At 65.2% G+C, this 54396-nt stretch carries 58 protein-coding genes (1 of these 58 only partly in view); 50 read left to right on the top strand and 8 right to left on the bottom strand.

What is annotated here, in order from left to right; all coding sequences use genetic code 11:
* Positions 1–690 carry the 3' portion of a CaiB/BaiF CoA transferase family protein gene (locus AC1RTA_RS06375; protein ID WP_492784275.1) on the top strand. It extends 477 nt beyond the left edge of the window, so only the last 690 of its 1167 coding nucleotides appear in the window; the start codon falls outside the window, past its left edge; the stop codon is at positions 688–690.
* A gap of 131 nt (positions 691–821) precedes the next feature.
* Positions 822–2429: a methyl-accepting chemotaxis protein gene (locus AC1RTA_RS06370; protein WP_492784274.1), complete on the top strand. Its 1608-nt coding sequence runs from the start codon at positions 822–824 to the stop codon at positions 2427–2429.
* Between the two features lie 78 nt (positions 2430–2507).
* Here the strand turns inward: AC1RTA_RS06370 and AC1RTA_RS06365 are convergent, their stop codons facing one another.
* On the bottom strand, positions 2508–2924 hold the full coding sequence (locus AC1RTA_RS06365; protein ID WP_014236220.1) for a bacteriohemerythrin: 417 nt from the start codon (positions 2922–2924) through the stop codon (positions 2508–2510).
* Between the two features lie 123 nt (positions 2925–3047).
* Between AC1RTA_RS06365 and AC1RTA_RS06360 the strand changes: the two genes are divergently transcribed.
* Genes AC1RTA_RS06360 through AC1RTA_RS06350 form a run of 3 tightly spaced genes read left to right on the top strand, consistent with a single transcriptional unit; the run spans position 3048 to position 5061 of the window.
* Positions 3048–3944: an AEC family transporter gene (locus AC1RTA_RS06360; RefSeq protein ID WP_205231273.1), complete on the top strand. Its 897-nt coding sequence runs from the start codon at positions 3048–3050 to the stop codon at positions 3942–3944.
* A 47-nt stretch (positions 3945–3991) separates the two neighbouring features.
* Positions 3992–4480: a glutathione peroxidase gene (locus AC1RTA_RS06355; protein ID WP_492784273.1), complete on the top strand. Its 489-nt coding sequence runs from the start codon at positions 3992–3994 to the stop codon at positions 4478–4480.
* Positions 4477–5061, top strand: coding sequence for an SCO family protein (locus tag AC1RTA_RS06350; RefSeq protein ID WP_492784272.1), 585 nt, complete (start codon positions 4477–4479; stop codon positions 5059–5061). Before AC1RTA_RS06355 ends, AC1RTA_RS06350 begins: the two co-directional genes overlap by 4 nt.
* A 133-nt stretch (positions 5062–5194) precedes the next feature.
* On the opposite strand, the gene rpoH is transcribed toward AC1RTA_RS06350, so the two are convergent.
* Together rpoH and ilvD are read right to left on the bottom strand one after the other, a co-directional pair.
* Positions 5195–6052 (bottom strand): RNA polymerase sigma factor RpoH, encoded by an 858-nt coding sequence (gene rpoH / locus AC1RTA_RS06345; protein ID WP_014236224.1) that lies wholly within the window; start codon positions 6050–6052, stop codon positions 5195–5197.
* 195 nt (positions 6053–6247) lie between these two features.
* Positions 6248–8107, bottom strand: a complete 1860-nt coding sequence (gene ilvD / locus AC1RTA_RS06340; RefSeq protein ID WP_014236225.1) for a dihydroxy-acid dehydratase — start codon at positions 8105–8107, stop codon at positions 6248–6250.
* Positions 8108–8257: 150 nt separating this feature from the next.
* On the opposite strand from ilvD, the gene AC1RTA_RS06335 reads away from it, so the two are divergent.
* From AC1RTA_RS06335 to AC1RTA_RS06320, 4 genes are all read left to right on the top strand, one after another.
* Positions 8258–9871 carry a methyl-accepting chemotaxis protein gene (locus tag AC1RTA_RS06335; RefSeq protein WP_492784271.1) on the top strand — a complete coding sequence of 538 codons (1614 nt, stop codon included), beginning with the start codon at positions 8258–8260 and terminating at the stop codon, positions 9869–9871.
* 49 nt (positions 9872–9920) lie between these two features.
* Positions 9921–10706, top strand: coding sequence for a prolipoprotein diacylglyceryl transferase (gene lgt / locus AC1RTA_RS06330; RefSeq protein WP_492784270.1), 786 nt, complete (start codon positions 9921–9923; stop codon positions 10704–10706).
* A gap of 61 nt (positions 10707–10767) precedes the next feature.
* The gene (locus tag AC1RTA_RS06325) at positions 10768–12093 is read left to right on the top strand and encodes a malonyl-CoA decarboxylase (RefSeq protein WP_492784269.1); all 1326 of its coding nucleotides are present in this window, start codon (positions 10768–10770) and stop codon (positions 12091–12093) included.
* A 270-nt stretch (positions 12094–12363) separates the two neighbouring features.
* Positions 12364–12750 carry an HNH endonuclease gene (locus AC1RTA_RS06320; protein WP_492784268.1) on the top strand — a complete coding sequence of 129 codons (387 nt, stop codon included), beginning with the start codon at positions 12364–12366 and terminating at the stop codon, positions 12748–12750.
* Here AC1RTA_RS06320 and AC1RTA_RS06315 read toward each other — a convergent pair.
* Positions 12747–14267: a helicase HerA-like domain-containing protein gene (locus AC1RTA_RS06315; protein ID WP_492784267.1), complete on the bottom strand. Its 1521-nt coding sequence runs from the start codon at positions 14265–14267 to the stop codon at positions 12747–12749. The genes AC1RTA_RS06320 and AC1RTA_RS06315 overlap by 4 nt on opposite strands.
* A 68-nt stretch (positions 14268–14335) precedes the next feature.
* On the opposite strand from AC1RTA_RS06315, the gene AC1RTA_RS06310 reads away from it, so the two are divergent.
* A complete protein-coding gene (locus tag AC1RTA_RS06310) occupies positions 14336–15061 on the top strand; it encodes a YebC/PmpR family DNA-binding transcriptional regulator (RefSeq protein WP_014235604.1) in 726 nt (241 codons plus the stop codon).
* A 72-nt stretch (positions 15062–15133) separates the two neighbouring features.
* Positions 15134–15991, top strand: a complete 858-nt coding sequence (locus tag AC1RTA_RS06305) for a DMT family transporter (protein WP_130459836.1) — start codon at positions 15134–15136, stop codon at positions 15989–15991.
* On the opposite strand, the gene AC1RTA_RS06300 is transcribed toward AC1RTA_RS06305, so the two are convergent.
* Entirely contained in the window at positions 15988–16458 is a 471-nt protein-coding gene (locus tag AC1RTA_RS06300; protein WP_492784266.1) for a hemerythrin domain-containing protein, read from the bottom strand. The two genes, AC1RTA_RS06305 and AC1RTA_RS06300, sit on opposite strands and share 4 nt — an antisense overlap.
* A 219-nt stretch (positions 16459–16677) precedes the next feature.
* Here AC1RTA_RS06300 and ruvC point away from each other — a divergent pair, with 219 nt between their 5' ends.
* The 12 genes from ruvC to AC1RTA_RS06240 all read left to right on the top strand — a co-directional run bounded on the left by ruvC (position 16678) and on the right by AC1RTA_RS06240 (position 25307).
* Positions 16678–17283, top strand: coding sequence for a crossover junction endodeoxyribonuclease RuvC (ruvC, locus tag AC1RTA_RS06295; RefSeq protein ID WP_492784265.1), 606 nt, complete (start codon positions 16678–16680; stop codon positions 17281–17283).
* The gene (ruvA, locus tag AC1RTA_RS06290) at positions 17280–17864 is read left to right on the top strand and encodes a Holliday junction branch migration protein RuvA (RefSeq protein ID WP_152089996.1); all 585 of its coding nucleotides are present in this window, start codon (positions 17280–17282) and stop codon (positions 17862–17864) included. The genes ruvC and ruvA overlap by 4 nt, the downstream gene beginning before the upstream one ends.
* A 74-nt stretch (positions 17865–17938) precedes the next feature.
* Positions 17939–19021 carry a Holliday junction branch migration DNA helicase RuvB gene (gene ruvB / locus AC1RTA_RS06285; protein ID WP_014235599.1) on the top strand — a complete coding sequence of 361 codons (1083 nt, stop codon included), beginning with the start codon at positions 17939–17941 and terminating at the stop codon, positions 19019–19021.
* 58 nt (positions 19022–19079) lie between these two features.
* The gene (ybgC, locus tag AC1RTA_RS06280; RefSeq protein ID WP_492784264.1) at positions 19080–19505 is read left to right on the top strand and encodes a tol-pal system-associated acyl-CoA thioesterase; all 426 of its coding nucleotides are present in this window, start codon (positions 19080–19082) and stop codon (positions 19503–19505) included.
* Complete coding sequence (gene tolQ / locus AC1RTA_RS06275; RefSeq protein ID WP_014235597.1) at positions 19502–20179, top strand: protein TolQ; 678 nt, start codon at positions 19502–19504, stop codon at positions 20177–20179. The genes ybgC and tolQ overlap by 4 nt, the downstream gene beginning before the upstream one ends.
* Positions 20180–20191: 12 nt before the next feature.
* Complete coding sequence (locus tag AC1RTA_RS06270; RefSeq protein WP_130459840.1) at positions 20192–20590, top strand: ExbD/TolR family protein; 399 nt, start codon at positions 20192–20194, stop codon at positions 20588–20590.
* A gap of 26 nt (positions 20591–20616) precedes the next feature.
* Positions 20617–21417, top strand: coding sequence for an energy transducer TonB (locus tag AC1RTA_RS06265; RefSeq protein ID WP_232058783.1), 801 nt, complete (start codon positions 20617–20619; stop codon positions 21415–21417).
* 94 nt (positions 21418–21511) lie between these two features.
* Positions 21512–22795, top strand: a complete 1284-nt coding sequence (tolB, locus tag AC1RTA_RS06260) for a Tol-Pal system beta propeller repeat protein TolB (RefSeq protein WP_492784263.1) — start codon at positions 21512–21514, stop codon at positions 22793–22795.
* Positions 22796–22834: 39 nt separating this feature from the next.
* Complete coding sequence (pal, locus tag AC1RTA_RS06255; protein WP_014235593.1) at positions 22835–23350, top strand: peptidoglycan-associated lipoprotein Pal; 516 nt, start codon at positions 22835–22837, stop codon at positions 23348–23350.
* A gap of 2 nt (positions 23351–23352) precedes the next feature.
* Positions 23353–24126, top strand: a complete 774-nt coding sequence (gene ybgF / locus AC1RTA_RS06250; protein ID WP_152089992.1) for a tol-pal system protein YbgF — start codon at positions 23353–23355, stop codon at positions 24124–24126.
* A 116-nt stretch (positions 24127–24242) separates the two neighbouring features.
* Entirely contained in the window at positions 24243–24890 is a 648-nt protein-coding gene (queE, locus tag AC1RTA_RS06245; RefSeq protein ID WP_492784262.1) for a 7-carboxy-7-deazaguanine synthase QueE, read from the top strand.
* A gap of 45 nt (positions 24891–24935) precedes the next feature.
* On the top strand, positions 24936–25307 hold the full coding sequence (locus AC1RTA_RS06240) for a PilZ domain-containing protein (RefSeq protein WP_130459843.1): 372 nt from the start codon (positions 24936–24938) through the stop codon (positions 25305–25307).
* 107 nt (positions 25308–25414) lie between these two features.
* On the opposite strand, the gene AC1RTA_RS06235 is transcribed toward AC1RTA_RS06240, so the two are convergent.
* Together AC1RTA_RS06235 and cobU are read right to left on the bottom strand one after the other, a co-directional pair.
* Positions 25415–25867, bottom strand: coding sequence for a universal stress protein (locus tag AC1RTA_RS06235; RefSeq protein WP_014235589.1), 453 nt, complete (start codon positions 25865–25867; stop codon positions 25415–25417).
* Positions 25868–25950: 83 nt separating this feature from the next.
* Entirely contained in the window at positions 25951–26529 is a 579-nt protein-coding gene (gene cobU / locus AC1RTA_RS06230) for a bifunctional adenosylcobinamide kinase/adenosylcobinamide-phosphate guanylyltransferase (protein ID WP_492784261.1), read from the bottom strand.
* 83 nt (positions 26530–26612) lie between these two features.
* On the opposite strand from cobU, the gene cobT reads away from it, so the two are divergent.
* The 18 genes from cobT (at position 26613) to AC1RTA_RS06140 (ending at position 45630) form a co-directional block, all read left to right on the top strand.
* Entirely contained in the window at positions 26613–27668 is a 1056-nt protein-coding gene (gene cobT / locus AC1RTA_RS06225) for a nicotinate-nucleotide--dimethylbenzimidazole phosphoribosyltransferase (protein WP_492784260.1), read from the top strand.
* 10 nt (positions 27669–27678) lie between these two features.
* Positions 27679–28455, top strand: a complete 777-nt coding sequence (locus tag AC1RTA_RS06220; protein ID WP_492784259.1) for an adenosylcobinamide-GDP ribazoletransferase — start codon at positions 27679–27681, stop codon at positions 28453–28455.
* Positions 28440–29009 (top strand): histidine phosphatase family protein, encoded by a 570-nt coding sequence (locus tag AC1RTA_RS06215; RefSeq protein WP_492784258.1) that lies wholly within the window; start codon positions 28440–28442, stop codon positions 29007–29009. The genes AC1RTA_RS06220 and AC1RTA_RS06215 overlap by 16 nt, the downstream gene beginning before the upstream one ends.
* Positions 29010–29040: 31 nt before the next feature.
* Entirely contained in the window at positions 29041–30144 is a 1104-nt protein-coding gene (rfaQ, locus tag AC1RTA_RS06210) for a putative lipopolysaccharide heptosyltransferase III (protein ID WP_492784257.1), read from the top strand.
* Entirely contained in the window at positions 30141–31280 is a 1140-nt protein-coding gene (locus AC1RTA_RS06205; RefSeq protein WP_492784256.1) for a glycosyltransferase family 4 protein, read from the top strand. The genes rfaQ and AC1RTA_RS06205 overlap by 4 nt, the downstream gene beginning before the upstream one ends.
* A 39-nt stretch (positions 31281–31319) precedes the next feature.
* A complete protein-coding gene (msbA, locus tag AC1RTA_RS06200; RefSeq protein ID WP_492784255.1) occupies positions 31320–33074 on the top strand; it encodes a lipid A export permease/ATP-binding protein MsbA in 1755 nt (584 codons plus the stop codon).
* A complete protein-coding gene (locus AC1RTA_RS06195) occupies positions 33074–34165 on the top strand; it encodes a glycosyltransferase family 4 protein (RefSeq protein WP_492784254.1) in 1092 nt (363 codons plus the stop codon). The genes msbA and AC1RTA_RS06195 overlap by 1 nt, the downstream gene beginning before the upstream one ends.
* 39 nt (positions 34166–34204) lie before the next feature.
* Complete coding sequence (locus AC1RTA_RS06190; RefSeq protein WP_492784253.1) at positions 34205–34933, top strand: class I SAM-dependent methyltransferase; 729 nt, start codon at positions 34205–34207, stop codon at positions 34931–34933.
* On the top strand, positions 34933–36003 hold the full coding sequence (locus tag AC1RTA_RS06185; RefSeq protein WP_492784252.1) for a glycosyltransferase family 9 protein: 1071 nt from the start codon (positions 34933–34935) through the stop codon (positions 36001–36003). The genes AC1RTA_RS06190 and AC1RTA_RS06185 overlap by 1 nt, the downstream gene beginning before the upstream one ends.
* On the top strand, positions 36000–37070 hold the full coding sequence (locus AC1RTA_RS06180) for a glycosyltransferase (protein ID WP_492784251.1): 1071 nt from the start codon (positions 36000–36002) through the stop codon (positions 37068–37070). Before AC1RTA_RS06185 ends, AC1RTA_RS06180 begins: the two co-directional genes overlap by 4 nt.
* Positions 37071–37073: 3 nt before the next feature.
* On the top strand, positions 37074–38930 hold the full coding sequence (gene asnB / locus AC1RTA_RS06175) for an asparagine synthase (glutamine-hydrolyzing) (RefSeq protein WP_492784250.1): 1857 nt from the start codon (positions 37074–37076) through the stop codon (positions 38928–38930).
* Positions 38918–39481: an acyltransferase gene (locus AC1RTA_RS06170; RefSeq protein WP_492784249.1), complete on the top strand. Its 564-nt coding sequence runs from the start codon at positions 38918–38920 to the stop codon at positions 39479–39481. The genes asnB and AC1RTA_RS06170 overlap by 13 nt, the downstream gene beginning before the upstream one ends.
* Positions 39482–39506: 25 nt before the next feature.
* Positions 39507–40226, top strand: a complete 720-nt coding sequence (locus AC1RTA_RS06165; RefSeq protein WP_492784248.1) for an FkbM family methyltransferase — start codon at positions 39507–39509, stop codon at positions 40224–40226.
* A gap of 21 nt (positions 40227–40247) precedes the next feature.
* Positions 40248–41216 (top strand): glycosyltransferase family protein, encoded by a 969-nt coding sequence (locus AC1RTA_RS06160; RefSeq protein ID WP_492784247.1) that lies wholly within the window; start codon positions 40248–40250, stop codon positions 41214–41216.
* Positions 41209–42180: a glycosyltransferase gene (locus AC1RTA_RS06155; RefSeq protein WP_492784246.1), complete on the top strand. Its 972-nt coding sequence runs from the start codon at positions 41209–41211 to the stop codon at positions 42178–42180. The genes AC1RTA_RS06160 and AC1RTA_RS06155 overlap by 8 nt, the downstream gene beginning before the upstream one ends.
* On the top strand, positions 42177–43517 hold the full coding sequence (locus tag AC1RTA_RS06150; RefSeq protein ID WP_492784245.1) for an O-antigen ligase family protein: 1341 nt from the start codon (positions 42177–42179) through the stop codon (positions 43515–43517). Before AC1RTA_RS06155 ends, AC1RTA_RS06150 begins: the two co-directional genes overlap by 4 nt.
* Before the next feature lie 104 nt (positions 43518–43621).
* The gene (locus AC1RTA_RS06145) at positions 43622–44659 is read left to right on the top strand and encodes a glycosyltransferase (RefSeq protein ID WP_492784244.1); all 1038 of its coding nucleotides are present in this window, start codon (positions 43622–43624) and stop codon (positions 44657–44659) included.
* Positions 44656–45630: a glycosyltransferase family 9 protein gene (locus tag AC1RTA_RS06140; RefSeq protein WP_492784243.1), complete on the top strand. Its 975-nt coding sequence runs from the start codon at positions 44656–44658 to the stop codon at positions 45628–45630. Before AC1RTA_RS06145 ends, AC1RTA_RS06140 begins: the two co-directional genes overlap by 4 nt.
* 9 nt (positions 45631–45639) lie before the next feature.
* On the opposite strand, the gene polA is transcribed toward AC1RTA_RS06140, so the two are convergent.
* Positions 45640–48372, bottom strand: a complete 2733-nt coding sequence (gene polA, locus AC1RTA_RS06135; RefSeq protein ID WP_492784242.1) for a DNA polymerase I — start codon at positions 48370–48372, stop codon at positions 45640–45642.
* Positions 48373–48399: 27 nt separating this feature from the next.
* Here polA and AC1RTA_RS06130 point away from each other — a divergent pair, with 27 nt between their 5' ends.
* The 9 genes from AC1RTA_RS06130 (at position 48400) to AC1RTA_RS06090 (ending at position 54319) form a co-directional block, all read left to right on the top strand.
* Complete coding sequence (locus AC1RTA_RS06130; RefSeq protein WP_014235573.1) at positions 48400–49128, top strand: LOG family protein; 729 nt, start codon at positions 48400–48402, stop codon at positions 49126–49128.
* Between the two features lie 44 nt (positions 49129–49172).
* The gene (locus AC1RTA_RS06125; protein ID WP_492784241.1) at positions 49173–49523 is read left to right on the top strand and encodes a DUF2782 domain-containing protein; all 351 of its coding nucleotides are present in this window, start codon (positions 49173–49175) and stop codon (positions 49521–49523) included.
* Between the two features lie 7 nt (positions 49524–49530).
* Positions 49531–50472 (top strand): homoserine kinase, encoded by a 942-nt coding sequence (locus tag AC1RTA_RS06120; protein ID WP_492784240.1) that lies wholly within the window; start codon positions 49531–49533, stop codon positions 50470–50472.
* A gap of 90 nt (positions 50473–50562) precedes the next feature.
* On the top strand, positions 50563–51321 hold the full coding sequence (locus tag AC1RTA_RS06115; RefSeq protein ID WP_205229749.1) for a BPSS1780 family membrane protein: 759 nt from the start codon (positions 50563–50565) through the stop codon (positions 51319–51321).
* A gap of 3 nt (positions 51322–51324) precedes the next feature.
* Positions 51325–52155 carry a BPSS1780 family membrane protein gene (locus AC1RTA_RS06110; RefSeq protein WP_014235569.1) on the top strand — a complete coding sequence of 277 codons (831 nt, stop codon included), beginning with the start codon at positions 51325–51327 and terminating at the stop codon, positions 52153–52155.
* Positions 52139–52813: a nicotinate-nucleotide adenylyltransferase gene (gene nadD / locus AC1RTA_RS06105; protein WP_492784239.1), complete on the top strand. Its 675-nt coding sequence runs from the start codon at positions 52139–52141 to the stop codon at positions 52811–52813. The genes AC1RTA_RS06110 and nadD overlap by 17 nt, the downstream gene beginning before the upstream one ends.
* A 7-nt stretch (positions 52814–52820) precedes the next feature.
* Entirely contained in the window at positions 52821–53192 is a 372-nt protein-coding gene (gene rsfS, locus AC1RTA_RS06100; RefSeq protein ID WP_014235567.1) for a ribosome silencing factor, read from the top strand.
* An 8-nt stretch (positions 53193–53200) separates the two neighbouring features.
* On the top strand, positions 53201–53683 hold the full coding sequence (gene rlmH, locus AC1RTA_RS06095) for a 23S rRNA (pseudouridine(1915)-N(3))-methyltransferase RlmH (protein ID WP_014235566.1): 483 nt from the start codon (positions 53201–53203) through the stop codon (positions 53681–53683).
* A gap of 15 nt (positions 53684–53698) precedes the next feature.
* Entirely contained in the window at positions 53699–54319 is a 621-nt protein-coding gene (locus AC1RTA_RS06090; protein ID WP_130459863.1) for a Maf family protein, read from the top strand.
* Positions 54320–54396 lie beyond the last annotated feature (77 nt).

The raw sequence follows: 54396 nt of genomic DNA, 5'->3' as shown, positions 1-54396 counted from the left end.
CCGGCCATTCCCAACCTGCAGATCGGCGATCTGCTGGGCGGCGCCATGAGTGCTGTGATGGGTATCCTGGCGGCCCTCTTCGATGCCCGGCGTAGCGGCCAGGGGCGTTTCGTGGACGTCTCCATGAGCGATGCGGCCCTGGCCCACAACCTCTTTCCCCTGTTTTCCCTGCTGGGCAGCGGGAGCGTGCCGGAGCGGGGCCGGGACATGCTCAGCGGCGGCGATGCGGGCTACGGCGTCTACGCCACGGCCGACGGCCGTTACATGGCGGTGGCACCCCTGGAGCGCAAGTTCTGGGACCTCTTCTGCGACACCCTCGGCCAGCCCCGGTGGAAGGCCCGCCATGGCGCCACCGGAGCCGAGGCCAGGGCCATGCGGGCGGAGTTGGAGACCCTTTTCGCCAGCCAGCCCCAGTCCTACTGGGTGGAAAAGTTCGCCCGGGTCGATTGCTGTGTCACGCCGGTGCTGACCGTGGCCGAGGCCCTGGCCCATCCCCACTTCCAGGCCCGGGGCATGGGCTTCCAGGCTGACGGCATCACCCAGTACGGGCCGCCGGTGCGCCTCTCCGACATGCCGGCCGAGCCGGTGCGGCCGGCACCGGCGCCCGGGGAGCATGGCCAGGCCATCCTGGCCGAGTTCGGGGTGACGGCGGAAGAATGGCAGCGCCTGCAGAACCTGGGGGTGGTTTGAGGAGATGGCGGCATGACAGGAAATGTCAGGGTGCGGTCAGGCAAAAAGCGGACATAATCCCTATCCTCATCGCAGGTAATATGCGATAAGTTATAGCCATATTGCATGGTTTGATTGGAAAAGGGATAAAAATGACGATCGCCAAACGCCTCGCCCTCCTCATCCTGCTGGCGGTGGCCGGCCTTATCGTGGTCGGCGGTTTCGGCCTGAAAGAGATGGGGGCCATCAATGCCAACCTGGAGTATGCCCACGAGAACTCCATCCCCAGCATCCGCAAGGTGGCCAGCATGGAATCCAATTTCCTGCGCCTGCGCACCCAGATGCTGGTGTTTCTTCTCAGCACGGAAGAGCAGCGGCCGGCGGTGGAACAGCGCATCGAAGGCGCCAAGAAGGATCTGCTCCAGTCCCTGCAGGATTACGAGAAGCTGATCAGCGACGACAAGGATCGCCAGTACCTGGAAACCAGCAAGGCCCTGGTGAAGGAGTACTACGCCCTGATCGACCCGGCCATCGCCGATACCAAGGCCGGACATGGGGAAAAGGCCAAGAACGGTATGGGCCAGGCCGGCGAGGTGTCCAAGCGCCTGGCAGAGAACGTCGAAGCCCACAGCAAGTACAACGAGCATCTGGCCGAAGAGGAAGTGCGCAAGGCCGGCGAGGCCTACAGCAGCGGCAAGGTGGTCTCCATCGTGGTGATCCTGCTGTGTACCGCCGGCGTCGCCGGGCTCGGTTTCATGGTCTACCGCCATGTGGACAGCTCCCTCGGCAACATGGTCTCCATGTTCTCCCGCATCGAGAAGGAGCTGGATTTCACCGGCCGCCTGGAGGTCCGCGGCACCGATGAAGTGGCCCAGGCCTCTTCCGCCTTCAACCGCCTGCTGGACCGCCTGCAGGCCAGCTTCCGGGAAATCAGCAACCATACCGATGCGGTGAACAATGCCGCCAACCGGGTGGCCACCGCTTCCCACCAGATGTCCATCGCCTCCGGCCACCAGAGCGAAGCCGCTTCCAGCATGGCCGCCACGGTGGAGGAGATGACCGTCAGCATCACCCATGTGGCCGACCGGGCCGGCGAGGCCAACCAGCTTTCCTCCGCTTCCGGCGCACTGGCGCACAAGGGCGAGGGCATCATCGGCGACACGGTGCAGGGCATCAACGGCATTGCCGAAACCGTGCGCAACGCCTCCGAGCAGATCGCCCGCCTGGAACAGCAGAGCGAGCGCATCAACAACGTGGTGGCAGTGATCAAGGAAGTGGCCGACCAGACCAACCTGCTGGCCCTCAACGCCGCCATCGAGGCCGCCCGTGCCGGCGAGCAGGGGCGCGGCTTCGCCGTGGTGGCCGACGAAGTGCGCAAGCTGGCCGAGCGTACCACCCAGTCCACCCAGGAAATCGCCAGCACCATCCTGGAGATGCAGGCGGGCGCCCAGGCTGCCGTCCATGGCATCCACGCCGTGGTGGAAAAGGTGGACGAGGGCGTCTCCCGGGCCGAGCAGGCCAACGAGGCGATCCAGGAAATCGGCGAGGGTTCGCGCAAGACGGTGGACATGGTGGGCGACATTTCCGATGCCATTCGGGAGCAGAGCATGGCCAGCACCGCCATCGCCCAGCAGGTGGAGAAGATCGCCCAGATGTCCGAGGAGAACAGCGCCGCGGCCCAATCCACCTCCGACACCGCCGGGGAGCTGGCCCACCTGGCCCAGGAGATGCAGCAGGTGGTGGCCCAGTACCGCCTCTAAGCCGGAACTACTGCGACAAAAAAGGCGCCCGCGGGCGCCTTTTTTCCTGGGTGGCCGCCACGGCGGCCAGGCTGGGGCCTAGCTGCGTTCTGCGACAAAGGCGCCAAAGCGCTGGTCGGCCACCTGGATATGGTTGATCAGCCACTTGGCCAGGAAGCGGGAAAGATCCAGGCTGGCCGAAGGCTCGCCCACTTCCACCCGCAGTTCCATTTCCCCCACCTGCAGCAGCAGTTCCCGGTGCAGTTCCCGGTGGGCCGGCAGGGCAGGGTAGGCGGCCGCCTCCATCAGGGCCTCCTCGCTGGCGAAGTGGGTGCGGGTGTATTCCAGCAGCTCGGCCACCGCCCGGCGGGCCTCGTTCTGGGCCGTGTCGCCGTCCTGCTCCAGGGCCTGCTGGATGCGGGCGACGATGGCGAACAGCTGCTGGTGCTCCTGGTCCACCTGGGGGATGCCCACGTGGTACTGGGGGCCAAACTGGACAATGGCGTTGTCGCGCATGATCGATTCCCTGAATGTTGTTTGGCGCCATTCTCCCACGGCGGCACCAGCCTTCGGCGTGACCGAATTCACTATGCGGCAAAGGCCAAGGGGTGCTTTCGCCGGCCTCGGTAGAATGTCGCCATGACCACCGCCCTCCTGCTCCTGCCCGATTTCTGCCTGATCCTCCTGGGATTGCTGCTGCGCCGCTACATGCATCTGGGGGATCATTTCTGGGCCGGCATCGAGAAGCTGGTCTATTTCATCCTCTTCCCCGCCCTGCTGGTCAATGCGGTGCTGAAGACCCGCCTGGATCTGGCGGCGGCGGCACCCCTGCTGGCCACCGCCCTGCTCTCCATGGGCGCGGGCATGGTGCTGAGCTGGGCCGGCCTCAAGTGTTTCCGCCTCAAGCCCCTGGTGCTGGCCTCCCTGTTCCAGTGCGGCTTCCGCTTCAATTCCTACATCGCCCTGGCGGCGGCGGGCCTGCTCTTCGGCACCCCGGGCATCGCCACCATGGGCCTTATCGTCGGTGCCGCCGTGCCCCTGGCCAACCTGTCGGCGGTGTGGATGCTGGCCCGCCATGGCGAGGCCGGCGCCCTGCGGGAGGTAGCCCGCAATCCCCTGATCTGGGCCACCGCCTCCGGCTTCCTGCTCAACCTGGCCGGCTTCGTGCCGCCGGCGCCCCTGCAGATGTTCCTCTCCCGCCTGGGAGACGCCTCCATCGCCCTGGGTCTGCTGGCCGTGGGGGCGGCCCTGCGCCTGCGGGGCCAGGCCGAGGTGCGTTCCGCCTCCTTCTACATCCTGGGGGTGAAGCTCCTGCTGCTGCCCCTGGTGGCCATCTTCGCCGGTCCCCTGCTGGGGCTGTCCGGCCTCTACTACCACGTGGCCATCCTCTTCGCCGCCCTGCCCACGGCCTCCTCGGCCTACATCCTGGCCATGCGCATGGGGGGCGACGGGCAGAGCGTGGCCTGGCTCATCTCCGCCTCCACCCTGGCCTCCATGCTGACCATGCCCCTCTGGATGAGCCGCTTCCTGGGCTGAGCGGCGGGCTGGGGTAAAGTGGCGGCTTCTCCACCGGGGTTTGCACCATGACGAGCGTCTTCGATTTTTCCGTCCGCCGTGCCGACGGCAGCCAGCAGTCCCTGGCCGATTACCGGGGGCAGGTGCTGCTCATCGTCAATACGGCCAGCCGTTGCGGCTTCACGCCCCAATATGCGGGTCTGGAGTCCCTTTACCGGCGCTACCGGGAGCAGGGCCTGACGGTGCTGGCCTTTCCCTGCAACCAGTTCGGCGCCCAGGAGCCGGGCAGCGCCGAGGAGATCGCCAGCTTCTGCTCCCTCAACTACGACGTCAGCTTTCCCGTCTTCGCCCGTCTCGAGGTCAACGGTCCCCAGGCCGATCCGCTCTTCCGCTGGCTCAAGCAGGCGCAGCCCGGCTGGCTCGGCACGGCCGCGATCAAGTGGAATTTCACCAAGTTCCTGGTGGACCGGCAGGGCCGGGCGGTGGGGCGCTATGGGCCCATGACCAAGCCGGAAGCCCTGGCCCGGGCCATCGAGGTCCGGCTGGCGCTGCCGTGAAGCACCTCCTCCTCTGGGTGGCGCTGTGCTGGGGCCTGACGGCCTGCTCGCCGCCCCAGCCCTTTCACCATACCGATCTCAGCGGTGCCACCTTCGCCGCCGAGTTCCCGCGCCCCCTGGCGGACCAGGGCGGCCAGCCCCGGCGTCTGGCGGACTTCCGCGGCCGGGTGGTGATCCTCTTCTTCGGCTACACCTCCTGCCCCGATATCTGCCCCACCGCCCTGGCCCGCTTTGCCGCGGTGCGGGAGGCCCTGGGGGAGGAGCGGCAGCGGCTGCAGGTGCTGTTCGTCACCCTGGACCCGGAGCGGGACAGCCCGGCCCGCCTGGGCGAGTACGTCACCTGGTTCGACCCGTCCTTCCTCGGCCTGTGGGGTGACCGGGAAACCCTGGCCCGGACCGTGGCCGAGTTCCGCATCACCGCGGTGCGCCAGGAGGTGGGCGGCGGCCTGGGCTACACCCTGGATCACACGGCCGGCGCCTACGTCTACGATCCCCGGGGACGGCTGCGGCTCCTCATTCCGGATAACGCCCAGGTGCCCGCCGTGGTGGCGGACCTGCGCCGGTTGCTGCGTGAGGACTGAGCCGGCGCCGGATCGGGCAAAGGATCGGGCAAGGATCGGGCAAGGATCGGGCAAGGATCGGGCAAGGATCGGGCAAAGAAAAAGGCCGGCCCCTGACGGGAGCCGGCCTGTTTGCCGCGGGATGCCGGGCGGTTCAGGCTGCCAGCAGGCCCTTCATCTTCTGCAGGGCCTTGACCTCGATCTGGCGGATGCGCTCGGCGGAAACGCCGAATTCGGCTGCCAGGTCGTGCAGGGTGGCCGGGTTTTCCTCGTCCAGCCAGCGGGCTTCGACAATGCGCCGGCTGCGCTCGTCCAGGCCGGCCAGGGCCTGTTGCAGGCCGTCGCTCTGCAGCCGGTCGTATTCCCGGGCTTCCAGCACCTGGGTCGGCTCGGCGGCGCTGTCGGCCAGGTAGGCGATGGGCGCCACCCGGTTGTCGTCCTCGTCATCCGGCGAGCCGTCCAGGGCCAGGTCGCGGCCACCCATGCGGGTTTCCATTTCCACCACTTCCTCGGCCTTGACCCCCAGCTTGTAGGCGATCTCGTCCACTTCGGCCGGGGTCAGGGTGTCGCTGCTGGCCTTGAGGCTGCGCAGGTTGAAGAACAGCTTGCGCTGGGCCTTGGTGGTGGCCACTTTGACCAGGCGCCAGTTCTTCAGGATGTATTCGTGGATTTCAGCCTTGATCCAGTGCATGGCGAAAGACACCAGACGCACGCCGCGGCTGGGGTCGAAGCGCTTCACCGCCTTCATCAGGCCGATGTTGCCTTCCTGGATCAGGTCCGCATGGGGCAGGCCGTAACCCAGGTAACCCCGGGCGATGGCGATGACCAGACGCAGATGGGAGAGCACCAATTGACGTGCAGCATCCACGTCGTCTTCCTCGCGGAGACGGCGGGCCAGGGCGAATTCCTCAGCCTCGCTCAGCATCGGGAAGCGCCGAGCCGCCTGGATGTAGGCATCCAGGTTGCCTACCGCAGAGGGCAGGCCATGAGACAGGGTCAAAGCTTGGGTCATAGGGTGGGTCCTCCTTGAACTTCTTGTGCACAGTTTAGCACTCACGTCAGTAGAGTGCTAACAGGGCGAAAAGTTCAGCCATCCATTATAAGAATCAACATGTTGGGCGTCTTGCCGGCCTGGGCCCGGCAAAGAAAAACCCGGCCCCGGGCATGTGCCTGGGGCCGGGTTCCGGTGGCCTCGCTGTGGGCGGGCTTACTTGGACTTGGTCAGCTGGCCCAGGTCGCGCACGGCGCCCTTGTCGGCGGAGGTGGCCATCAGGGCGTAGGCCTGCAGGGCCTTGGAAACGACGCGGCCCCGTTCTTCCGTGGGCTTCCAGGCCTTGTCACCCTTGGCGTTTTCCTCGGCGCGGCGCTTTTCCAGCTCGGCATCGGAGACCGCCAGATGGATGCGGCGGCCGGGGATGTCGATCTCGATGGTGTCGCCGGTGCGCACCAGGCCGATGGCGCCGCCCTCGGCCGCTTCCGGGGAAGCGTGGCCGATGGAGAGGCCGGAGGTGCCGCCGGAGAAGCGGCCGTCGGTGAGCAGGGCGCATTCCTTGCCCAGGCCGCGGGACTTGAGATAGCTGGTGGGGTAGAGCATTTCCTGCATGCCGGGGCCGCCCTTGGGGCCTTCGTAGCGGATCACCACCACGTCGCCGGCCACCACTTCGCCGCCCAGGATGGCGGTGACGGCGGAATCCTGGCTCTCATAGACTTTGGCCTTGCCGGTGAATTTCCAGATGGATTCATCGACACCGGCGGTCTTCACGATGCAGCCGTCGAGGGCAATGTTGCCGTGCAGGACGGCCAGGCCGCCTTCCTTGCTGTAGGCGTGGGCCACGTTGCGGATGCAGCCGTTGCTGCGGTCCTGGTCCAGCTCGGTGTAGCGGCGGTCCTGGCTGAAGGCGGTCTGGGTGGGGATGCCGCCGGGGGCGGCGCGGAAGAATTCCAGGGTGCGCTGGGAGCCGGCGCGCTGCACGTCGTAGGTGTCGATGGCTTCGCCCAGGGTGTGGCAGTGCACGGTGGGAGTGTCGCGATGGATCAGGCCGCCGCGGGACAGTTCGCCCAGGATGGCCATGATGCCGCCGGCCCGATGCACGTCCTCGATGTGGTAGTCCTGGGTGGCCGGGGCCACCTTGCACAAGCAGGGCACCTTGCGGGAGATGGCGTCGATGTCGGCCATGGTGAAGGTGACGCCGGCTTCCTGGGCGGTGGCCAGGAGGTGCAGCACGGTGTTGGTGGAACCGCCCATGGCCACGTCCAGGGCGAAGGCGTTCTCGAAGGCCTTCTGGTTGGCGATGGAGCGGGGCAGCACGGAGGCGTCGTTCTCTTCGTACCAGCGCTGGGCCAGACGCACGATGCGGCGGCCGGCTTCGAGGAAGAGGCCCTTGCGGTCGGCGTGGGTGGCCACCAGGGTGCCGTTACCGGGCAGGGACAGACCCAGGGCTTCGGTCAGGCAGTTCATGGAGTTGGCGGTGAACATGCCGGAACAGGAGCCGCAGGTGGGGCAGGCGGAGCGCTCGAACTCCTCGACTTCCGCGTCGGAACAGTTGCTGTCGCCGGCCTTGATCATGGCGTCGATTAGATCGACGGCGATGGTCTTGCCTTCCCACTTCACCTTGCCGGCTTCCATGGGGCCGCCGGAGACGAAGATGGTGGGGATGTTGACCCGCATGGCGGCCATCAGCATGCCCGGGGTGATCTTGTCGCAGTTGGAGATGCACACCATGGCGTCGGCACAGTGGGCGTTCACCATGTATTCCACGGAGTCGGCGATCAGGTCCCGGGAGGGCAGGCTGTAGAGCATGCCGTCGTGGCCCATGGCGATGCCGTCGTCGATGGCGATGGTGTTGAATTCCTTGGCGATGCCGCCGGCCGCCTCGATCTCCCGGGCCACCAGCTGGCCCAGGTCCTTCAGGTGCACGTGGCCGGGCACGAACTGGGTGAAGGAGTTCACCACGGCAATGATGGGCTTGCCGAAATCGCCGTCCTTCATGCCGGTGGCGCGCCACAGGGCGCGGGCGCCGGCCATGTTGCGGCCGTGGGTGGAGGTGCGGGAACGATAGGCGGGCATAGTCGGGTCTCCAGACAACGTAGGCTGCCCGGAACCGGTCCGGGCGGCTGAAAATCAGGGCCTAAATACTAGCATGTTATGATCGGATGCCCGCTTGACGAAAACGGCGGCGTTCCACGGTTTTTGCTGCAAAAGACGGAGTTAAAAGCCATGCGCATTTCCCGAAAACTGGTGTTCTCCCTTGTCGCCATGCAGGTCCTGATCACCCTGGTCGGGGTGGTCGGCCTGAATCGTTTTGACCGGCTGGAGCAGTCCCTGGCCGAGATATCCGATGTCTGGCAGCCCAGCATCCGGGCCGCTTCCGGCATCAATGCCGAGTCCCTGGACTTCCGCAACCGGGAGACCCAGCTGCTGATCGCCCGCAACAGTGCGGAAATCGACGACGCGGTAAAGCGCGGCAACCAGAATCTCGAGGCCTTGCGCAAGTTTGACCAGGCATTCCAGTCCCTGATCCATGGCGACGAAGAAAAAGCCCTCTATGCCGCCTACCGGGAAAAGCTGGAGGCCTACCTGGCGACCCACGAGCGGATGGTGGCCCTGGCCCGGGAAGGGCGGCGGGATGAGAGCATCGCCTATTTCGAGGGCGATTCGCGCAAGGCCATCCGCGCCCTGCGGCCCACCATCGACGCCATCGTGGACTACACCGTGAAGGGCGCCGAAAAGGCCCAGCAGGAGGCCCGCACCATTTCCCGGGTCGGCCAGATGTGGATCATCGGCATCAATCTGGTGGCCCTGGCCCTCGGTGCGGTGCTGGCTTTCTGGCTCTACGGTTCCATCGTCCGGCCCCTGCAGAAAATCCGCGAGGAAGTGCTGGGCATCGAACAGAGCGCCGACTTTACCCGCCAGCTCGATGCCCATGGCCACGATGAAATCGGCGAAACGGCCCAGTCGGTGAACCACCTAACCGCTTCGGTGCGCGCCGCCCTGCAATCCATGCTGGCCGGCATTGCCCAGGTGGCGTCTGCCGCCGACAGCCTGGCCGAGGCCTCGCGCCAGGTTTCCGCCGGCTCCGGCGCCCAGTCCGAGGCCGCATCCTCCATGGCGGCCACGGTGGAACAGCTGACGGTGAGCATCAACCAGGTGGCGGACAACGCCAGCCGGGCCTTCGAGCTGGCCCAGGCCTCCGGCCAGGCCTCCCGGGAAGGAGGCGGCGTCATCGCCAATGCGGTGGACTCCATGGGCGGCATCGCCCGCCGCATCGAGGAGACGGCCGCCGCCATCCGGGAACTGGGCGTGGCCTCCCAGGAAATTTCCGGCATCGTCCAGGTGATCAAGGAGGTGGCGGACCAGACTAATCTGCTGGCCCTCAACGCCGCCATCGAAGCCGCCCGGGCCGGGGAGCAGGGCCGGGGCTTCGCCGTGGTGGCCGACGAAGTGCGCAAGCTGGCCGAGCGCACCGCCCTGGCGACCCAGGACATCGCCGCCAAGATCGCCGCCATCCAGTCCGGCGTGGACCATGCCTCCTCCGGCATGGAGCAGGCCGTGGGCCTGGTGGAACAGGGTGTGACCCTGGCCGACACGGCCGGGGGCGCGGTGACCCGCATCACCGCCGGGGCGGCGGAGGTGGAGCAGGAGGTGAATGCCATCTCCGGCGCCCTGCGGGAGCAGGGGGAGGCCAGCAACCAGATCGCCGGCCACGTGGAGCGGATCGCCCAGATGAGCGAGGAAAACAACCGGGGCGCGGAGAACACCGCCCAGCTGTCCGGCAATCTGGCGGCCCTGGCCCAGGAGATGCGGCAGACGGCGGAACGCTTCAAGGTTTGAGCCGATACTGCTAGGCTTGCGGCCTTACGCCTCGCCTCCCGGTCTTTCCATGCTCATCCATCCCCAGTTCGATCCCATCGCCGTATCCCTCGGCCCCCTGGCCGTGCGCTGGTACGGTCTCATGTACCTGGTTGCCTTCGCCGCCTTCTATTTCCTCGGGCGTCAGCGCATCCGGCGCCGGCCCGACGGTGGCTGGAGCCTGGAACAGCTCGACGACCTGCTTTTCTGGGGCGTCCTCGGCGTGGTCCTGGGCGGGCGCCTGGGCCAGGTGCTGTTCTACGAGCCGGGCTACTACTTCGCCAATCCGGCGGAAATCCTGGCGGTGTGGAAGGGCGGCATGTCCTTCCACGGCGGCTTCCTCGGCGTGCTGGTGGCCATGGCCTGGTGGGGGCGCAAGCACGGCAAGTCCTTCTTCACCGTCACCGACTTCATCGCCCCCCTGGTGCCCCTGGGTCTTGCTGCCGGGCGCATCGGCAATTTCATCAACGGCGAACTGTGGGGCCGGGTGGCCGACGCCAGCCTGCCCTGGGCCATGATCTTCCCCCAGGTGGACAGCCAGCCGCGCCATCCCTCCCAGCTCTACCAGGCCGGGCTGGAAGGGCTGTGCCTGTTCGTCCTGCTGTGGCTCTACTCCGCCAGGCCTCGGCCCACGGGCGCCGTCTCCGGCGTCTTCCTCATCGGCTACGGCGCCTTCCGCTTCATCGCCGAATTCTTCCGCGAGCCCGATGCCGGCATCTTCGGTCACAGCTACGCCATCAGCATGGGGCAGTGGCTGTCCCTGCCCATGGTTGCCATCGGCGTCTTCATCCTGCTGCGGGCCCGGCACCAGCCTTGACTTGCCGCGGGGCTTCTCTACCATCGGGGACACCCCCGCCGGAAGAACAAGGAGAAGCCCCATGGCCACCGCCCCCAGCAAAACCGCTGCCCTGCCAGCCAAACAGCTGGCTCGCATCCGCGAACAACTGAAGGAATGCGCCGCCAGCCTGGGCGGCGAAGTCTCTGCCCGGGCCCGGGCCGCCCAATTGGCGGAAACCTACCTCGGTCTGGACGATGGGGGCCGCCACGAATTCCTGCGCCTCATCGCCCTGGAGTTCGGCCCCGATCCCAAGCGCGTCGCCACCGCCCACAGCGCCTACCAGCAGGCCGTCGGCAGCCCCGCCCAGTGGGATGCGGAAGCCGCCTTGCGGGCCGCCATGCGTTCTTCCCGCATCCGCATCCTGACCCAGTTCAATGCCATTCCCCAGGGCGTGAAATTCCTGGTGGACCTGCGGGCCGACCTGCTGCGCTTTCTCGACAAGGACCCGGAACTGAAGGCCCTGGACCGGGAGCTGGAGAACCGTCTCACCTCCTGGTTCGACGTCGGCTTCCTGGAAATTTCCCGCCTCACCTGGCAGGCCCCGGCGGCCCTGCTGGAAAAGCTGATCCAGTACGAAGCGGTGCACGAGATCCGCTCCTGGAAGGACCTGAAGAACCGCCTCGACTCGGACCGGCGCTGCTACGCCTTCTTCCACCCGCGCATGCCGGTGGAGCCCCTCATCTTCGTCGAAGTGGCCCTGGTCAATAAGCTCTCCGACTCGGTGCAGCACCTGCTGGACGAGGACGCCCCCACCGCCGACCCGCACCGGGCCGACACCGCCATTTTCTATTCCATCTCCAACACCCAGGTGGGCCTGCGCGGCGTCTCCTTCGGCAACTTCCTGCTGAAGCGGGTGATCGACGACCTCAAGCGGGACTTCCCCCGCCTCAAGACCTTCGCCACCCTTTCACCCCTGCCCACCCTGCGCCTGTGGGCCGACCGCAACCCGGAAGCGTTCGCCGCCTGCTTCGCGCCCGATCTGGCCAAGATCGCCAAGCAGGCCGGCATCGAACCCGACGCCGATGCCCTGCGGGCCCTGCTGCCCAAGGGCGAATGGGCTGCAGATGCCCGTCTGGCGCGGCTCATTGAGCCGGGCCTGGTGCGTCTGGCCGCCCGCTACTTGCTTACCGGCAAGTCCGGCGACAAGCCCTTCGACCCGGTGGCCCGCTTCCACCTGGGCAACGGCGCCCGGGTGGAGCGCCTCAACTTCCTCGCCGACACCGCCGCAAAAGGGTTCAAGCAGTCCTACGGCATGATGGTGAACTACCTGTACGAACCGGACGACCTGGAAGCCAACGTGGACGCCTTCGTCCGCGAAGGCCGCCTGGCGGCGGTGGCTGCGGTGAGGCATGCGGCGAAGGGGTAGGTGAGTTCGCGGAGGAATACTGCTTTGATCAGGTGCTTCCGAGAGCCCATTCCAGAGCTCTATCAATGCTCCGCTATGTTGAGGCAGGCGGCTAATGCTCACTCGCAGGGGCTAACGAAAGAGGCCGATCAGTTATTGAGAGAGTCGAATTCCGCTGTTGTCCGTCAATGGCTGGATTCAATATGGGGAAAATCAAGTCCGTATGTAAAGGTCCGGACTATTTCCGATGCGCCAGGAAATCAATTAATGAGTGAGCGGGTGGAGTCGCGAATGCCATCCAGCCAAGGGAAGTGGCAGCTCTTGAAGCGAGATGGATTTCAATGCCGTTTTTGCGGCCTTCCCCTGATCAGACAAGAGGTGCGTTCATACCTGCACAAGTGCTATCCAGAGGCTTTGCCTTGGGGGCGTACCAACATTACCCAACATGCGGCATTTCAAGCGCTGTGGGTTCAGTATGACCATATTCTTCCCCATGCCCGCGGGGGAACGAATGATCTGGAAAACATGGTGATCGCTTGCGCAGCATGCAACTTTGGCCGTATGAACTACACGCTGGAAGAAGTGGGAATAGCAGATCCTCGGTTTTACGATCCCATTAAAAGTGACTGGAATGGGCTTGAAGACGTTCTGCCTGAGAAGGTCCGAATTGTCTTTTAGCGCCGCCGGCTGCCGCTACCGCCCAGAATCGACCCCAGCACCCCGCGGATGATCTCCCGGCCGATCTGGGAGCCGATGGCGCGGGCGGCGCTCTTGGCGACGGTGGTGAGGACGGAGTCGCTCTGGCGGCCGCGGGGGCTCTGACCCCCGCCCAGCACGTCCCCCAGCACGCCGCCGAAAAGGCCGCCGCCATTGGCTTGCGGGGCAGGGGAGGTGGGCGCCGGTTGGGCCTGGGCGGGCGGTGCGGTGCGGCCCTTGAGGATTTCGTAGGCCGATTCCCGATCCACCGCCTGTTCATAGTGGCCGTAGAGCACGGAATTGCGGACGGCCTGCTGGCGCTCCTCGGCGCTCAAGGGGCCGATGCGGGAGGCGGGGGGCAGGATGAAGGCCCGTTCCACCACGTTGGGCCGGCCTTTTTCGTCCAGGCAGGAGACCAGGGCTTCGCCGACGCCCAGTTCGGTGATGGCCGCCTCGGCGTCGAAGGCCGGGTTGGCGCGCAGGGTCTGGGCGGCGGATTTGACGGCCTTCTGGTCCCGCGGGGTGAAGGCGCGCAGGGCGTGCTGCACCCGGTTGCCGAGCTGGCCGAGGACGGTGTCGGGAATGTCCAGGGGGTTCTGGGTGACGAAGTACACGCCGACGCCCTTGGAGCGGATCAGGCGCACCACCTGTTCCACCTTTTCCAGCAGGGCCGGCGGGGCTTCGTTGAAGAGCAGGTGGGCTTCGTCGAAGAAGAACACCAGCTTGGGCTTTTCCAGGTCCCCCACTTCCGGCAGGTGCTCGAACAGTTCGGCCAGCAGCCATAGCAGGAAGGTGGCATAGAGGCGGGGCGCGCCCATCAGCTTGTCCGCCGCCAGGATGTTCACCACGCCCTTGCCATTGTCGGTCTGCATGAGATCGGCGATGTCCAGCATGGGCTCGCCGAAGAAGCTGTCGCCGCCCTGTTCGCCCAGGGTCAGGAGGGCGCGCTGGATGGCGCCGATGGAGGCGGCGGAGACGTTGCCGTACTCGCTGGTGAATTCCTTGGCGTGCTCGCCCACGTGCTGCACCATGGCCCGCAGGTCCTTCAGGTCCAGCAGCATCAGGCCCTGGTCGTCGGCGATCTTGAACACCAGCTGCAGCACCCCGCTCTGGGTGTCGTTGAGGTTGAGCAGGCGGGCCAGCAGCAGGGGGCCCATGTCGGAAATGGTGGCCCGCACCGGGTGGCCCTGCTGGCCGAAGACGTCCCAGAAGACGGTGGGGAAGGATGTCGGAGTCCAGTCGGTGACGCCCAGGTGGTGCAGCCGCTCCTCCAGCTTGGGCGAGGTCTTGCCGGCGGCGGCCAGGCCCGAGAGGTCGCCCTTGGCGTCGGCCAGGAAGACGGGCACACCGATGCTGGAGAAGCGCTCCGCCAGCACCTGCAGGGTGATGGTCTTGCCGGTGCCGGTGGCGCCGGTGATGAGGCCGTGGCGGTTGGCCAGGGCGGGCAGGAGAGCCAGGTCGGTGGCGGCGTGGCGGGCGATGACTAGGGGCTGGGCCATGAGTGGGGTCCGGTGGCTATGCTAGAATTGTCCGATTCTATCAACAGTTTTTCGCTACGAGGTTAGCCATGGCCGGACACTCCAAATGGGCCAATATCCAGCACCGCAAGGGCCGTCAGGACGCCAAGCGGGGCAAGGTCTTCACCAAGCTGATCAAGGAAATCACCGTCGCCGCCAAGATGGGCGGGGGCGATCCGGCCATGAATCCGCGCCTGCGCCTGGCCATGGAAAAGGCCAAGGGCGAATCCATGCCCAAGGACAACATCGACAACGCCATCAAGCGCGGCACCGGCCAGCTGGAAGGCGTCAGCTATGAGGAAATCCGCTACGAAGGCTACGGCATCGGCGGTGCCGCGGTGATGGTGGACTGCCTCACCGACAACCGGGTGCGCACCGTGGCCGATGTGCGCCACGCCTTCAACAAGTACGGCGGCAACATGGGCACCGAAGGCTGCGTTTCCTTCCAGTTCAAGCACTGCGGCCAGATGCTGTTCGCCCCCGGCGCCGACGAGGCCGCCATCATGGATGCGGCCATCGAGGCCGGCGCCGACGACATCATCACCAACGATGACGGCTCCATCGAAGTGCTGACCCCGCCCAACGACCTGCTGAACGTGCAGGAAGCGCTGGAAAAGGCCGGCTTCAAGCCCGAGATGGCGGAAGTGACCATGAAGGCCCTGAACGAATCCGAACTGACCGGGGAAGACGCCCAGCGCATGCAGAAGCTGATCGACGCCCTGGAGTCCCTGGACGACGTGCAGGAGGTTTACACCTCCGCCGTGATGGACGAATAATCAGCCCGGTCTGCTTTTGTTCCCCCGAGAAAGCGGCGCCTGGCGCCGCTTTTTCTTTTGTCGCGAGGCCTCGTGCGCAAGTTCCTGCCCTTTCTCTTCGTGCTGCTGTGGAGCACCGGCTTCATCGGCGCCAAGTACGGCCTGCCCTATGCGGAGCCCCTGACCTTCCTCAGCGCCCGCTATCTCCTGGTGCTCGGACTGATGCTGCCGGTGGCCCTTGTATTTCGCGCCTCCTGGCCTGCTACCCGCCAGGAATGGCTGCACATCGGCTTCTCCGGGGTGCTGCTGCATGCGGTCTATCTCGGCGGCGTCTTCATGGCCATCCACCGCGGTCTGCCGGCCGGCATCACCGCCCTGGTGGTGGGCATGCAGCCCCTGCTGACCGCCCTGGGGGCCGGCTGGCTGCTGGGGGAGGCGGTCAGCCGGCGCCAGTGGCTGGGTCTGGTGCTGGGCCTGAGCGGCGTGGGTCTGGTGGTTTCCGGCAAGTTCGGCAGCCAGCCCCTGGCCGAGCTGCTGCCGGCCATCGTCCCGGCCCTGGTGGCCCTGCTCGGCATCACCCTGGGCACCCTCTACCAGAAGCGCTTCTGCCCTGCCTTCGACCTGCGTTCCGGCGCCGTCATCCAGTTCCTGCCGACGGCGGTGCTGACCCTGCTGGTGGCCGGCGCCAGCGAGAGCCAGGAGATCGCCTGGAGCGGTACCTTCGTTTTCGCTCTGCTGTGGCTGGTGCTGGTGCTGTCGGTGGGCGCCATCAGCCTGCTCAACGTGCTGATCCGCAGCGGCAGCGCCGTCAATGTGGCCAGCCTGTTCTACCTGACGCCGCCCACCACCGCCCTCATCGCCTGGGCCGCCTTTGGCGAAACCCTTTCCGGCCCGGCCCTGGCGGGCATGGGGCTGGCCGTGGCCGGCGTGTACCTGGCGCGGCGGGCCTAGGCGGTATACAGGGGGTAGAGGGTCGCTTCCTCGCGCTGGATGCGCTCCACCAGCACCTTGCCGACGCCGGCCAGTTCATCGACGAAGGCCGGGGCTAGCCCCGGCTCGACGGCCAGGTTCTGGTACTTGCGCAGGAAGGTGGCCAGGGCCTTGCCGATGCCGTCCATCTCCTGGCGGAACTCGTGGATCAGGGCGAAGCTGGAGGGGTCGCCGGCCAGCTGGTGCTCCAGGTAGATGTAGAGGCGCACATTCTCGGTCAGCAGGTGGCCCTGCAGCCGTACCCGGAATTTTTCCAGCAGCGAGGCGGCCTCCGCCAGGTTGCCCTGGGCGGCGGCGCTCTGGATGGCGCCGAAGGCCTGCAGCAGCACCAGGTGCTCGTCGGTGAGTTGGTGCACCAGGGCCGGATGGTAGTGAATCTGGGTTCCCGGCGCCGGGCCGCTGCGGGCGGCCGGAACCGGCTCGGGCATGGGCGGGGCCTCGGGGGCGGGGGGCGGCGGTGAATCGCCAAAGATTTTGCGTAACAGTGACATGGTTCTCCCTCCTGCGACGGTGTGGACACAGGGAATTGGTTTTTATGCCTGCCAATTTGGGCGGGAGTCCATGACGAATCCTTAACCCGTGTCAAATTTCGGGCCTGCGGTCCCGTCGGGCGCGACAGGCGGCGTCCGCCCCCTTAGAATGCTGCCATGTCCGCCATCCCCCCCGTCTCCGCCAAGCCGAATGCCGCCGCCGCACCCGTGCCGGTGCGCATCCTCGGCATCGACCCGGGGCTGCGTTGCACTGGCTTCGGCCTCATCGACAAGCTGGGCAACAAGCTGGCCTACGTCAGCAGCGGCTGCATCCGCACCGACGACACCCGCACTCTGCCGGAGCGCCTGGAGGTGATCTACCAAGGCATCCGGGAAATCGTCGCCGCCCACGGCCCGGCCCAGGCGGCGGTGGAAAAGGTCTTTGTGAACGTCAATCCCCAGTCCACCCTGCTGTTGGGCCAGGCCCGCGGCGCCGCCATCACCGCCCTGGTGTCCACCGGCCTGCCGGTGGGCGAGTACACCGCCCTACAGGTGAAGCAGGCAGTGGTGGGCAACGGCAAGGCGGCCAAGGAACAGGTGCAGCACATGGTCAAGCGCCTCCTCAGCCTGCCCGGCAACCCGTCCGCCGACGCCGCCGATGCCCTGGCCTGTGCCATCGCCCACGCCCACGGTGGCCAGGGCCTGGGCCACATCGCCACCGCCGGCCTGCGGGTGCGCGGTGGCCGCCTGATGGAAGCTCCCAATCCAAGGAAGAGAACATGATCGGAAGACTCACCGGCCTCCTGGCCGAAAAGAATCCCCCCCAGGTGGTCCTGGACGTGCAGGGCGTCGGCTACGAGGTGGATGTGCCCATGAGCACCTTCTACAACCTGCCGGGCAACGGCGACAAGGTGACCCTGCTGACCCACTTCGTGGTGCGGGAGGATGGCCATTTTCTCTTCGGCTTTCTCACCGAGGCGGAGCGTTTCGCCTTCCGCCAGCTGATCAAGATTTCCGGCGTCGGCCCCCGCATGGCCCTGGCCATTCTCTCCGGCCTTTCCGTCAGCGACCTGGCGGCGGCCATCTCCCGCCAGGAGGCCGGCCGCCTGACCAAAGTTCCGGGCATCGGCAAGAAGACTGCCGAGCGCCTGCTGCTGGAACTGAAGGACAAGCTGGCCCCGGTGGTGGGCGGCGGGGCCGCTGCGGCCCTGGTGGTGCACGACGACCAGTCGGACATCCTCAATGCGCTGCTGGCCCTGGGTTACAACGAGCGGGAAGCCGCTGCTGCCCTCAAGCAGTTGCCCGCCGGCAGCGGCGTTTCCGATGGCATCCGCCAGGCCCTCAAACTGCTGGCCAAGCCCTGAGGGGGCGGCGGGAGTAAAATGGCGGCTTACCGGGCCTCGCCCGCCGCACTTTCCAGGCTCACTCCAGGCTTTCCATGATCGAAACCGATTCCTTTGATTCCTCCTTCGACGCCGACGCCGGCCGTCTCATCGGCGCCGAGAGCAAGTCGGCCCAGGAGGAAGCCATCGAGCGCGCCCTGCGGCCCAAGCGCCTGGCGGATTACGTCGGTCAGGCCAAGATCCGGGAGCAGCTCTCCATCTTCATCCACGCCGCCAAGCGGCGCAGCGAGGCTCTCGACCATGTCCTGCTGTTCGGCCCGCCGGGCCTGGGCAAGACCACCCTGGCCCACATCGTGGCCGCCGAGATGGGGGTGAACCTGCGCCAGACCTCGGGGCCGGTGCTGGAGCGGGCCGGCGACCTGGCCGCCATCCTGACCAACCTGGAACCGCACGACGTGCTGTTCATCGACGAAATCCACCGTCTCAGTCCGGTGGTGGAGGAAATCCTCTACCCGGCCCTGGAGGATTTCCAGATCGACATCATGATCGGCGAGGGCCCGGCGGCCCGCTCGGTGAAGCTGGACCTGCCGCCCTTCACCCTGGTGGGCGCCACCACCCGGGCCGGCATGCTGACCAACCCCCTGCGGGACCGCTTCGGCATCGTCGCCCGGCTGGAGTTCTACAACGCCCAGGAACTGACCCACATCGTCACCCGCTCGGCCCAGCTGCTCAACGTGGCCATCGAGCCGGAAGGGGCCCTGGAAATCGCCCGCCGCTCCCGCGGCACGCCTCGCATCGCCAACCGCCTGCTGCGCCGGGTGCGGGACTACGCCGAGGTCAAGGCCGACGGCATCATCACCCGGGAGGTGGCCGACGCCGCCCTTTCCATGCTGGACGTGGACCACGGCGGCCTGGACCTGATGGACCGCAAGCTGCTCTCTGCCGTGATCGACAAGTTCGCCGGCGGTCCGGTAGGCGTGGACAACCTGGCCGCCGCCATCGGCGAGGCCCGGGACACCATCGAGGACGTGCTGGAACCCTACCTGATCCAGCAGGGCTACCTGCAGCGCACCCCCCGGGGCCGCATCGCCACCCCGGCCATCTACCGCCACCTGGGGCTGGAGGCGCCCGGCACCCCGGCCGCCACGCCCGACCTGTGGTCCCCCAAGGAGCAATGAGGACGGCTGTTACAGACTGTCATCGTCCCCAGGCCCCGAGCCGCCTAGAATTACGCCCATGAGCCATCCTGCTGACCACGCCTTCACCATTCCGGTCCGCGTCTATTACGAGGACACGGATGCGGGCGGCGTGGTCTACTACGCCAACTACCTGCGCTTTTTCGAGCGCTGCCGCACCGAATGGCTGCGCAGCATCGGCCATCACCAGGTGGACCTGCTGGCGGAGCAGGGCGTCGCCTTCGTCGTCCGTTCCGTCAGTTGCGACTACCTGCGGCCGGCCCGGCTCGACGACCTGCTGACCATCGGCCTGGCCGTGGAAAAGCTCGGCCGCGCCCAGATCACCTTCCGCCAGTTCGCCCGTCGCCACGGCAGCGACGACGACCTGGTGAGCGGTATCGTCCAGATCGTTTGCGTCAAGCTGGACGCCATGAAAACCACCCCCATTCCCGAATTCCTGCGCGAGAAACTGGAAGCCCTGCAATGAACGTCACCCAAGACCTTTCCATCCTTTCCCTCATCACCCAGGCCAGCGCCGTCGTCCAGGTCGTCATGGCCCTGCTGGCCGGCGTCTCCTTCATGTCCTGGTACTACATCTTCCGCAAGCTCTATGCGGTGAAGAATGCGCGCAACCAGACCGAGCAGTTCGAGCGGGATTTCTGGAGCGGCGGCGACCTCAACCGCCTCTACCAGAACGCCGTCGAGCAGCGCCACGACACCGGCGCCATGGAGCGGGTGTTCGAGGCCGGCTTCCGGGAATTCACCAAGCTTCGCAACCAGAAGAACCTGGAAGCCAAGGACGTGGTGGACGGCTCCCGCCGCGCCATGCGCGCCACCTACCAGCGGGAGATCGACGACCTGGAATCCCACCTGGCCTTCCTCGCCTCCGTCGGCTCCGTTTCCCCCTACATCGGCCTCTTCGGCACCGTGTGGGGCATCATGCATGCCTTCCGCGGCCTCTCCAACGTGGGCCAGGCGACCCTGGCTTCCGTCGCTCCCGGTATTGCCGAAGCCCTGGTGGCCACGGCCATCGGCCTCTTTGCCGCCATCCCCGCGGTGCTGGCCTACAACCGCTTCGCTCACGACATCGACCGCCTCTCCACCCGCTTCGAGAGCTTCATGGAAGAGTTCTCCAACATCCTGCAGCGGCAGATGCGTTAAGGGGCCGGAGCCATGCGTCCGCGTCGCCTTAAAAACGAAATCAACGTCGTTCCCTACATCGACGTCATGCTGGTGCTGCTGGTCATCTTCATGGTGGCCACGCCCATGATGCAGACCGGCTCGGTGGACCTGCCCTCCACCGGCAAGTCCTCCGCCGTGCCGGAAAATCCCTACCGGGTCATGGTCAAGGCCGACGGCAGCATTGCCGTGCAGGATGCCCGGGGCAAGGAAAAATCCATCGACCGCCGCCAGCTCAATGACCTGCTGGCCACCGAGCTGGAAGCCAACCCGGAACTGCCGGTGCTGGTGGTGGGCGACAAGGCCGCCCGCTACGACGCCGTGCTCGAGGTCCTGGACCAGATCAAGCTGCAGAACATCAAGCGGGTCGGCCTGGAGACCGTGCGCAAGTGAGTTCCCCGATGAAAGCCGGAACGGACATGCCCTTCGAACGGCGGGCGGAGCCGGGCAAGCGCAAGGCCCTGATCCTGGCGATCCTGGTGCACCTGCTGCTGGCCATCTTCCTCTTCTTCGGCATCCGCTGGCAGACCAAGCACGAGGCGGTGGAGGTCGAGCTGTGGAGCGATGTGCCCCAGGGCGCCTACAAGCCTCCCCCGCCGCCTCCGGAACCGAAACCCGTGCCCAAACCGGAGCCGAAGCCCGAACCCAAGCCCGAGGTGAAACCGGACCCGAAGCCGGCGCCCAAGCCCGACATCGTGCTCAAGGAAGAGAAGAAAAAGCCGGAGCCGAAAAAGGAAGAGCCGAAACCCGAACCCAAGAAGGAGGAGAAGAAGCCCGAGACTCCCGACTGGCAGAAGGAACTGGAACGGGACCAGCGGGACCTCAAGCAGCGCCAGCGTGAGCAGGCCCTGAAGGAGCAGTTGAGCCGGGAAATGAACATGCAGCAGGCCGCCGGCAAGGAGGCTGCCGCCGCCTCTTCCCGCAGCAAGGGCCTGGCTTCCTACGTGGACAAGATCCGCGCCAAGGTGCGGGGCAACCTGGGCTTCGTCAGCGTCAGCGGCAATCCCACGGCCAAGTTCCTGGTGACCCAGCTGCCCAGCGGCGAGATCATCAGCGCCCGCATGACACGTTCCAGCGGAGTGCCGGCCTACGACAGCGCCGTCGAACGGGCCATCATGAAGTCTTCGCCCCTGCCCCTGCCCGACGATAAGTCGGCTTTCCACCGGGAGCTGGAGCTGACCTTCTGTCCCCAGGAAGGGACTTCCGGCTGCTCCCCCTGATTCTTTGTCATTCCCCCTTACGTTACCTTTCGTTACGCGGCAGCGTCGGGGGCTTTGGGTATAATCGGACCTTTTTCCGGCCCAGGTTTCTTCAATGACCGTGATTGCGCGCTATTTTGCCCGGGTTCTGCTCGGCTTGTCCCTGCTTGCCGCCCTGGGGGGCGCCCACGCCCAGCTTGCCATTGAAATCACCGGTGCCGGCGCCCACCGCCTGCCCATCGCCATCGCCGACTTTGCCGGCGAACCGGGCTACTCCCGGGCCCTGACCTCGGTCATCCGCGCCGATCTGGAGCGTTCCGGCCTGTTCCGTCTGGTGGAGCCGGGCCCGACCCCCATCAGCGAAAACGACAATGTGGATTTCGGCGCCTGGAAGAACAAGGGCGCCGACGCCTTCGTCGGCGGCAGCCTGGTGGCCGATGCCGGCGGCAAGTTCGAAGCCCGTTTCCGCCTCTACGACGTTTCCAAGCAGGCCTCCCTGGGCGGCGTCGCCTTCGTCACCACCCCCAACATGCTGCGCGCCGCCGGCCACCGCATCGCCGACTACATCTACGAGAAACTGATCGGCGAAAAGGGCTACTTCTCCACCCGCATCGCCTACGTGGTCAAGCAGGCCGGCCGCTACGAACTGCAGATCGCCGATGCCGACGGCCAGAATGCCCAGCCGGCCCTGGTTTCCAAGGAACCCATCATTTCCCCCGCCTGGTCGCCCGATGGCGGCCGCCTGGCCTACGTCTCCTTCGAGAACAAGAAGCCGGTGGTGTACGTGCATACCCTGGCCACCGGCCGGCGCACCGTGGTGGCCAACTTCAAGGGCTCCAACTCGGCGCCCGCCTGGGCCCCGGACGGCCGCCGCCTGGCGGTGACCCTGTCCAAGGACGGCGGCTCCCAGATCTATCTGGTCAATGCGGACGGCTCCGGTGCCCAGCGCCTGATGAGTTCCTCCTCCATCGACACCGAACCCCAGTTCTCGCCCGATGGCGAAAGCATCTACTTCACCTCCGACCGGGGCGGCGCGCCCCAGATCTACCGGGTTTCCGTTGGCGGCGGTGCGGCCCAGCGCGTCACCTTCGACGGCTCCTACAACGTTTCCCCCCGCCTCTCGCCGGATGGCCGCAGCATGGCCTTCATCTCCCGCAACGGTGGCCGCTTCCAGCTGGCCATCATGGACCTGGCGAGCAAGCAGGTGCAGATCCTCACCGATTCCCACAAGGATGAATCCCCCAGCTTCGCTTCCAATGGCCGCATGATCCTGTTCGCCACGGAAATGGGCGGGCGGGGCGTCCTTTCCGCTGTTTCGTCCGATGGTCGGGTCAAGCAGCGCCTTTCCGTCTCCGCCGGCGATGTTCGCGAACCGGCGTGGGGCCCTTACCTGAAGTAACGCGACGCAGCACCCATTTACCCCTAGGAGTACCGAAACATGCGCAAACTGGCTCTTCCCGCTCTCATCGCTTCCCTCTTCGTGCTGGCCGGCTGCGGCAGCCAGCCCGCCGCCCCGGAACAGTCCGGCGCCGGCGTCGAAAACCGTAGCGCCACTGCCACCGGCGTCGGCGGCGGCGATGTGGGCATGAAGCCCTACAACGATCCGAAGAACGTTCTCTACAAGCGCAGCGTGTACTTCGACTACGACAAGTTCGACATCAAGCCCGAGTACAAGGAACTGGTCGCCGCCCACGCCAAGTATCTGGCCGCCAACAAGGGCACCAAGATCCTGATCCAGGGCAACACCGACGAACGCGGCTCCCGCGAGTACAACCTGGCCCTGGGTCAGAAGCGTTCCGACGCCGTGAAGAAGGCCCTGTCCCTGCTGGGCGTGCGTGAAGAGCAGCTGGAATCCGTGAGCCTGGGCGAAGAAAAGCCGAAGGCTGAAGGCAACGACGAGGCTGCTTACGCCGAAAACCGTCGCGCCGACATCCTCTACAGCGGCGAGTTCTAAGCATGATGCGCCGGCTCGTTCCCTCGGCGGCGCTTCTGGCAGCCCTCTGGGTGGCCGGGCCGGCACACGCCGGCCTCTTCGACGACGAAGAGGCCCGGCGCCAGATCAACGATCTCAAGGCCCAGACCACCGAGCGTCTGGACACGGCGTCCCGGGCCCAGATCGAACTGTCCAACCAGATCGAGTCCATGCGCTCCGAAATGGCCAAGCTGCGCGGCCAGGTGGAAGTGCTGACCTACGAACTGGAGGCAGCGCAAAAACGCCAGAAGGATTTCTACATCGACCTGGATACCCGCCTGCGCAAGCTGGAAGGTCCCTCCGCTCCCGGCGCCGCCAATCCGCCGGCCGGGGAAGAGGGCGCTCCCGCCGCCGCGGCAGCTCCGGCGCCCGCCAAGTCGGACCCGGCCCAGGAAGCGAAGGAATACGAAGCGGCCCTCAACCAGTTCAAGGCCGGCAAGTACAAGGAAGCCGCCGGCGCCCTGGAGGCCTTCGTCAAGAATCATCCCGCCAGCACCCTGGCGCCGTCGGCCCAGTACTGGCTGGGCAACAGCCATTTCGCCCAGCGCGACTGCAAGAAGGCCATCGAGGTGCAGAATGCCCTGGTGGCCAAGTGGCCGGAAAGCCCCAAGGCTTCCGACGCCCTGCTCAACGCCGCCACCTGCCAGCAGGAACTGGGCGACGCCAAGGGCGCGCGCAAGACCCTGGAAACCCTGGTGGCCAAGTACCCCAGCAGCCAGGCCGCCGAATCGGCCCGCCAGCGGCTGAAGAAGAAGTAGGCGCCGGCAGGATCGGCGCAGATCATGCGGGGAACGGCTGACGTTCCCCGTTGTCTTTTGCAGCGCCCCTTTTGCCTTGCCGGCCCAACCGATTGCCTTTTTCCCCGCCGCCGCCCATGACCGCTCCGACGCTGAAGATCAGCGAAATTTTCTACTCCCTGCAGGGGGAAACCTCCCGTACCGGCCTGCCCACGGTCTTCGTGCGTCTCACCGGCTGCCCCCTGCGCTGCGTCTGGTGCGACACCGCCTATTCCTTCTCCGGCGGCACCCTGATGAGCCTGCCGGCGATCCTGGCCGAAGTGGCGCGTCACCCCACCAAGCGGGTCTGCGTCAGCGGCGGCGAACCCCTGGCCCAGAAGAACTGCCTGCCCCTGCTTACCGCCCTGTGCGATGCGGGCTGCGACGTTTCCCTGGAAACCAGCGGCGCCCTGGATGTCTCCGGCGTCGATCCCCGGGTGTCGAAAATCGTGGACCTGAAGGCGCCGGGCTCCGGCGAGGTGGAGCGCAACCTGTGGTCCAACCTGGAGCACCTGACGCCCCACGACGAGCTGAAGCTGGTGCTGGCCGACCGGGCCGACTACGACTGGGCCGTGGCCCAGTTGCGCCAGCATGGCCTGATCGGCCGCTGCCCCATTCTCATGGCGCCGGTGCAGGGCAGCCTGGAGCCGGGTACCCTGGCCGACTGGATTCTCGCCGACGGCCTGCCGGTGCGCCTGCAGGTGCAGTTGCACAAGCTGCTTTGGGGTAACATGCGAGGGAAATAAGGGCGCCCGGCCAACCCCTGGCGGCGCCCCAGCGAGGAGACTCCCATGAGCCAGGAACGCCGTCATTTCAGCCGCATCCATTTCCTCAGCAACGCCTACCTGACCACCGCCAGCGGCGGCCGCCACATCGGCGAAATCCGCGACCTCTCTCTCAAAGGGGCGTTGGTGGCCATGGCCTCGGGCTGGCAGGGCCGTTCCGGCGAAGGCTGCAAGCTGGAGATTCCCCTCAACCACAGCGATGCGGTGGTGATCATGGAAGGCCACCTGGCCCACGTGGGCGACAACAACACGGTGGGCATCCGCTGCGAATCCATCGACCTGGACAGCATCAGCCACCTGCGCCGCCTGGTGGAACTGAACCTGGGCGACCCGGAGCTGCTCAACCGGGAACTGTCGGCCCTGGTCAGCCACGACTGATCCCCGCCCGACTTCTTCCCAGCCAAGATTCCCCAGCCAAGAAAAAAGGCCGGACGCCCTTTCGGGCATCCGGCCTTTTTGTTTTGCGGCAGCTCTTGGGTGAGCGCTTACTCGCCCCGTACCAGCAGGATGGAGCAGGAGGCGCGGCGCACCACGCGCTCGGCCACGCTGCCGACGAAATAGCGTTCCAGGCCGCGGCGGCCGTGGGTGCCCAGGATCAGCAGGTCGGCTTTCCAGGCTTCGGCGGTGTCCGCCAGGATGTCGGAAACGTGCTTCTTCTCCGAATCCACCACCTTCAGTTCGGGCTCGATGCCGGCGGCCCGGGCGGTGGCGGCGGCCTTCTCCAGGAAGGCCCGGGCGGCGGTGCGCAGTTGGGATTCCACTTCGCCGATGGGGGTGGGGGCCAGGCTCTCCACATTGGAGCGGGCCAGGATGGTTTCGTCGATGGCGTGGGCGATGCAGAGGGCGGCACCGTGGGCCTTGGCCAGGGAGGCCGCCTCGGCCAGGACCCGCTGGGTCATGAAGCTGTCGTCGATGGCGACCAGGATGCGCTTGTACATGGGTGAATCTCCCCGGGACGTTGGATTGTTGGGCGCCAAGATACACCGGCCCCGGGGGGCGGCGAAACGGGGATTTTCCCTAATCAGGCGGCGCTGCCGGGCGGGGCCTTGAGGCTCAGGGGCAGGCCGGCGGCCACCAGGGTGACCTGTTCGCAGGCGGCGCCGACCCGCTGGTTGAGGCGCCCCTGCTCGTCGCCGAAGAGGCGGGAGACCGGGTGCATGGGCACGATGCCCCAGCCCACCTCGTTGGAGACCAGGATGATGTGGCCGGGCAGGGTCGGCAGGAGCTCCACCAGGGCCTGGGTCTGGCCCTGCAGCAGGGGGCAGTGCACCGCCTCGCCGGCTTCGGCCTGGCGCGCCGCCTCGCCGGCAAAGAGCAGGTTGGACAGCCACAGGGTCAGGCAATCCACCAGCAGGCAGCGCTGGGGCGAGGCTTCCCGGGCCAGCAGGGCGGCCAGTTCCAGGGGCTCCTCGCGCAGGCCCCAGTGGGCGGGACGGCGCTCCCGGTGGTGGGCGATGCGGCGGGCCATTTCCCCATCCCGGGACTGGGCCGTGGCCACGTAGACCACTTCCAGGCCGCTGGCGGCGGCCCGTTGTTCGGCCAGGGCGCTCTTGCCGGAGCGGGCGCCGCCGATGATCAGTTCGCGCAGGGCTTTTTCCATGGGCGAGAGGGTAGCACAGGGGCGGGGCGGCTTCGGGGCGGCGGGTATAATGGCCGGCTTCACTTCCCCTCGCGTGCCGCCCCATGTCCCTGCCCGACTTCCAGATTGCCGCTCCCTCTGTCGACATCCTGCCGGCCCTGCGCCACAAGATCGATACCAAGACCAAGCCCGTGGGCGCCCTGGGCCAGCTGGAAAACCTGGCCCTGCTGATCGGCCTGATCCAGCAGAGCCTGACGCCGGTGGTGCGGCAGCCGGAAGTGATCGTCTTCGCCGGCGACCACGGCGCCGCCAAGGCCGGCGTTTCCGCCTATCCCCAGGACGTGACCTGGCAGATGGTGGAGAACTTCCTCGCCGGCGGCGCCGGCATCAACGTCTTCGCCCGCCTCAACGGCGTCGCCCTGACCGTGGTGGATGCGGGCGTGGCCCACGATTTCGCTCCCCGGGAAGGGCTGCTGTCGGCCAAGATCGGCCCCGGCACCGCCAACTACCTGGAAGGGGCCGCCATGAGCGCCGCCCAGCGGGATGAGGCCATCGCCGCCGGCGCCGCCGCGGTGCGGGCCGCCGCCGCCCGGGGCTGCAACGTCATCGGCTTCGGCGAGATGGGCATCGGCAACACCGCCGCCGCCTCCCTCATGACCCACTGCCTGACCGGCGCCAGCCTGCCCGAATGCGTCGGCCGCGGCACCGGCCTGGACGACGCCGGCCTCTCCCGCAAGCGCAACCTGCTGGCCCAGGCCATGACCCGCTACCGCCAGGCCGGCGGCGGCGACGATGCCCTGGAGGTGCTGGCCCAGTTCGGCGGCTTCGAGATCGCCCAGATGGTGGGGGCCTTCCTGGCCGCCGCCGAAGCCAAAATGCTGATCCTGGTGGACGGCTTCATCGTCACCTCGGCCCTGCTGGTGGCGGCCCGCCTGCAGCCGGAGGTGCTGGGCTACTGCGTCTTCTGCCACAACTCGGCCGAGCCCGGCCATCGCGCCCAGCTCGAGCACTTCGGCGCCACCGCCCTGCTGGACCTGGGCCTGCGCCTGGGCGAAGGCACCGGCGCCGCCCTGGCCCTGCCCCTGGTGCGGGCCGCCGTGGCCTTCCTCAACGAAATGGCCAGCTTCGAGTCGGCCGGCGTCAGCGACAAGGAAGCCTGAGGCCGTGGCCATGGGCTGCCTGCGCCGGGAGCTGGAATACTTCTTCGGCGCCCTGCGTTTCTTCACCCGCCTGCCGGCGCCGGCCTGGGTCGGCCACTCCAGCGAGGGCCTCAACCGGGCGGCCCGCTATTTCCCGGCGGTGGGCCTGCTGGTGGGTGCCATCGCCGCCCTGGCTTTTGCCCTGGCCGCCCTGGTGTGGCCCAAGGCCCTTGCCGTGCTGGCGGCCATGGCTGCCACCATCTACGTCACCGGCGCCTTCCACGAGGACGGCCTGTCGGACATGGTGGACGGCTTCGGCGGCGGCTGGACCCGGGAGCAGGTGCTGACCATCATGAAGGACTCCCGGGTCGGCAGCTACGGCGTCGTCGCCATCGTCCTGGTGCTCCTGGGCAAGTTCCTGGCCCTTTTCGCCCTGCCTGCCGCGGCCCTGCCGGCGGCCCTGGTGGCCGGCCATGCCGTCTCCCGGGGCTGCGCCACGGTGCTGCTGAAAAGCCTGGATTACGTACGCGAGGACCAGCTGGCCAAGGCCAAGCCCCTGGCCACCCGCATGGGGGCCGGCGAACTGGCCCTGGCCCTGTGCTTCGCCCTGGCCGGCGTCGCCCTGCTCGCGCTCTATCTGCCTCCGGCCAACCTGGCCATGGCCCTGCTGCTGGCCGCCGCCTGCACCCTGTGGCTGGGCCGCCTGATGCGGCGGCGCCTGGGGGGCTATACCGGCGACTGCCTGGGCGCCACCCAGCAGGGCAGCGAACTGGCCTTCTACCTGGGGCTGCTGTGGACCTTTTCCTGATCCGCCATCCCCGGCCCCTGGTGGCCGAGGGCATCTGCTACGGCAGCACCGACCTGGCCCTGGCCGAACCCGCGGCCGTCGCGGCGGCCCGCCTGCGGCCCCTGCTGCCGATGGCTGCATCCCTCCATTCCAGCCCCCTGCGGCGCTGCCTCGAACTGGCTCGGGCCATCGACCCGGAAGCGGCGACGGACGCCCGTCTCCAGGAGCTGCACTTCGGCCACTGGGAAGGACGGGCCTGGGACGACATCCACCGCCAGGACCCGGGCGTGCTGGACCGCTGGGCGGCGGATACGGCGAACGCCGCGCCCCACGGCGGCGAGACGGCAGCCCAGTTGCAGGCCCGGGCCCTGGCCTGGGTGGCGGAACAGGCCGCGGCCGGGGATGGGGACCGGGCCCTGGTGGCGGTGACCCACAGCGGCGTGCTCAAGGCCCTCTTCGGCCACTGGCTGGGCCTGGCCCCGGCCGACTGGTTCCGCCTGCATTTCGACTATGCCGGCCTCAGCCGGGTGCAGCTGGATGCCCAGGGCGCCCGGGTGCGCTTCCTCAACCGCTAAAAGGGCTGCGAAGCCGGTAAAATCCCGAGCCATGGCCGAAACCTATCTTCCCGATGCCGTTCCCCTCGACCAGGTGCGCCGCGCCCTGGTGATCAAGTTGCGCCACCACGGCGACGTGCTTCTGTCGGCGCCGGTTTTCGCCGCCCTCAAGGCGGCGGCGCCCCAGGCCCGCCTCGACGCCCTGGTGTACCGGGACACGGCGGAGATGCTGAGCCAGCATCCGGCCATCGACACCGTGCACTGCATCGACCGGCAATGGAAGAAGCTTGGCCCCTGGGGCCACCTGCGGGCCGAATGGCAGCTGTTGCAGACCCTGCGCCATCCCGGTTACGACCTGGTGATCCACCTCACCGACCATCCCCGGGGCGCCTGGCTGGCCCGGGCCGTCGGCGCCCGCTGGGCCGTGGGGCCCAAGGTGAGGGGCCGGGGCGGTTTCTGGCAGAACAGCTTCACCCATTTCGTCGGCGCTCCGGGCAATGCCCTGCGCCACACGGTGGAACGCAACCTGGACGCCCTGCGCCGCATCGGCCTCTATCCGGCGCTGGATCAGCGGCGCCTGTCCCTGGTGCCCGGCATGGAAGCGGAGCGCCGGGTGGGCCAGCTGCTGGCGGACCAGGGCCTGGGCGGCAAGCCCTTCGTGCATCTGCATCCCGCCTCCCGCTGGCGCTTCAAGTGCTGGACTGCGGAGGCCATGGCTGCCGTCATCAACGGCCTCCAGGCCGAGGGCTGGCCGGTGGTGATCTCCGCCGCGCCGGACCCGGCCGAGCGGGAGATGGTGGCCGCCATCCAGGCCGGCCTGGCCCGTTCCGCGGTGGACCTCTCCGGCCAGCTGAGTCTGAAGGAACTGGCGGCCCTGGCCGGCCGGGCCCGCCTCTTCATCGGCGTGGACTCGGCCCCCATGCACATCGCCGCCGCCATGGGCACGCCCGTGGTGGCCCTCTTCGGCCCTTCCGGCGACAAGGAATGGGGCCCCTGGGGCGTGCCCTCCCGGGTCATCGTCAGCCAGGACCATCCCTGCCGCCCCTGCGGTATCGACGGCTGCGGCGGCGGCAAGGTCAGCGACTGCCTGGTCTCCCTGCCGCCGGCCACGGTGCTGGCCGCCGCCCGGGAACTGCTGGCGGAGCCTGCCGTTTGAAAATCGCCATCGTTCGTCAGCGCTACAACCCCTACGGCGGCGCCGAGCGCTTCGTCGAGCGGGCCCTGGGGGCCCTGGTGCAGGAAGGGGCCCAGGTCACCCTCATCACCCGCTCCTGGGATGGCGCTCCTGCCGCCGGCTTCGCCCAGATCACCTGCGATCCGCCCTATTCGCGCCTGTGGGGCGGCCGCGCCGCCCGGGATGCCTCCTTCGCCCGCTGCGCCCAGCAGGCCATGGCCGCGGGCGGCTTCGACATCACCCAGAGCCACGAACGCATTCCCGGCTGCCGCATTTTCCGCGCCGGCGACGGAGTCCATGCCGCCTGGCTGGAGCACCGGGCCCGGGCCCGGGGCGGCCTGACCCGCTGGCTGGACCGGCTCTCCGGCTTCCACCGCTACATCCTGGCCCAGGAGCGGGCCATGCTGACCCACCCGGCCCTGGCCCGGGTGATCTGCAATTCCCGCCTGGTGGCAGAAGAGATGCAGCGCTACTACGGGGTGCCGGAAGAAAAGCTGGTGCTGATCGAAAACGGGGTGGACCTGGAGCATTTCCACCCCCGCCTGGCCGCCGCCCACCGGGTGGAGCTGCGGGGCCGCCTCGGCATTGCGGCGGAAGCGCCCCTGTTTCTCTACGTCGGCGGCGGTTTCGAGCGCAAGGGCGTTCCCCGCCTGCTGCGGGCCTTCGCCGCCATGGCCAGCCAGGAGGCGCACCTGCTGGTCGTCGGCGGGGACCGCAGCCTGAAAGCCATGTCCCGCCTGGCTGACAGCCTTGGCATCGGCGAAAGGGTCGTCTTTACTGGCCCCCAGAAGGATGTGCGGCCCTATTACGGCGCCGCCGACGCCTTCGTCCTGCCCACCCTCTACGACCCTATGCCCAACGCCGCCCTGGAGGCCCTGGCCTGCGGCCTGCCCACCATCACCAGCAGCAGCTGCGGCATCGCCGCCCGTATCCGGGAAGGGGAGAACGGCTACGTGGGCGACGCCCTCGACCTGCCCCTGCTCACCCGCCACCTGGAAGCCCTGGCCGCACCGGGCCGGGCCGCCGCCATGCGGGATGCGGCCCGGGCCTCGGTGCAGGACCTCTCCCTCACCGCCATGGCCGAGCGGCTGGTGGCCCTTTACCGCAGCCTGGCCTAGCCGAGCGGCTATAATCGCGGTTTCCTCCGCTTCGCCCCTATGAGCCGTCAAGACCTCAACACCCGCGCCCTCTATTTCCGCCTCCTCGGGTATGTGCGCCCGTACTGGAAGGCGGTGGCGCTGTCCCTGGGGGCCACCGCCATCCTGGCGGCCACCGAGCCCCTCTTCCCGGCCCTGATGAAGCCTTTGCTGGACGAGGGCTTCATCAAGTCGGGCAGCTTCGGCAATCCCATCTGGATTCCCCTGGGCATCGTCGGCGTCTTCATCCTGCGCAGCATCTTCAGCTACTTCTCCTCCTACGGCTTCTCCTGGGTCTCCAACCGGGTGGTGACCGACATCCGGGACGAGATGTACCAGCGCCTGGTGCGCCTGCCCATCGCCTATTTCCAGAAGCACGGCTCCAGCGTGCCCCTGACCAAGATTGCCTACGACGTGAACGGCGTCGCCGTGGCCGCCACCAACGTGGTGGTGACCATCCTGCGCGACGGCCTCTCGGTGGTGGGCCTGCTCGGCTGGCTGCTGTGGCTCAACTGGCAGCTGACCCTGGTCTGCTTCGCCCTCATTCCCGCCATCGCCTGGTCCATGCGCACCTTCTCCTGGCGCATGCGCCGCGCCAGCCGCGGCTCCCAGGAGGCCGTGGCGCGCATGGTGGAAGCCCTGCAGGAAACCTCCCACTGCGCCCGGGTGATCAAGGTCTTCGGCGGCGAGGCCCAGGAGGCCGGTCGCTTCGGCCAGATCAACAACGAGGTGCGGCGCCAGGGCATGCGCCAGGCCGTGGCCTCCTCCGCCACCAGCCCCATCACCCACATCTTCGCGTCCATCGCCCTGGCCATCGTCGTCTATGTGGCCCTGACCCAGTCCGCCTCCGGCAGCACCTCTGTCGGCAGCTTCGTCTCCTTCATCACCGCCCTGCTCATGCTGCTGGCGCCCCTGCGCCGCCTGGCCGACGTCAGCGCCCCCCTGCAGCGCGGCCTGGCGTCTGCCGAGAGCGTTTTCCAGCTGCTCGACGAGGCGCCCGAGGCCGATCCGGGCCAGACCCGCCTGGGCCGGGCCGAAGGCCGCATCGCCCTGGAGCAGGTCACCTTCCGCTACCCCGGTGCCGAGCGGGATGCCCTGGCCGGCGTCTCCCTGGACATCGCTCCCGGCCAGACCGTGGCCCTGGTGGGCCAGTCCGGCGGCGGCAAGTCCACACTGGCGGCCCTGGTGCCCCGCTTCTACAACCCGGACAGCGGCTGCCTGCGCCTGGACGGCCACGACCTGCAGGAACTGAGCCTGGAGAGCCTGCGCCGCAACATCGCCTACGTCAGCCAGGACGTGCTGCTGTTCAACGACACGGTGGCGGCCAACATCGCCTACGGTGCCACTGCCGACGCCAGCCGGGAGCAGATCGAGGCGGCGGCGGAAGCGGCCCACGCCCTGGATTTCATCCGGGCCCTGCCGGAAGGCTTCGACACGGTCATCGGCGAAAACGGCAACCGCCTCTCCGGCGGCCAGCGGCAGCGCCTGGCCATCGCCAGGGCCCTGCTCAAGGACGCCCCGGTGCTCATCCTCGACGAGGCCACCTCGGCCCTGGACAACGAATCGGAACGGGCGGTGCAGGCCGCCCTGGAAACCCTCATGCAGAACCGCACCACCCTGGTCATCGCCCACCGCCTGTCCACCATCGAAAGCGCCGACAAGATCGTCGTCCTGGCCCAGGGCGCCATCGTCGAGCAGGGCACCCACGCCGAGCTACTGGCCCGGGAAGGGGCCTACGCCAGTCTTTATCGCCTCCAGTTCGCGGAGGTGGCGTGATGAAGATCGTGCACACCGAAGCCTCCTGCGGCTGGGGCGGCCAGGAAATCCGTATCCTTGAAGAAGCGCGCGGCATGATGGGGCGCGGGCATGAGCTAACCGTGCTGTGTCCGCCGGAGTCTCGCATCTATGCCGAGGCCTCCCGTTTCGGAGTGCCGGTCCAGGCGTTGCCCATCGGCCGCAAGCGCCTTCCCGGTTTCTTCGCCATGCGGCGCTGGCTGGCTGAAAATCAGGTGGATGTCATCAATACCCATAGCTCCACCGATACCTGGCTGACGGCCTTGGCCTGCGCCAGTCTGGGGCGCCGTGCTCCCGCCCTGGTCCGTACCCGGCATGTGTCGGTGCCTGTGCCTGGATCCCGCGCCAACCGTTGGCTGTATGGTCATGCCAGTGCCCATGTGGCAACCACCGGCGAGTCGCTACGCCTAGCGTTGATCGATAGCCTGGGTTTGAATCCGGCTCGGGTTACCTCCGTTCCCACCGGTATCGACGGCAAGCGCTTCACCCCCGCGGCGGACAGGGTTGCGGCTAAAGCCGCCCTGGGGTTGGATCCCTCTGTGCCAATTGTTGGCATCGTCGCTACCCTGCGCAGTTGGAAAGGACATCTGTATCTACTGGATGCACTGGCCGCCCTACCCCAGTCGGAAGTGCGTCTGGTAGTGGTGGGGGATGGTCCCATGCGAGAAAATCTGGAAGTGCGCATAGCTGAATTGAACTTGGGCGATCGGGTACTGCTGACTGGTCAACGCACGGACCCGGAGCGGTGGCTGCAAGCTATGGACGTGTTCTGTCTGCCGTCCTATGCCAATGAAGGCGTACCTCAGGCGATTCTTCAGGCCATGTTCTGTGGCCTACCGATTGTAACGACACCTGTTGGGGCCATTCAGGAAGCCGTTCAGGATGGCCGGTCGGCGCTAATTGTTCCACCCAAGGACGCCATGGCGCTGAGCAGGGCGATCAACGAAATTCTAAACAATCCGCAGATGGCCTCCCGTCTCGGCAGCGCTGCCCATGCCGAGGCTATTTCCCGCTTTTCCATTGATGCCATGCTTGATCGTATGGAACTTGTTTTCAACCAGGCGCTGGCCTAATGCCGGTTGCTTTTCGTCACTTTTCAACCCACTGCCGCCATGACCAACGACTGGACTAAGATTTCCGATGATCCCAACAACAGCAAGGCCAAGGCTGCAGTTCGCGCTTTGCTGCCCCGGTTGCGGCAGGTGCATACCGATACGGACTTGACCGGCTTTGTCCAACGGGCAGCATCCGGGAAGCGGGTGCTGGACATTGGTGTCGTATCCCATAGCGCGCGCTATTTTGATGATCCGGGCTGGCGCCATGGTCCGATTGCCAAGGCAGCGGCTTACTGCCTGGGATTGGACATCCTCGAACCCCTGGTCAAGGAATTGCAGGATCGGGGCTTTAACGTCCGTTGTGCTGACGCCACCTCGGCAGAGGATTTGGGGGAACGCTTTGATGTCGTATTTATCGGCGACGTGATTGAGCATGTGGATAATCCTTCCGCCTTGCTGCGTTTTGGTGCCCGGCATTTGGCGCCAGGTGGACAGTTGTTTGTAGCTACGCCAAATCCCTTCAGCAGAAAATTCATCCGGCAGTTTTTCCGCCAAGGGGTGATGGTGGTTAATCTGGACCACATGGCTTGGTTCACTCCAACCATGGCGCTCGAACTGGCTCGCCGTGAAGGGCTTGAATTCAAGGCTTACCATTTGCTGAAGCCTATGGGTGGTTTCCGCCTGGCTTTGAAGAAACTGTCCTGGCGCCTTGGTCTGCGGCCGGTGGAATACTCTTTCTCCGACTACCTGTTCGAATTTTCCAGCCTGGATAAAGCTCCTTTCTGATGAGGCCGGTTGTTGTGACATCAGAATACAAGCCTTCCGTAACCGAGGCCGCGCCTCGCTCGATTCTCTTCATCATTGTTTCGCGGATAGGCGATTCCCTGTTTGCCACGCCGGCTATTCGCGCCGTCGCCCGGGCCTATCCCCAGGCCAAGATCACGGTCCTGGGACACCCCAAACGGGCTGAGGTATTTCAGAATCTGCCCGGCGTCACCCGTGTTGGCAGTATCACCAAAGGACGCGCCCTACTGAAAGGACGCCTGGGGGGAAAACCGTACGACCTGGCTTTCGTTACCGGTTTTGATCGTCCCCTGGTCGCATATGCCCAGCGGGTCTCCCGCCGAGTGGTGGCATTTGCCCAAGGCGATCCTGCTCTGGATGCCAAACTGACGCCGGCCGTGCCACTGCCGCCCTTTCAGAGCGAACATGCGGTACTCCAGCTGCTACGCCTGCCTGAGGCCGTAGGGGTCGCCTCTGCGGGGCTTCGCCTCGGCTTTTCCTTGACGGCAGAGGAAGTGCTGGAGGCTCGTCAGCGTTTGGCTGCCGTATCTCTTTCCCAGCATCGACCGCTGATAGGCCTGCAGGTTGCCAGCTTTCCAACCAAGGCCTACCGGGATTGGCCGATCGAACATTTCAGGGACCTTTGTGATCGTATCTCCGCTCGTTGGCCGGAAGGGCGTTTCCTGATTTTCGGTGGTCCCGAAGAAAAGGAGAGAACTCACTGGCTGGCCGCCGCTCTAGGCAGCCGCGCCGCTCTCTTTGCCGGCCACCTGACATTGCGGCAGACGGCTGGCTTGATGAGCCAAATCGACCTCTACGTCGGCATCGACACCGGCCCCACTCATATCATGAGTGCTTTCGATAAGCCCATGGTGGCCATGTATCACTGCCTTTCCTCTTCCCACCTGACGGGCCCCCTGGAGCACCCGTGTGCCTATTTGCTGAATCATCCCGCCCTGGGGACAGATCGTTGTTGCGAAACATCCCATATGGGGGAGATATCGGTGGATCAGGTCTTTGTCCTGGTCGAAAAGGCCCTGGCCCCACAATTTCCTGAGCAAGGTGCCCGGTGAAATTCCTGTTCGTGGTCACCAACCTTGCGGGGGGAGGGGCGGAGAAGGCGCTCCTCAAACTTTCCTCCGGCTTGCTGGGGCGAGGTCACCAAGTCTGTCTGATGTTGTTGGAGGACCGGCGTAGTTACGCTGTGCCGGAGGAACTTCGTCTGCTCGTTTTGGGGCGTCGTCTGCATCGGGGCTGGCTGGGGAAGCGGCTAATGGCTCGACGACTCGCCCGTCAGGCGTCGGAGTTGGGGCCGTTCGATCTGGTGGTTTCCACCCTGCCGTTTGCCGATGAAGTGGTGGCGCTGGCCGGTCTGCCAAAGCACTACTGTCGCATTGCCAATACCCTGTCCAGGGAAATTGAGAGGTTGGCTGAAGAGAATTCGTCCAAGGCTACGCGTCGTTCGGCCCGCTACCGCGATCTGTACTCCCGGCGCCCTCTGATTGCGGTGTCCCACGGTGTGGCCGAGGATATGGAACAGCACTTTGGTGTTGCGCATAATCGTATTGCGACGATTCCCAATCCTTTTGATACAGGGGCTATCCTGGCTGCGGCTGATCAGCCCGCCGATGGATTGCCGGAACGGCCCTATGTCATTCATGTCGGCCGTTATTCTCAGCAGAAGCGCCATGATGTTTTGCTGGATGCATGGCTGCAGATGGATTCGGAGTTGCTCTTGGTGCTCCTGGTGGACGAGGATCCTCGTTTGCAGTCCATGATTGATGCCAGAGGGCTTGCGGGCCGTGTAAAAATTGCCGGCTTCCAGCCCAATCCCTACCCCTGGATCAAAAAGGCCCGCTTACTGGTTTTGTGTTCGGATCATGAAGGCTTACCGAATGTGCTGATTGAAGCACTTCTGTGTGGAACACCGGTGGTATCTACTGATTGCCCATCCGGGCCCCGTGAAATTCTTGGAGATTGTTGTCCCGAGGCACTCGTGCCTTGTGGTGACCCCCTGGCATTGGCTACCACCATGACCCACTTCTTGCGCAACCCGCCCAGTCTGTCCGTGAGTCATCTAGATCTCTATCGTGAAGATCGAGTCCTGGAGGCTTATGAAGCTCTGGCGGGAGAGAACTAAACTATGTGCGGAATCTTCGGGATAGTTGGCGACCGTTGGCGTTCTTCCATCTCCCTTGCATTGGTGGCACTGCGCTCTCGAGGGCCGGATGAGCAGAGCCAAGCAGAGAGTGGCGATGCTGTATTCGCACATACGCGGCTGGCGGTAATTGATCCCGCCGGAGGCCATCAGCCGATGCAGTCACCGGATGGGCGTTACCTACTGGTCTTTAACGGGGAAATTTACAACTTCCAGCAATTGCGGCAAGAGTTGGAGGGGCTGGGGTACGTATTCCGCACCCGCTCCGATACCGAAACGGTGCTGCATGGCTATGCGGCCTGGGGCGAGTCCCTGTTGCCCCGGCTGGACGGCATGTTTGCCTTTGCCGTCTGGGACCGGGCCTCCGGCGAGTGTTTTGCCGCCCGGGATCGCTTGGGAATCAAACCGTTCATGTATGGCGTGGTGGGGGATACCCTGGTCTTTGCCTCCACCTTGGCGGCTTTTCTGGCCCTGCCGGATTTTCCGCGTCAGCTCGATCCGCAGGCACTGCGTGACTATCTGGCATTCCAGACCCCGCTGGCTCCTCAGACATTTCTGCAGGATGTGAAGCAGCTTCCCCCTGCCTGCCTGCTACGTTATCGGCGGGGCGACCGGCATCTGGAAGTGCGCCGCTGGTGGTCCATTCCCAATGCCACGGCCTCCTCTGACGATCGCGAGACGCTGCTGGCCCGTGTGGATCAAGCCCTGCGGGAGAGTGTCAGGCGGCAGTTGGTCGCCGATGTGCCTTTGGGGGCCTTTCTGTCGGGCGGCATCGACTCCAGTCTGATGGTGCGCTACATGGCAGAAGCGGGCGCTTCGCCCCTGAAGACATTCAGCCTGCGCTTTACTGAGCGCCACTTCGACGAGAGTGATTACGCGCGGGAGGTTGCTCAGCATTTCGGCTGCGACCACCACGTCCTGGATTCTCCCACTACGGATGGCGATGGCCTGCTGCGCGCCATTGGTGACCTGGACCAGCCTTTGGCCGATCCTGCCTATGTTATGACCCATGCGCTGTCTCGACTGACCCGTCAGCACGTTACGGTGGCCATCAGCGGTGATGGAGGCGACGAATTATTTGGAGGCTACCCCCGCTTCCTCGATACGGAAGATCGGTATCCCCGGCAGGGCTGGCAGCCATGGCTGCGACGTCTGGTAGATGGCCGTGTCTTACCTGCCTCGTTGTTGAGACGGAGCCTATGGGGTCAGGAGCTACTCTTCTATCGCCGGGTGGAGGTCGGTCCATGGTGCGGTCGGAAATCCTTGGCTGCTCTTTTGCGACCAGATGTTCTCGATGCGGCTAAGCCAGTACATACTTTGGAGCGATGGCGTCAGCTGATTCTGGAGTTTGGCGGGTATATGGATAGCGCCAGCCTGATGCGCGCAGATTTGTGGACTTACCTTTCCGAAAACTGTTTGGTCAAAACGGATCGGGCTAGCATGGCTCACAGCCTCGAGGTACGGGTGCCCATGCTGGGGCAGCCAGTTCTAGATGCCGTTCTTGATCTGCCTGCAGAGGTTCATTTTGCTGGCGGCGGAAAATCCCTGCTGACCGAACTGGCACGGCGTAGCCTGCCTGAAAATGTATGGAATCGGAAAAAGCATGGCTTTTCAGTTCCCCTGGAGTCCTTGTTCCGTAAGGAGTGGCGCCAGGTATGTGAAGCCGCCATTGCAGATGTCGCTGTACTGGCCCCCTGGCTGGATGCAGACGGCGTTCGTCGCTTGTGGCGCGAGGCGTTGGAGAAGCGCGCCTCCAGGCGTCTTGCATATGCCGTAGTGGTTTTGTTGCTCTGGTTGCGGCAGAATCTGCTGCAAATGGGAGATAACTTGTGCGCGTCCTGAGAACGATTTGGTTTGCCTGGCGCCAGCGCCGCCTTAATAGATCCCGGGTTTCCGCCGGGGCCTATATCAAGGGCTTTGGGAATATTCGCCTGGGGCAAAAATGCAAGATTCACGATTCGGCCTCGGTGGATGCTTCCCGCGCTGGCCTAGTGACCATGGGCGATGGCGTGACGGTCAACCGATTTGCATATATCCAGGCAGACAATGGCGGTGTCACATTGGGGGCTCGGGTGGAAATCAATAACTTTTCCATCGTGAACGGGACCGGTGGCGTTTCCATTGGTGATGACACGCTGATTGGCCCCGGGGTGAGGATAATTTCCTATACCCATCAATATGCGGCGGATGAATTGATTCGCGACCAGCCTAGTTTGGGCAAACCTATTTCTATTGGCCGGGACGTCTGGATTGGTGCTAACGCCGTAGTCCTTGCCGGCGTCACTATCGGTGATGGTGCTGTAGTTGCCGCAGGTGCGGTTGTTAACCGGGATGTCGCCCCCAGCCAGGTGGTCGCAGGTGTGCCGGCAAAGCGCATTAAGTCCAGAAATTGAAAACAGGGAAGGCAGTAAGCAGTCGATGAAAAAAATTGGTAGAGGTTTGCGGCGCTTTCGCAAGGTGCTCTGGGCACTGAATAGAATTCCCACTTTTGTGGACAATCATGGTGTGCTGTTGCCGACAAAGCAGCCTGGAATTTCAGAGGGAATTCGCAAACAGATTTTCTTCTCGGACTACGAAGCGAAGGAAGTGGAAATCGTCTCCCGACGCCTGGAAAGTCATGATGTGGTTATGGAGGTCGGTGCTGGTATCGGCTTTTTGTCAGCACTGTGCGCGCAACGTATCGGCAGTGAGCGGGTTTTTGCCTACGAGGCAAATCCATCCCTGATGCCCGTAATCAGAACAACTCATGAAGCAAACGGTGTTAGCCCAACTGTCCGCAATGTCCTGTTGGCCAAAGGCGAGGGGGTGAGAACCTTTTACGTGGAAGACGAGTTCTGGGCATCCTCGGCGGTAGGTGGATCTTCCAATGCCAAAGCCATAGAAGTGCGTCAGGCTGATTTAAATACTGAAATTGCTGCGATCTCTCCAACGTTCCTGATTGTGGATATTGAGGGTGGCGAAATAGAGTTCTTTGCCACGGTCGACTTGTCCAAGGTCCGTAAAATTTGCGTTGAGACCCACCCAGGGGTGCTGACGGATGCACAACTGTCAGATATGTTCCGCCAGATTTTTGCTCAAGGGTTCGCCCTGGATTTTTCCTTAATCAGGAAGAACGTTTTCTATCTGTATCGCCCCTGATTGCAAATGTCTCGAAACCGTTTGCTGATCAACCATACCGGGTTTTATCGGCCGCTCTGTAATGCTCTTGAGAAGAGGGGATTAGAGGCGGTTTGGGGGGACTGGCAGCCGTCTCGCGCCGATCTCAATCGGACGTTGGCCTGTTTCATCTGGTTTTACGATCCCTTGCGTTCTCCGCGCCATCTTTGGCAGGTGTGGCAGCTGAAACGTCGCTTGTCGGCCGCTGGGGTGCCTTTGGTGGCCTGGAATAGGGATGCTCCCCACTATTTGAACCGTAAACGCTGGCGCCTCGACCTATTGGATCGCTTGCAGCTTTTCGATGTGTATGCAACTCACACGACAATCGATACTCAACGAACTTTTGCGCCAGTGCTGACTTATTTGCCCAATGCGGCGGATTTGGACACCTATTCTCTGCCCAACCCAGAAGAAGACTTGGCAAGGTTGCGCTGCCCAGATATTTATCAGTGGGATGTGTCTTTTTTTGGTGGCATGAACGGTTCCCGCTATAAGGAGGATATGGCTCGCCAGGAGTTCTTCTCGGCGCTGGGCGCCAAGTTGAAACAGCGCGGCATTACCTATAATTTCCGGGAAGCCGAAGGGATGAGTGCCGCGGAGCAGATTGACCTTATTCAGCGCTCCAGGATCAACCTGAATTACGGAGCCCGCTGTGAATATGGGGCCAAGGTGGCTTCTGGTTTGCCGGAGCGCTGCTACGGCATCCCCGCCAGTGGCGGCTTCTTGCTGTGCGACGCACGTACCCACGCGCACGATGATTTTACTCCCGGCTATGATTGGGCTGAATTCAGCGACATTGATGATTGCGTCGGCCAGATTGAGTATTGGCTGGCACATTTTGACCAGGCGCGGGACTTGGCGGAGCGCTGTTACCGGCATGTTGTAAGCCATCACACCTATCAGAACCGTGGAGATAGTTTGCTAGCCGTACTGCAAGCTTGGCACCGGGACCGGAGCAACGCTCATGACTGATACGCAGCCCGTGCTATCTCTGGTGATTCCCGTATATAACGTAGCACCCTATCTTCCCGCCTGTCTCGATAGCCTGGTTCGGCTGAATCCTCCGCCGGACGAAATTGTCGTGGTGGATGACGGTTCTACTGACAGTTGCCCCGAGATCCTCGCTAGTTATGCCGCACGTCTGCCGCAGATGCGTGTTGTCCGCCAAGAAAATGGCGGACTGTCGGCTGCTCGCAATACCGGGCTTGCGTTAGCAAAGGGCAAGTACCTGGCTTTCGTGGATTCAGATGATGTTCTCGCCCCTGATGCCTATGGTGCTGCGCTTGCTGCGGCCGAGGCAGATGACCTCGATCTGGTGGTGCTCAACGGGAACTATCACTTCGAGGGGCGCCAGGACGACTATCCGATCTATACGGATATGCAGGACCGGGGAGTCCAGACGGGTTCTGAGTGGTTGATCGAGCGCTTGGAGAAGAGGCGTTTACTGCACATGGTGTGGCTGCATGTGTATCGACGAGAATTCCTTGAAGCCAATGGCTTCTCCTTTGTTCCCCGCCTGATCCATGAGGATGTCTTGTGGACTACCCGCGTTTTGCTATTGGCGCGCCGCATACGCGTGTTGCCGCACTGTATTTACCATTATCGAATTCCCGTCCGCACGTTTAGCCCGGAACAGAAGCGTCTGCGCTTGCTCAATATCATTCGGAGCAGTGAGTTCAATGCGCGCGGTCTCGCCAAGTTGGCGGAAGAGTCTTCGGCCTCCGGCCGACTGCTGCGGGCTCTCGATTGGCAGTTGGTGGATGGTGCTTTCAGCATTTTTCATAAAATCAACCAATTGCCGGATCGGGGAGAGCGTCGCCTGTTGTTGTCGCAGTTGCGTGGAAATGGGTTTCTAGGCTTGCTGTGGTGCCACTGTTCCACCTTGCGTCATCGGCGTCGGGTGTTGGGCAACTATCTGCGGAGTTTCCTGGCGTGAACGTACGTTTGCCGTCTTTCCCTTGGATATCTCCGTTGTTGCTTGCCGGAGTTTTTTTTCTCTACCCAATTCCGCACACGATTGCACTGCGTAACCTGCTTTTGCTGATCTGTCTGGTTTTTAGTCTAGCCTTTTTGCTGCGCAGCCGGGGCTGTTGGCCAACAGGTAGGCAGGGATGGCAAAGCATATGTATCGTTTTAGGGCTTTTGACGCTTTGGATGCCCTTTGAATCAGTTGTCTTCGGCCTGGACCCGTCTGCCTCACTGCAAGGGTTCCGCGGGGATTGGTTGGTCATGCTGCTTGCGGTAGCCACTAGCGTCATGGTCTGGCGGAAGGCTGAAATACAAACGGGTGAAGTACCCGGGGTTGTGGTTAGTTCCAAGTACCAGGTGCTTACTTTTTTGGTGGCAGTTTTGGTGCTTCACCTCTGCTGGTATCTCGTGTACCGACAGGTTTGGGGAGTTGGACGTCCAATGCCTGGCGATGCAACTCCATTTGGAGGGCGTGATTTCCACAGCACGTTGATGACTTACTTGGCCACGCTATTGATCGCCGAGGTTCTGGCGCGCCGTCTACTCAACTATGGATTCCTGCCCTGGCCTGTCTGGTTGTCCTGGGGATTGCTCTCCTTGTCCTTGGTTGGAACCTATTTGCTTTCAACAAGGAATGGGAGCGTAGTGGTTTTAATGGAAATTGCACTGGCATGTGCAGTTTACTGGCGAGTAAACTCCCGCCCAATTTCCTTTAGGGCCATTGTTGTGATGGTGCTGGGGCTTTTTCTGGGTTTGGGTGCTCTGTTACATGATGAGCGCTGGCCCCGATTCGTTGAGTCGGTCAGTATCGCCCAGGATGTGGATGGCCATCGATTCTGGCTGTCTAGCCGGCAAGAAGAGTATCCGAAGATGTCAAACGGTCAGCCCGTCGATCATTCAGCCTACATGCGCATGGCCTGGGCGACGGTAGCGGTTCAGGAACTGCATCGCTATCCCTTCGGGGTTGGATACGGGCATCAGGCATTTGGCCGAGCAGTGAATGCCAGCTATCAGGTTAATACCGGTATACAAAGCAGTCATAGCGGCCTGTTGGACCTTGCCTTGGCGACGGGGTGGCCCGGTCTTATGCTCTACCTAGCCCTGACATTCCTCATGGTTCGGTATGGCTGGCGTGCAGCTATGGATGGCGAGGCCGCTGGGTATGCCCTGGTGCTTTTTGTCGTAGGTAATTTGGCTCGTGTTGCCGTAGATGGGCATCTTTCCGGTTGGCGTCTTGAAAGCTACGCAATGATTACCGCCGTTTTGGTTTGTATGAGCTATCGCCAAACCGAGGTAAAGCCGTGAGACATTTGCAGGTGAATTTGCAGCCCCATTTCGGGGGCGGGGAGGTTTTCACCGCATTCCTTTGCCAGGCGTTGAGCGCTCACGGAATTCCGACTGATCTATATGTGAATCCCAAGGCTGATTTCTGGTCGAGGCTGGGGCTGCCGAAAAATGTGAATACAATTTCTGCCGCGGACTTTTCTGCGCTCGCCGAAATTCTGCCGCCCGGTCCCGGCTGGCTATTGAGCCATGGGCCTTTGCCACAAGCTCTAGTCAATACCGCAAAGCAGCAAGGCTGGCTTGTGACCGCCATCGCCCATATGCCGGTCCAAGGGCGGAATCCACGGGCCTATGAGGGGCATGACCTGATTTATCCCGTATCAGGTTGGGTGCTGCAGGGGCTTAAGGAAGCCGGATTGCCGGCGTGGAGTGAGCCGCTTTACGGTGTGGCACATTTGCAACGTCGTAGCGATGGCAAAGCTATTCGCCAAGCCAGCGTTTATGACTGGGACCGGAGAAAATTCCGTGACCGCTTGCTCGGGATTTTGGAGCCGTTATGGGAGTCTGTTAGTTCCCATCCTGAATACCAGCGGCGTAAGGGCCTGACCCTGGGAATCGTCTCCCGCCTGACGCCGATCAAGCAGTTCCCCTTGATGTTCCAACACCTGGTTCCCGTATTGGCTGAATACCCCGACGTATCCCTGGAAATCTTCGGGAGCGGTGGATACGCTTCTGTGCGAGATCTGCGCCGGGTGCTCAAGCCCTTGGGGTCCCAAGTGCGCTATTGGGGTCAGCAGCAAGACGTGGCATCGATTTACGGCCAGATCGACTATCTGCTTACCGGCTTGCCGGAAAAGGAGGCGCTCGGTCTGAATGTGATTGAGGCACAGGCTTGCGGGACGCCGGTCCTGGCACCCCGTGCCGCGCCTTTTACGGAAACTATCGTCGATGCTCAAAGCGGTTTCCTGTTTGAAGATCCCCGTCTGGATCAGGGGGCGGATTTTTCCCGCCTGCTCACCCGTCTCCGGCTGCTGGAAGCACTCCCCAATCCTCTGGCGGCGACAAGCCATCTTCAGCGTTTCAGTTTTCCAGCCATGCAAGAGCGAGTGGGCCGTATCGTGACCGATGCGGCTTGCCGCCTTCAGCAGCGACAGCCGCAATGAATATTCTGGTCATTCGCCGTGACAATATCGGTGACTTGCTGTGCACCACCCCGATGTTGCACTCCCTGCGCCAACAACAACCGGACGCCTGGATCGGGGTGCTGGCTAATTCCTATAACGGCCCTATTCTGGAGGGAAACCCAGATGTGGATCAGGTCTTCATCTACCGTAAAGGCAAACATCGGGAACCTGGGGAAACCTTGCTCTCGGTGTGGTGGGCTACATTGAAGCAACTGTGGGCGCTGCGTCGCCGCCGCCTTGATCTCATCATCGTCGCATCGCCGGGAGGGGGGAAGTTCGCCCGCTGGATTGGAGCCCGACAGATTGTTGAGCATGGCCAGGAGCGTGGCAGGGGCCATGAGGTCGAGATTACGCAGCGACTGTTGTCGAACGTCGGTATGACCGCAGTACCTGGAGCCATGCATCTGGCGCCCGACCCTCAGGTGCAGCGTCGCCTGCTGTGCCAGATACCGGCGCTCAATGACTGCCGGTATCGGATTGCCGTCCACCTTTCCGCCCGGAAAATCAGGCAGCGCTGGCCGGAGGATAATTTTATAGCCCTGATTCAGGAGCTCCTGCATCAGGGGGCGGCAGAGCAAGTGCTGGTTTTCTGGGCTCCCGGCGCCGAAAGCGATCCAATGCACCCGGGCGATGATGCTAAGGCCGAACGAGTATTGGCAGCCCTAGCCGGAGAGCCGGTTTATCCCATCGTCACCCATTCACTTGCCGAGTTGGTGGCAGGCCTCGCCGCCGCGGATATGGTGATCTGTGCCGATGGTGGCGCCATGCATATTGCTGCCGCCCTGGGAAAACCGGTGCTGGCAATGTTTGGCAATTCGTCGGTGGAGCAATGGCGACCGTGGGCGGTGCCCCATGAAGTGCTGCAGCCGGTCAGCCAGGACGTCCGCGATCTGTCCGTGGATCAGGTCGTTGCCGCCGTTAACCGTTTGCGCCAATCCGCCACGGCCTAGCAACACTCCTTAGTGGGCCTCGTCCCAGTTATTGCCGACGCCCACATCCACCACCAGGGGCACGGCCAGTTTGGCCACCTGGCCCATGATGGCCGGCAGCTCGGCCCGGACCCGGGCCAGTTCCCCTTCCGGCACTTCCAGCACCAGTTCGTCGTGCACCTGCAGCACCAGGCTGCTCTGCAGGCCGCTGTCGGCGAGCCAGCGGGCGGTGGCGGTCATGGCCAGTTTGACGATGTCCGCCGCCGTGCCCTGCATGGGCGCATTGATGGCGGCCCGCTCGGCGCCCTGGCGGCGGCCAGCCTGGCTGGCGCGGATGTCCGGCAGCCACAGGCGGCGGCCGAAGACGGTTTCCACATAGCCCTGGCGCTTGGCCAGTTCCCGGGTCTCTTCCATGTAGCGGGCGACGCCGGGGTAGCGGGCGAAGTAGCGTTCGATGTAGGTCTGGGCGGCGCTGCGCTCGATTTCCAGGGAGCGGGCCAGGCCGAAGGCGCTCATGCCGTAGATGAGGCCGAAGTTGATGGTCTTGGCGTAGCGCCGCTGCTCCGCGGTGACTTCCAGGGGCATGATGCCGAAGATTTCCGCTGCCGTGGCCCGGTGCACGTCCTCGCCCTTGGCGAAGGCGTCGAGCAGGCCATGGTCGCCCGAAAGGTGGGCCATGATGCGCAGCTCGATCTGGGAATAGTCGGCGGAAACGATCTTGCAGCCCGGCGGGGCGATGAAGGCGGCGCGGATGCGGCGGCCTTCGGCGGTGCGTACGGGGATGTTCTGCAGATTGGGGTCGCTGGAGGCCAGGCGGCCGGTGACGGCCACGGCCTGGGAGAAGCTGGTGTGCACCCGGCCGGTATGGGGATTGACCATGCGCGGCAGCTTGTCGGTGTAGGTGCTCTTCAGCTTGGCCAGGCCCCGGTATTCGAGCAGGGCTTTGGGCAGGGGGTAGTCCAGGGCCAGTTCGGAGAGCACCTCCTCGTCGGTGGAGGGGGCGCCACCCGGGGTCTTCTTCACCACCGGCAGGCCCAGCTGGGTGAACAGGATCTCCGCCAGCTGCTTGGGTGAATTGAGGTTGAAGGGCTGGCCGGCGATCTCCACGGCCTTGGCTTCCAGCTCCACCAGCTTGCGCCCCAGCTCGTTGCTCTGGGCCTGCAGCAGGCCGCTGTCGATGAGCACGCCGTGGCGCTCCATGGCGAACAGCACTTCCCGGGCCGGCATTTCAATGTCGCTGTAGATGCAGTTGAGCTTGGCATCGGCGGCGATGGCGGGGAACAGGTTTTGATGGACCCGCAGGGTCAGGTCCGAATCCTCCGCCGAATATTCGGCGGCCTGGTCGATGGCCACCTGGTCGAAGCCGATCTGGTTGGCGCCCTTGCCGCACAGGGCGGTGTAGGGAATGGTCTCCAGACCCAGGTGGCGGCGGGCCAGCTGTTCCAGGTCGTGGCCCTTGTCGCTTTCCAGCACGTAGGACTGCAGCAGGGTGTCGTGCACGATGCCCTTGAGGGCGATGTCGTGGTTGGCGAAGACGTGCTGGTCGTATTTCAGGTTCTGCCCGAGCTTGGCGTGGTTGCTGGCTTCCAGCCAGGGCTTGAGGCGCGCCAGGACTTGCTCCCGGGGCAGCTGGTCGGGGGCGCCCGGGTAGTTGTGGGCCACCGGGATGTAGGCGGCCTCCCCCGGCGTCAGGGCGAAGGAAATGCCGACGATGCGGGCTGAGAGCGGGTCCAGGCTGGTGGTTTCCGTATCCAGGGCCACCAGGGGGGCGGCCTGGATCTTGGCCAGCCAGCGCTCGAAGGCCTCCCAGGTGAGGATGGTTTCGTAATGCTGGCGATGGGCGCCGGCCGGGGCGGCGGGGGCGGTCGTGGCGTCGCCGGCGGCTTCGGCATCGCCGGCGGTCGCGCCTTCGCCCTGCAGTTCCCGCAGCCAGGTCTTGAATTCGTAGCGGCTGAAGATTTCTTCCAGGGCGGCTTTGTCCAGGGGGCGGGGCGCCAGGCTGGCCGGGGTTTCCGGCAGCGGCAGGTCGCACACCACGGTCACCAGCTTTTTGCCCAGGGGCAGGAAGTCCAGGGCCTGGCGCAGGTTGTTGCCCACCACGCCGCCGATGGCCTCGGCGTTGGCCATGATGTTGTCCAGGGTGCCGTACTGTTCCAGCCACTTGAGAGCGGTCTTGGGCCCCACCTTGGCGACGCCGGGGACGTTGTCCACCGTGTCGCCGATGAGAGCCAGGTAGTCCACGATGCGGCCCGGCTCGACGCCGAACTTGGCGGTGACGCCGGCCTCGTCCAGCACCTCGTTGCTCATGGTGTTGACCCAGCGCACCCGGGGGCTGACCAGCTGGGTCAGGTCCTTGTCGCCGGTGGAAATGACCACGTCCATACCGGCGGCTTCGGCCTGGCGGGCCAGGGTGCCGATGACGTCGTCCGCCTCCACACCCTCCTCCATCAGCAGCGGCCAGCCGGAAGCCTTGATGGCGGCGTGCAGGGGTTCGATCTGGGCCACCAGGTCGGTGGGCATGGGCGGGCGCTGGGCCTTGTATTCCGGGTACCAGTCGTCGCGGAAGGTCTTGCCCTTGGCGTCGAAGACCACGGCCTTGTAGGTGACGCCTTTTGCCTTGTAGTCGCTTTCCAGCCGGCGTAGCATGTTCAACACGCCGTAAATGGCGCCAGTAGGCTCTCCTGCCTTGTTGCGCAGATCCGGCAGGGCGTGGAAGGCGCGGTAAAGGTAGGACGATCCGTCCACCAGCAGCAGCATCGGCATAAGAACAAAATCCAGAAGACAAAAAAAATGAGCGAAAGAACCAAACTCCCGCCCCTGGCGGACCCCGACACCATCACCAGCGCCATGTCGGCCCGGGAATCCTGGCGGATTTTCGGCATTATGGCAGAGTTCGTGGAGGCCACCGAACGGCTGGCGGCCATCCGCCCGGCCGTCTCCATCTTCGGCAGCGCCCGCATCAAGCCCGAGTCGCCCTATTACCAGCTGACCGAAGAAATCGCCCGCAAGCTCTCCGATGCCGGTTTCTCGGTCATCTCCGGCGGCGGCCCCGGCATCATGGAAGCGGCCAACAAGGGCGCCTACCATGGCAAGAGCCCCTCCATCGGTCTCAACATCCAGCTGCCCCACGAGCAGATGGCCAATCCCTACCAAGACATCTCCCAGTCCTTCCGCCACTTCTTTGCGCGCAAGTTCATGTTCGTCAAGTTCGCCAGCGCCTACGTGGTCATGCCCGGGGGCTTCGGCACCCTGGACGAGGTGCTGGAGGCCCTGACCCTGATCCAGACCGGCAAGAGCCGCAAGATCCCCCTGATCCTGGTGCACGAGCCCTTCTGGCGCGGCCTTCTGGAATGGTTCAAGGACCGCCTGGTGGGCGAGGGCATGGTATCGCCGGACGACCTGGACCTGATCCAGGTGATCGACGAGCCGGACCAGATCGTCGAGGCCATTTTCAAGCACTACGAGACCCGCGGCTTTGCCCCCCTGCCCGACGAGCGGGAGATGCTGCTCAATTTGTAATAAAATCGGGCATCCGAATCGGGCTATTTTGCAAAGGCCATCCCATGCGTCGTCTTTCCCTCCTTGCCGCTTCCCTCTCCCTGCTGGCCTGTACCGGCGCGGCTTTTGCCCAGGCCGGCCGTACCGACCTGCAGCCCCTGCCGGCGGTGCCGCCGCCGCCGCCCGAGATGGTGCCCTTCGATGCCGCCATGGAACCCCAGGTGACCATCAAGAAGCGGGAGAACGAGACCGTGGAGGAATACCGGGTCAACGGCAAGCTCTACATGCTCAAGGTCACCCCCAGCCACGGCGTTCCCTACTACCTGGTGGACGACCAGGGCGACGGCACCTTCTCCCGCAAGGACCCGGTGGACAGCGGCGTGCGCGTCCCCATGTGGGTGATCGGCACCTTCTGATCCGGCCGTGTCGGTCTTCACTCCCGTCACCCGGGAGCAGCTGCAGGACTGGCTTTCCGGCTGCGACGTCGGCGCCCTGGCGGATTTCGCCGGGATCGCCGCCGGCGTCCAGAACACCAACTATTTCGTCACCACCGACCGCGGCACCTGGGTCCTCACCCTGTTCGAGACCCTGGGGGCGGCGGAGCTTGATTTCTACCTGGGCCTGATGGCCCACCTGGCCCGCCAGGGGCTGCCCTGTCCGGCACCGGTGGCCGATGGCGCCGGGGCTATCCTGCGCCCCCTGGCCGGCAAGCCGGCGGTGCTGGTGTCCCGCCTGACGGGGCAGGAAGTGGAGGCGCCGGGCCCGGCCCACTGCGCTGCCGTGGGCGATGCCCTGGCCCGGCTGCATCTGGCCGCCGCCACCTACGATGGCGTGCAGGACAACTCCCGGGGCGAGGCGTGGCGCCGTCAGGCCGCCGCCCAGGTGCTGCCCCTGCTCAGCGACGAGGATGGGGCCCTGCTGCAGGATGAACTGGCCTACCAGGCCGGGCCGGCCGAGGCCTTGCCCGAAGGCATCGTCCATGCCGACCTGTTCCGCGACAATGTGCTGTTCCAGGGGGAACGCCTGTCCGGCCTGCTGGATTTCTATTTCGCCGCCCGGGACCAGCTGCTGTTCGACCTGGCGGTGGCCGCCAACGACTGGTGCCTGGATGGGGCCGGCAACCTGGAACCCGGCCGCACCCGGGCCCTGTTGCAGGCCTACCACCGGCGGCGCCCCCTGCAGGCGGCGGAGGCCCGGGCCTGGCCCCGGCTTCTGCGCCGGGCGGCGCTACGTTTCTGGCTGTCGCGCCTGCAGGACTTCCATGCGCCCCGGGCCGGCCGCCAGGTGCTGGTGAAGGATCCCCGGCATTTCCGGGACCTCCTGCTGGCCCGTCGCCGCCATCCGGCGGCCCCCTGGATCGACTGATTTCCGGCCGCCGCCGCGGCGGTGCCAATTGCCAACCCCCCGCCGTGTCGTTAGCATGGCGCCATTCCTGATTTTTCAACGGTTTTTACCATGTCTGCCGACGCCAGCTCCCCGGATTCCACGCCCACCTTTCCCATGGCGCCGCCGCCCTTCGACGGCAGCTGCCGGGTGGTGCCGGCCGGTGCCGCCATCGAATGGCTGCGTTTCGGCTGGGACCTGTTCACCCGCGCCCCCGGCGCCTGGGTGGTGCTGGCCCTGGTCTTCCTGGTGCTGACCCTGGCGGTGGCCATGGTGCCCCTGGCCGGTGCCCTGGCCTCCCACCTTCTGCTGCCCCTGCTGGCCGCCGGCGTGCTGCAGGCGGTGCGGCGCCAGGAGGAGGGCGGCAAGGTGGAACTGAACGACCTCTTCGCGGGCTTCTCCCGGGAAACCACCGGGCTGGTGGTGGTGGGCCTGTGCTACATGCTGGGCTGGTTCGGCATCCTGGCGGTGGGCATGCTCATCGGCGGCGGTTCCCTCGTGGGCGGCGCCGCCACCGGCGGCTTTGGCGTGGCCATCGCCGGCGTCCTGCTGGCGGTGATGATCAGCCTGGCCCTGGCCGTCCCCCTGTTCATGGCCTTCTGGTTCGCCCCGGCCCTGGTCTACTTCAACCACATGCAGCCGGTGCCCGCCCTCAAGGCCAGCTTCAGCGCCTGCCTGAAGAACATCCTGCCCTTCACCGTCCTCGGCCTCATCATGGGTGTGCTCTTCTTCGTCGCCGCCCTGCCCATGGGCCTCGGTTTCCTCATCCTGCTGCCGGTGTCCTTCGCCGTCCTCTATGCCTCCTACCGGGATATTTTCCCCACCGCTTGATCCATGCAGGCACTGAACCTTCCCGCCGCCCGCGGCTGGCGCTGGCTGGGCGCCGGCTACGCCCTGTTCCGGCGCAATCCGGCCATCCTCAGCCTGCTCCTGCTGACCTACTGGATGCTGCTGGCCCTGGTGGGCAGCCTGCCGTTCATCGGCAGCCTCATCACCTATCTGGCCATGCCGGCCCTGTCCCTGGTGCTGATGAACGCCTGCCGCGTGCTCGACCGGGGCCTGGCCGTCACGCCCCAGTCCCTGAGCACCGGCATCCGCCCCCAGGCCCCGGTGCTGGTGGGTCTGGGCGGACTCTATCTGTGCGGCACCCTGCTGATCCTGGGCCTGGCCTCCCTGGTGGACGGGGGCGACCTGTTCCGCCTCATGTTCATCGGCGGCGACCACGGCGACCTGCCGGCGGACAATCCTGAATTCCTCCTCGCCACCCAGCTGGCCCTGCTGCTGGTGGTGCCCCTGGTGATGGCCTTCTGGTTCGCCCCCATGCTGGCCGCCTGGCACCGGCAGGGCGCCGGCAAGGCCCTCTTCTTCTCCTTCTTCGCCTGCCTGCGCAACTGGCGGCCGTTCCTCACCTACAGCCTCTCCATCCTGCTGTGGAGCGGCCTGGTGCCGGCCCTGGCCATGGGCCTGCTGGGCATGATCCTGGGGCCCGGCATGGCGGCGGCCATCGTCATGGTGCCCCTGATCCTGATCCTGGCGCCGAGCCTGGTGGCCAGCTTCTACGTCAGCTACCGGGAAGTCTTCGTCGAAGGCGCGCCGGCCTTCGCCACCACGGTGGGCGACGAGGAAGGGCCGGAAGAGGGCGGCGGCGATGGCGACCATGCCTGAGCAGCGCCCCATCGGCGTCTTCGGCGGCACCTTCGACCCCATTCACCACGGCCATCTGCGCCTGGCCCAGGAGGCGCTGGAGAATCTCGACCTGGCCCAGGTGCGCTGGATTCCCGCCGGCCGGCCGCCCCATCGGGCCGAGCCCCGGGCCACGCCCCAGCAGCGGCTGCAGATGGTGCGCCTGGCGGTGCAGGACAATCCGGCCTTCGTCGTGGACGGCGCCGAGGTGGCCAGCGCCGACCCCAGCTACACGGTGCTCACCCTGGAGCGCCTGCGCCGGGAGTGCGGCCCGGCCCAGCCCCTGGTGCTGCTCACCGGCGCCGACGCCTTCGCCGGCCTGCCCACCTGGCACCGCTGGCAGGACATCCTGGCCCTGGCCCACGTGGCGGTGGTGTACCGGCCCGGCTTTTCCATCGATCCGGCGGCCCTGCCGGGCGAGTTGGCCCGGGAATTCCAGGTCCGCCGCTGCAGCCCCCGGGAGCTGCAGGCTGCCCCCGCCGGCGGCATCGCCACCTTCCCCATGACGCCCCTGGCCATCGCCGCCACCCAGATCCGCCAGCTGCTGGCCGCCGGCCGCAGCCCCCGTTATTTGCTGCCTGAAGCGGTGATCGCTTATATTCAGGCGCAGCAACTATATCTTTCAACCCCCAGCAATTAGGCACCTGATGGAACTGCAAAAACTGCAAGCAATCGTCGTGGACGCCCTTGAGGACATCAAGGGCAAGGATATCGAGGTGATCGACACCACCAAGCTCACCTCCCTGTTCGACCGGGTCGTGGTCGCCAGCGGCGACTCCAACCGTCAGGTCAAGTCCCTTGCCCGCAACGTCCAGGAAAAGGTGCGGGAAGCCGGCGGCGAGGTGCTCTCCATTGAAGGCGAGCAGACCGGCGAGTGGGTGCTGGTGGACCTGGGCGACATCGTGGTCCATGTCATGCAGCCGGCCGTGCGCAACTACTACAACCTGGAAGAGCTGTGGGGCGCCAAGGCCCCGGTGCGGCGCCAGGCCGGCAGCCAGGGCGGCTCCTCCGCCGCCTGAAGGCAGCCATGAAACTGTGCATCATCGCCGTGGGCCACCGCATGCCGGACTGGGTGGCCGAGGGCTGCGCCGAGTACATCAAGCGCATGCCCCGGGAAATGGCGGTGAGCGTGGTCGAGATCAAGCCCGAGCCCCGGGGCTCGAAAACCCGGGAGCAGCTGCTGAGTGCGGAGAAGGCCCGCATCCGGGCGGCCCTGCCCGGGGGCTGTCGCATCGTCGCCCTGGACGAGCGGGGCGAGGATCTGAGCACCGTCAAACTGGCGGCCCGCCTTGAAGGCTGGATGGGCGAGGGGCGCGACATCGCCCTGCTCATCGGCGGCGCCGACGGCCTCGACCCGGAACTGAAGGCCGAGGCCCAGCAAAATGGCGGCGCCATGCTGCGCCTGTCCAGCCTCACCCTGCCCCACGCCATGGCCCGGCTGATCCTGTGCGAACAGCTCTACCGTGCCGTCAGCGTCATTCGTAACCATCCTTACCACCGGGAAGGCTGACCTTCCCCCACTGCCATGACCATCCCCCTCGGCCCCCGCATCTACCTTGCCTCCCGCAGCCCCCGGCGGCGGGAACTGCTGTCCCTCATGGGCGTGCAGTTCGAAACCCTGCTCTTTCGCAACCCGCCCCGGGCCGACGGCGCCGTGGATGAGACGCCCCTGGCGGGCGAGGACCCGGTGGCCTACGTCAAACGGGTGGCCCGGGCCAAGGCCGAGCACGGCCTCAAGCTGGTGGTGTGGCGGCGCCAGGCGACCCAGCCGATCCTGGCGGCGGACACCACCGTCGAATGCCGGGGCGAGATTCTCGGCAAGCCGACGGACGAGGCCGACGCCCGGCGTATGCTGGAGCTGCTCTCGGGCCAGCGGCACCGGGTGCTGACCGCCGTCTCCCTGGCCTGGAGCGGCCATATCGAGACCGTGCTGTCGGAGAGCATCGTCCAGTTCCGCGAGCTTGAAGAAGCCGAGATCGGCAAGTACATCGCCAGCGGCGAACCCATGGACAAGGCCGGCGCCTACGGCATCCAGGGCAAGGCCGGGATGTTCGTCGAACGCCTGGAAGGCAGCTACACCGGGGTCATGGGCCTGCCCCTGTGCGAGACCGGCGCCCTGCTGAAGATGGCCGGGTATCCCCTGTAAGGTCGCTTCCGGTCGGGGCCGGCGGAGGGGGCGGGTATAATCCCCCCCTCTTTCCTCCCGCCCCGGCTCCCCATGGA

This window comes from Azospira sp. MPR-E4, assembly GCF_058809645.1.
Note: the sequence above shows the minus strand (reverse complement) of the source record. Positions and strands in the feature narration are given on the sequence as shown.

Bases quoted from the DNA above. Each gene is read 5' to 3' on its own strand.
- cobT (WP_492784260.1), top strand. From the start codon at position 26,613: ATGTCCCTGCCCGACTTCCAGATTGCCGCTCCCTCTGTCGACATCCTG.
- ybgC (WP_492784264.1), top strand. From the start codon at position 19,080: ATGAGCCATCCTGCTGACCACGCCTTCACCATTCCGGTCCGCGTCTAT.
- AC1RTA_RS06360 (WP_205231273.1), top strand. From the start codon at position 3,048: ATGACCACCGCCCTCCTGCTCCTGCCCGATTTCTGCCTGATCCTCCTG.
- AC1RTA_RS06155 (WP_492784246.1), top strand. From the start codon at position 41,209: ATGACTGATACGCAGCCCGTGCTATCTCTGGTGATTCCCGTATATAAC.
- AC1RTA_RS06315 (WP_492784267.1), bottom strand. From the start codon at position 14,267: ATGGCCCAGCCCCTAGTCATCGCCCGCCACGCCGCCACCGACCTGGCT.
- rpoH (WP_014236224.1), bottom strand. From the start codon at position 6,052: ATGACCCAAGCTTTGACCCTGTCTCATGGCCTGCCCTCTGCGGTAGGC.
- lgt (WP_492784270.1), top strand. From the start codon at position 9,921: ATGCTCATCCATCCCCAGTTCGATCCCATCGCCGTATCCCTCGGCCCC.
- ruvA (WP_152089996.1), top strand. From the start codon at position 17,280: ATGATCGGAAGACTCACCGGCCTCCTGGCCGAAAAGAATCCCCCCCAG.
- tolQ (WP_014235597.1), top strand. From the start codon at position 19,502: ATGAACGTCACCCAAGACCTTTCCATCCTTTCCCTCATCACCCAGGCC.
- tolB (WP_492784263.1), top strand. From the start codon at position 21,512: ATGACCGTGATTGCGCGCTATTTTGCCCGGGTTCTGCTCGGCTTGTCC.
- AC1RTA_RS06115 (WP_205229749.1), top strand. From the start codon at position 50,563: ATGTCTGCCGACGCCAGCTCCCCGGATTCCACGCCCACCTTTCCCATG.
- asnB (WP_492784250.1), top strand. From the start codon at position 37,074: ATGTGCGGAATCTTCGGGATAGTTGGCGACCGTTGGCGTTCTTCCATC.
- AC1RTA_RS06240 (WP_130459843.1), top strand. From the start codon at position 24,936: ATGAGCCAGGAACGCCGTCATTTCAGCCGCATCCATTTCCTCAGCAAC.
- AC1RTA_RS06310 (WP_014235604.1), top strand. From the start codon at position 14,336: ATGGCCGGACACTCCAAATGGGCCAATATCCAGCACCGCAAGGGCCGT.
- ybgF (WP_152089992.1), top strand. From the start codon at position 23,353: ATGATGCGCCGGCTCGTTCCCTCGGCGGCGCTTCTGGCAGCCCTCTGG.
- AC1RTA_RS06110 (WP_014235569.1), top strand. From the start codon at position 51,325: ATGCAGGCACTGAACCTTCCCGCCGCCCGCGGCTGGCGCTGGCTGGGC.
- queE (WP_492784262.1), top strand. From the start codon at position 24,243: ATGACCGCTCCGACGCTGAAGATCAGCGAAATTTTCTACTCCCTGCAG.
- AC1RTA_RS06130 (WP_014235573.1), top strand. From the start codon at position 48,400: ATGAGCGAAAGAACCAAACTCCCGCCCCTGGCGGACCCCGACACCATC.
- rsfS (WP_014235567.1), top strand. From the start codon at position 52,821: ATGGAACTGCAAAAACTGCAAGCAATCGTCGTGGACGCCCTTGAGGAC.
- rfaQ (WP_492784257.1), top strand. From the start codon at position 29,041: ATGGCCGAAACCTATCTTCCCGATGCCGTTCCCCTCGACCAGGTGCGC.
- AC1RTA_RS06235 (WP_014235589.1), bottom strand. From the start codon at position 25,867: ATGTACAAGCGCATCCTGGTCGCCATCGACGACAGCTTCATGACCCAG.
- ruvB (WP_014235599.1), top strand. From the start codon at position 17,939: ATGATCGAAACCGATTCCTTTGATTCCTCCTTCGACGCCGACGCCGGC.
- AC1RTA_RS06140 (WP_492784243.1), top strand. From the start codon at position 44,656: ATGAATATTCTGGTCATTCGCCGTGACAATATCGGTGACTTGCTGTGC.
- AC1RTA_RS06265 (WP_232058783.1), top strand. From the start codon at position 20,617: ATGCCCTTCGAACGGCGGGCGGAGCCGGGCAAGCGCAAGGCCCTGATC.
- nadD (WP_492784239.1), top strand. From the start codon at position 52,139: ATGGCGACCATGCCTGAGCAGCGCCCCATCGGCGTCTTCGGCGGCACC.
- AC1RTA_RS06355 (WP_492784273.1), top strand. From the start codon at position 3,992: ATGACGAGCGTCTTCGATTTTTCCGTCCGCCGTGCCGACGGCAGCCAG.
- AC1RTA_RS06365 (WP_014236220.1), bottom strand. From the start codon at position 2,924: ATGCGCGACAACGCCATTGTCCAGTTTGGCCCCCAGTACCACGTGGGC.
- AC1RTA_RS06220 (WP_492784259.1), top strand. From the start codon at position 27,679: ATGGGCTGCCTGCGCCGGGAGCTGGAATACTTCTTCGGCGCCCTGCGT.
- rlmH (WP_014235566.1), top strand. From the start codon at position 53,201: ATGAAACTGTGCATCATCGCCGTGGGCCACCGCATGCCGGACTGGGTG.
- AC1RTA_RS06190 (WP_492784253.1), top strand. From the start codon at position 34,205: ATGACCAACGACTGGACTAAGATTTCCGATGATCCCAACAACAGCAAG.
- AC1RTA_RS06270 (WP_130459840.1), top strand. From the start codon at position 20,192: ATGCGTCCGCGTCGCCTTAAAAACGAAATCAACGTCGTTCCCTACATC.
- AC1RTA_RS06370 (WP_492784274.1), top strand. From the start codon at position 822: ATGACGATCGCCAAACGCCTCGCCCTCCTCATCCTGCTGGCGGTGGCC.
- ruvC (WP_492784265.1), top strand. From the start codon at position 16,678: ATGTCCGCCATCCCCCCCGTCTCCGCCAAGCCGAATGCCGCCGCCGCA.
- AC1RTA_RS06165 (WP_492784248.1), top strand. From the start codon at position 39,507: ATGAAAAAAATTGGTAGAGGTTTGCGGCGCTTTCGCAAGGTGCTCTGG.
- msbA (WP_492784255.1), top strand. From the start codon at position 31,320: ATGAGCCGTCAAGACCTCAACACCCGCGCCCTCTATTTCCGCCTCCTC.
- AC1RTA_RS06195 (WP_492784254.1), top strand. From the start codon at position 33,074: ATGAAGATCGTGCACACCGAAGCCTCCTGCGGCTGGGGCGGCCAGGAA.
- AC1RTA_RS06125 (WP_492784241.1), top strand. From the start codon at position 49,173: ATGCGTCGTCTTTCCCTCCTTGCCGCTTCCCTCTCCCTGCTGGCCTGT.
- AC1RTA_RS06335 (WP_492784271.1), top strand. From the start codon at position 8,258: ATGCGCATTTCCCGAAAACTGGTGTTCTCCCTTGTCGCCATGCAGGTC.
- pal (WP_014235593.1), top strand. From the start codon at position 22,835: ATGCGCAAACTGGCTCTTCCCGCTCTCATCGCTTCCCTCTTCGTGCTG.
- AC1RTA_RS06300 (WP_492784266.1), bottom strand. From the start codon at position 16,458: ATGCCCGAGCCGGTTCCGGCCGCCCGCAGCGGCCCGGCGCCGGGAACC.
- AC1RTA_RS06320 (WP_492784268.1), top strand. From the start codon at position 12,364: ATGCCATCCAGCCAAGGGAAGTGGCAGCTCTTGAAGCGAGATGGATTT.
- AC1RTA_RS06090 (WP_130459863.1), top strand. From the start codon at position 53,699: ATGACCATCCCCCTCGGCCCCCGCATCTACCTTGCCTCCCGCAGCCCC.
- cobU (WP_492784261.1), bottom strand. From the start codon at position 26,529: ATGGAAAAAGCCCTGCGCGAACTGATCATCGGCGGCGCCCGCTCCGGC.
- AC1RTA_RS06185 (WP_492784252.1), top strand. From the start codon at position 34,933: ATGAGGCCGGTTGTTGTGACATCAGAATACAAGCCTTCCGTAACCGAG.
- ilvD (WP_014236225.1), bottom strand. From the start codon at position 8,107: ATGCCCGCCTATCGTTCCCGCACCTCCACCCACGGCCGCAACATGGCC.
- AC1RTA_RS06325 (WP_492784269.1), top strand. From the start codon at position 10,768: ATGGCCACCGCCCCCAGCAAAACCGCTGCCCTGCCAGCCAAACAGCTG.
- polA (WP_492784242.1), bottom strand. From the start codon at position 48,372: ATGCCGATGCTGCTGCTGGTGGACGGATCGTCCTACCTTTACCGCGCC.